This window comes from Paenibacillus agaridevorans, from assembly GCF_003112455.1.
Taxonomy (GTDB): Bacteria; Bacillota; Bacilli; order Paenibacillales; family Paenibacillaceae; genus Pristimantibacillus; species Pristimantibacillus agaridevorans.
Genome location: NZ_BDQX01000098.1, coordinates 154,668 through 198,586, shown reverse-complemented (window position 1 = coordinate 198,586; position 43,919 = coordinate 154,668). Strand labels below are relative to the sequence as shown.

The 43,919-nt window shown below is 50.6% G+C and carries 44 protein-coding genes, 1 pseudogene and 1 other annotated feature; of the genes and pseudogenes, 40 read left to right on the top strand and 5 right to left on the bottom strand.

Annotation, left to right across the window (positions count from 1 at the left end; translation table 11 throughout):
• The first annotated feature begins 97 nt into the window (after positions 1-97).
• From PAT3040_RS10845 to PAT3040_RS38555, 16 genes and pseudogenes are all read left to right on the top strand, one after another.
• Entirely contained in the window at positions 98-307 is a 210-nt protein-coding gene (locus PAT3040_RS10845; protein WP_108992646.1) for a GNAT family N-acetyltransferase, read from the top strand.
• Complete coding sequence (locus PAT3040_RS10840) at positions 294-521, top strand: hypothetical protein (RefSeq protein ID WP_258234927.1); 228 nt, start codon at positions 294-296, stop codon at positions 519-521. The genes PAT3040_RS10845 and PAT3040_RS10840 overlap by 14 nt, the downstream gene beginning before the upstream one ends.
• Positions 522-731: 210 nt before the next feature.
• Complete coding sequence (locus PAT3040_RS10835) at positions 732-1,238, top strand: HIT family protein (RefSeq protein WP_108992645.1); 507 nt, start codon at positions 732-734, stop codon at positions 1,236-1,238.
• A gap of 158 nt (positions 1,239-1,396) precedes the next feature.
• The gene (locus PAT3040_RS10830) at positions 1,397-2,104 is read left to right on the top strand and encodes a class I SAM-dependent methyltransferase (protein ID WP_108992644.1); all 708 of its coding nucleotides are present in this window, start codon (positions 1,397-1,399) and stop codon (positions 2,102-2,104) included.
• A 346-nt stretch (positions 2,105-2,450) separates the two neighbouring features.
• A complete protein-coding gene (locus PAT3040_RS10825; RefSeq protein ID WP_108992643.1) occupies positions 2,451-2,933 on the top strand; it encodes a DUF6933 domain-containing protein in 483 nt (160 codons plus the stop codon).
• 23 nt (positions 2,934-2,956) lie between these two features.
• Entirely contained in the window at positions 2,957-3,502 is a 546-nt protein-coding gene (locus tag PAT3040_RS10820; RefSeq protein ID WP_108992642.1) for a DNA topology modulation protein, read from the top strand.
• 48 nt (positions 3,503-3,550) lie between these two features.
• Entirely contained in the window at positions 3,551-4,138 is a 588-nt protein-coding gene (locus tag PAT3040_RS10815; RefSeq protein WP_108992641.1) for a metallophosphoesterase family protein, read from the top strand.
• Between the two features lie 63 nt (positions 4,139-4,201).
• Positions 4,202-4,597 (top strand): GNAT family N-acetyltransferase, encoded by a 396-nt coding sequence (locus tag PAT3040_RS10810; protein ID WP_087568712.1) that lies wholly within the window; start codon positions 4,202-4,204, stop codon positions 4,595-4,597.
• An 80-nt stretch (positions 4,598-4,677) separates the two neighbouring features.
• Positions 4,678-5,088 (top strand): DUF1801 domain-containing protein, encoded by a 411-nt coding sequence (locus PAT3040_RS10805; protein WP_108992640.1) that lies wholly within the window; start codon positions 4,678-4,680, stop codon positions 5,086-5,088.
• Positions 5,089-5,117: 29 nt separating this feature from the next.
• Positions 5,118-5,678, top strand: a complete 561-nt coding sequence (locus tag PAT3040_RS10800; protein ID WP_108992639.1) for an ATP-binding protein — start codon at positions 5,118-5,120, stop codon at positions 5,676-5,678.
• A gap of 195 nt (positions 5,679-5,873) precedes the next feature.
• Positions 5,874-6,155, top strand: coding sequence for a hypothetical protein (locus PAT3040_RS10795; RefSeq protein WP_108992638.1), 282 nt, complete (start codon positions 5,874-5,876; stop codon positions 6,153-6,155).
• 50 nt (positions 6,156-6,205) lie between these two features.
• Positions 6,206-6,766, top strand: coding sequence for an NUDIX hydrolase (locus PAT3040_RS10790; protein WP_108992637.1), 561 nt, complete (start codon positions 6,206-6,208; stop codon positions 6,764-6,766).
• A complete protein-coding gene (locus PAT3040_RS10785) occupies positions 6,750-7,301 on the top strand; it encodes a pyridoxamine 5'-phosphate oxidase family protein (RefSeq protein WP_108992636.1) in 552 nt (183 codons plus the stop codon). The genes PAT3040_RS10790 and PAT3040_RS10785 overlap by 17 nt, the downstream gene beginning before the upstream one ends.
• Positions 7,302-7,304: 3 nt before the next feature.
• Positions 7,305-7,805: a putative immunity protein gene (locus PAT3040_RS10780; protein WP_219930268.1), complete on the top strand. Its 501-nt coding sequence runs from the start codon at positions 7,305-7,307 to the stop codon at positions 7,803-7,805.
• Positions 7,757-8,269 (top strand): annotated as a pseudogene (locus PAT3040_RS38560) (GNAT family N-acetyltransferase); the annotation flags it as partial. The gene PAT3040_RS10780 and the pseudogene PAT3040_RS38560, both read left to right, overlap by 49 nt.
• Positions 8,270-8,287: 18 nt before the next feature.
• Positions 8,288-8,677, top strand: coding sequence for an antibiotic biosynthesis monooxygenase family protein (locus PAT3040_RS38555; protein ID WP_258234931.1), 390 nt, complete (start codon positions 8,288-8,290; stop codon positions 8,675-8,677).
• Between the two features lie 27 nt (positions 8,678-8,704).
• Here PAT3040_RS38555 and PAT3040_RS10770 read toward each other — a convergent pair whose 3' ends face one another.
• Complete coding sequence (locus PAT3040_RS10770) at positions 8,705-9,223, bottom strand: TlpA family protein disulfide reductase (RefSeq protein ID WP_108992634.1); 519 nt, start codon at positions 9,221-9,223, stop codon at positions 8,705-8,707.
• Positions 9,224-9,397: 174 nt separating this feature from the next.
• On the opposite strand from PAT3040_RS10770, the gene PAT3040_RS10765 reads away from it, so the two are divergent.
• The 12 genes from PAT3040_RS10765 (at position 9,398) to PAT3040_RS10710 (ending at position 19,821) form a co-directional block, all read left to right on the top strand.
• Positions 9,398-10,117, top strand: coding sequence for a YebC/PmpR family DNA-binding transcriptional regulator (locus PAT3040_RS10765; protein ID WP_087568704.1), 720 nt, complete (start codon positions 9,398-9,400; stop codon positions 10,115-10,117).
• A gap of 80 nt (positions 10,118-10,197) precedes the next feature.
• Entirely contained in the window at positions 10,198-10,722 is a 525-nt protein-coding gene (locus PAT3040_RS10760) for a YfiT family bacillithiol transferase (RefSeq protein WP_108992633.1), read from the top strand.
• An 11-nt stretch (positions 10,723-10,733) separates the two neighbouring features.
• Positions 10,734-11,282, top strand: a complete 549-nt coding sequence (locus tag PAT3040_RS10755) for a hypothetical protein (protein ID WP_108992632.1) — start codon at positions 10,734-10,736, stop codon at positions 11,280-11,282.
• Positions 11,283-11,476: 194 nt separating this feature from the next.
• Positions 11,477-11,917: a DUF6376 family protein gene (locus PAT3040_RS10750; RefSeq protein WP_108992631.1), complete on the top strand. Its 441-nt coding sequence runs from the start codon at positions 11,477-11,479 to the stop codon at positions 11,915-11,917.
• Positions 11,918-12,014: 97 nt separating this feature from the next.
• Entirely contained in the window at positions 12,015-13,205 is a 1,191-nt protein-coding gene (locus PAT3040_RS10745; protein WP_258234926.1) for an MFS transporter, read from the top strand.
• Between the two features lie 32 nt (positions 13,206-13,237).
• The gene (locus PAT3040_RS10740; protein ID WP_108992630.1) at positions 13,238-13,447 is read left to right on the top strand and encodes a helix-hairpin-helix domain-containing protein; all 210 of its coding nucleotides are present in this window, start codon (positions 13,238-13,240) and stop codon (positions 13,445-13,447) included.
• A gap of 35 nt (positions 13,448-13,482) precedes the next feature.
• On the top strand, positions 13,483-14,799 hold the full coding sequence (locus PAT3040_RS10735; RefSeq protein WP_108992629.1) for a hypothetical protein: 1,317 nt from the start codon (positions 13,483-13,485) through the stop codon (positions 14,797-14,799).
• A 114-nt stretch (positions 14,800-14,913) separates the two neighbouring features.
• Entirely contained in the window at positions 14,914-15,930 is a 1,017-nt protein-coding gene (locus PAT3040_RS10730) for an NAD-dependent epimerase/dehydratase family protein (protein ID WP_108992628.1), read from the top strand.
• Positions 15,930-17,000: a dihydrodipicolinate synthase family protein gene (locus PAT3040_RS10725; protein WP_108992627.1), complete on the top strand. Its 1,071-nt coding sequence runs from the start codon at positions 15,930-15,932 to the stop codon at positions 16,998-17,000. The genes PAT3040_RS10730 and PAT3040_RS10725 overlap by 1 nt, the downstream gene beginning before the upstream one ends.
• Before the next feature lie 27 nt (positions 17,001-17,027).
• Positions 17,028-17,711, top strand: a complete 684-nt coding sequence (gene sdaAB, locus PAT3040_RS10720; RefSeq protein ID WP_108992626.1) for an L-serine ammonia-lyase, iron-sulfur-dependent subunit beta — start codon at positions 17,028-17,030, stop codon at positions 17,709-17,711.
• Positions 17,708-18,604 (top strand): L-serine ammonia-lyase, iron-sulfur-dependent, subunit alpha, encoded by an 897-nt coding sequence (gene sdaAA / locus PAT3040_RS10715; protein ID WP_108992625.1) that lies wholly within the window; start codon positions 17,708-17,710, stop codon positions 18,602-18,604. Before sdaAB ends, sdaAA begins: the two co-directional genes overlap by 4 nt.
• A complete protein-coding gene (locus tag PAT3040_RS10710) occupies positions 18,601-19,821 on the top strand; it encodes a M20 metallopeptidase family protein (RefSeq protein WP_108992624.1) in 1,221 nt (406 codons plus the stop codon). The genes sdaAA and PAT3040_RS10710 overlap by 4 nt, the downstream gene beginning before the upstream one ends.
• Positions 19,822-19,920: 99 nt before the next feature.
• Here the strand turns inward: PAT3040_RS10710 and PAT3040_RS10705 are convergent, their stop codons facing one another.
• Positions 19,921-20,460 carry an NADPH-dependent FMN reductase gene (locus tag PAT3040_RS10705; RefSeq protein WP_108992623.1) on the bottom strand — a complete coding sequence of 180 codons (540 nt, stop codon included), beginning with the start codon at positions 20,458-20,460 and terminating at the stop codon, positions 19,921-19,923.
• 140 nt (positions 20,461-20,600) lie between these two features.
• Here PAT3040_RS10705 and PAT3040_RS10700 point away from each other — a divergent pair, with 140 nt between their 5' ends.
• The gene (locus tag PAT3040_RS10700) at positions 20,601-21,869 is read left to right on the top strand and encodes an MFS transporter (protein WP_108992622.1); all 1,269 of its coding nucleotides are present in this window, start codon (positions 20,601-20,603) and stop codon (positions 21,867-21,869) included.
• Between the two features lie 57 nt (positions 21,870-21,926).
• Here PAT3040_RS10700 and PAT3040_RS10695 read toward each other — a convergent pair whose 3' ends face one another.
• Positions 21,927-23,126: an oxalate decarboxylase family bicupin gene (locus PAT3040_RS10695; protein WP_108992621.1), complete on the bottom strand. Its 1,200-nt coding sequence runs from the start codon at positions 23,124-23,126 to the stop codon at positions 21,927-21,929.
• 142 nt (positions 23,127-23,268) lie between these two features.
• Positions 23,269-23,529, top strand: a binding site (T-box leader).
• Positions 23,530-23,695: 166 nt separating this feature from the next.
• Here PAT3040_RS10695 and PAT3040_RS10690 point away from each other — a divergent pair.
• The 4 genes from PAT3040_RS10690 (at position 23,696) to PAT3040_RS10675 (ending at position 30,064) form a co-directional block, all read left to right on the top strand.
• The gene (locus tag PAT3040_RS10690) at positions 23,696-25,375 is read left to right on the top strand and encodes a glutamine--tRNA ligase/YqeY domain fusion protein (RefSeq protein WP_108992620.1); all 1,680 of its coding nucleotides are present in this window, start codon (positions 23,696-23,698) and stop codon (positions 25,373-25,375) included.
• A 40-nt stretch (positions 25,376-25,415) separates the two neighbouring features.
• The gene (locus PAT3040_RS10685; RefSeq protein WP_087568690.1) at positions 25,416-26,318 is read left to right on the top strand and encodes a LysR family transcriptional regulator; all 903 of its coding nucleotides are present in this window, start codon (positions 25,416-25,418) and stop codon (positions 26,316-26,318) included.
• Positions 26,319-26,484: 166 nt separating this feature from the next.
• Entirely contained in the window at positions 26,485-28,773 is a 2,289-nt protein-coding gene (gene metE / locus PAT3040_RS10680; RefSeq protein WP_108992619.1) for a 5-methyltetrahydropteroyltriglutamate--homocysteine S-methyltransferase, read from the top strand.
• 205 nt (positions 28,774-28,978) lie between these two features.
• Positions 28,979-30,064, top strand: a complete 1,086-nt coding sequence (locus PAT3040_RS10675) for a peptidylprolyl isomerase (protein ID WP_181376545.1) — start codon at positions 28,979-28,981, stop codon at positions 30,062-30,064.
• Here the strand turns inward: PAT3040_RS10675 and PAT3040_RS10670 are convergent.
• Both PAT3040_RS10670 and PAT3040_RS10665 read right to left on the bottom strand, forming a co-directional pair.
• Positions 30,061-31,686 carry a response regulator transcription factor gene (locus tag PAT3040_RS10670; RefSeq protein ID WP_108992617.1) on the bottom strand — a complete coding sequence of 542 codons (1,626 nt, stop codon included), beginning with the start codon at positions 31,684-31,686 and terminating at the stop codon, positions 30,061-30,063. The genes PAT3040_RS10675 and PAT3040_RS10670 overlap by 4 nt on opposite strands.
• A 21-nt stretch (positions 31,687-31,707) precedes the next feature.
• The gene (locus PAT3040_RS10665) at positions 31,708-33,408 is read right to left on the bottom strand and encodes a sensor histidine kinase (RefSeq protein WP_108992616.1); all 1,701 of its coding nucleotides are present in this window, start codon (positions 33,406-33,408) and stop codon (positions 31,708-31,710) included.
• Between the two features lie 276 nt (positions 33,409-33,684).
• Here PAT3040_RS10665 and PAT3040_RS10660 point away from each other — a divergent pair, with 276 nt between their 5' ends.
• From PAT3040_RS10660 to PAT3040_RS36920, 7 genes are all read left to right on the top strand, one after another.
• Positions 33,685-35,193, top strand: a complete 1,509-nt coding sequence (locus tag PAT3040_RS10660) for an extracellular solute-binding protein (RefSeq protein ID WP_108992615.1) — start codon at positions 33,685-33,687, stop codon at positions 35,191-35,193.
• 160 nt (positions 35,194-35,353) lie between these two features.
• On the top strand, positions 35,354-36,463 hold the full coding sequence (locus PAT3040_RS10655; protein WP_108992614.1) for an ABC transporter ATP-binding protein: 1,110 nt from the start codon (positions 35,354-35,356) through the stop codon (positions 36,461-36,463).
• A gap of 24 nt (positions 36,464-36,487) precedes the next feature.
• Positions 36,488-39,460 carry an extracellular solute-binding protein gene (locus tag PAT3040_RS10650; protein ID WP_108992613.1) on the top strand — a complete coding sequence of 991 codons (2,973 nt, stop codon included), beginning with the start codon at positions 36,488-36,490 and terminating at the stop codon, positions 39,458-39,460.
• On the top strand, positions 39,457-40,434 hold the full coding sequence (locus PAT3040_RS10645; protein WP_108992612.1) for a carbohydrate ABC transporter permease: 978 nt from the start codon (positions 39,457-39,459) through the stop codon (positions 40,432-40,434). The genes PAT3040_RS10650 and PAT3040_RS10645 overlap by 4 nt, the downstream gene beginning before the upstream one ends.
• Position 40,435: 1 nt before the next feature.
• Positions 40,436-41,302: a carbohydrate ABC transporter permease gene (locus tag PAT3040_RS10640; protein WP_108992611.1), complete on the top strand. Its 867-nt coding sequence runs from the start codon at positions 40,436-40,438 to the stop codon at positions 41,300-41,302.
• Positions 41,303-41,338: 36 nt separating this feature from the next.
• On the top strand, positions 41,339-43,399 hold the full coding sequence (locus PAT3040_RS10635; RefSeq protein ID WP_108992610.1) for a YIP1 family protein: 2,061 nt from the start codon (positions 41,339-41,341) through the stop codon (positions 43,397-43,399).
• The coding region (locus PAT3040_RS36920) for a hypothetical protein (RefSeq protein WP_181376544.1) at positions 43,392-43,919 on the top strand (528 nt) is incomplete at its 3' end. The genes PAT3040_RS10635 and PAT3040_RS36920, both read left to right, overlap by 8 nt.

Below are 43,919 nucleotides of genomic sequence, written 5' to 3'. Positions count from 1 at the left end.
GCGCCACCTCATACTTTCGCGCTAGTACACCAACTTTAATGCCAGCCAGTGCTTCCTGTGCAGCTAGTACTCTCCAACTTAATTAGGGGGCTTAATAGTGATCAAATATTTAACGCATGAATTAGGGGCAGATCGTATCTTAATGGACCCACAAACATGGAATTTAAGAGCAATCACTTGTTATGAAAGATGTGGATTTAAGAAAATAATGAAACTTGAAAATTATGAAATGCATGAGGGAGAGCTAAGGGATTGTTGGCTGATGGAATACGACAAGAACGAGGAGAATTTTCATGAGCGAATTTAGTGCAAGCTATCATATTAGAACGAATGCTAAAACAAAAGTTGTAGACCTAATTAAAGATTCAGACAATAAGGGATATGTATTTGAAGAAACTAATGGCTGGGTTACATTTTTAATTGATGGCCCAGCTTTTAATATTAATGAATCAGTACTCTTATGTAATCCTGGATTATTAGTTCATTATAATTATGCAGAAGATCATGGGTGGGAATTTTGAAGAACCACCAGCATATGTTTTGGCCACTAAATTAGGGTTAGTACATTTTGAATGGTTATCAGTTGATTACATTGAGGACAGATTGGATGAAGTATTAGTTGTTGGATAAACGAAGAAGGGCGGCTTCACATAACACCATATTCACGCTTCGATCCATTCGGCACTCGGTGAAATTACGAAGAGATATATATAAAAACAGGAGGTGTCCGAATGTCACGGCAGATCACATTGGCTGATGGACGAACTGTCAAAGTAGATTGCCTGAGTTGTGCTCTGACAAGTGGATTAATTGATTCCACAGGCGGAGTGATTTATGAATCTAAACATTTTCATGTACATCAAGATGTTGCTTATCCAATAAGAGGTTTAGTAATACTTGCTTCTAAAAGGCATTTTTACTGTATGGACGAGCTCTCGGTAGAAGAACGATTGGAATACATATCATTAATACATAAGATTAGAAGCGAACAAAGATTAAGACTAGGAATTGATAAGGTATATTATTTTTATAATGAAGATACAACTCATCATTTTCATATGTGGATGGTTCCGAGATATGAATGGATGAAACAATTTGGAAATTCCGTTGAATCTTTGAGACCAGTATTGTTACATGCAAGAAATAAAATGAATAATGAGGAGAACATGAAAACTGTAATTGAAGGAATCGAAGAATTATGGGAAGGATTAAGGGAATTTGAAAGCAGCGAAGGGTAACTTCGCCTACACGATATTCACGCATCGGGGCATTCGCCCTCGGCCCGGAAAGAAGTAATTGGCAGGGAAGCAGGTCCAGCCGGACATTTAAGACCTTCGTCGGACTTCGTGAATACAGGAAAATTAGATATACTTGCAGAAAACTTGAGGTGAAAGATATGGACAGAGTAGCGAGTATAAGAACAGAAGAGAAGAAATATCATGACTTCTGTTACGATAATTACAATTTATTTGAATCAGGTTCCTGGCTACATAGACCGGTAAAAACTGTAATCGACCTTTTAGCAGAATATAACCAACAAGACTCATTATGTGTATTAGACTTAGGTTCAGGTATAGGTAGGAATAGTATTCCTATAGCTGAATCATTGAAGAATAATAATGGCAAGGTCGTTTGTGTTGATATCTTAGAGTCCGCTATAGATAAATTACATTATTATAGTAAGAAATATGGTGTTGAACAATATATTGAGGCAATATTATCTGACATTGAACAATTTACTATCGAACAAGAAAAGTTCGACATTATTATAGCTGTGTCTTCTCTGGAACACGTAAGCTCGGAGAGGGAACTGGAAAGAAAACTCAATGAAATGACATGTGGAACCAAATCAAATGGGTCGAACTGCATTATTATTGGATCGAATATAAGAGAAGTAAACCTTGAAAATGGGCAAGAATTAGATCCAATGTTTGAAGTAAATATATCTATCGAAAGAATGCTGACATTATTGGATCAATGTTATGCCGGATGGGTAGTTAAAAATCGGTTTGTAAAACAATTAGAATATGAAATAGACAGAAATGGACAAAACGTAATGCTGACTACGGATTGTATAACATTTGTAGCTAAGAAAATAAAGTGAGATAATCGTTGAAACCAGCAAGCACCATCTAACAATGTGTTCAAGCATCGGCGGACTAAGGGTAAATGTCCGTCGTGAACACGGAATGTTAGATGAAATCTACGAAAGAAAACTAAATAATCTAAGGAGTTGATCGTATAGTCATTTACATCTTTATGATAATAATCATTATAGGATTAGCTAGTATAGATGGATCCCTTAGAAAAAAAACGAAAAATGATGAAAGAATAATTAATAGACTAGACCTTATTATCAACGAACTTAAAAATAGAAAAGACGATTTTGAACCTAAAGATTCTTAAGGAATAAGTTTGATTAGAAAAAATAAAGAAGGGATTGAATTCATTTGATCGTATTAAGATTTACGCAATCATTATTGAAAGACATGAAGTCTGCTCAAATTCAAGTCGACGATATTTCACCTCTTTTCAGTTGGCATGTGAATATATATAAGTTAAACAACAAAAAACACATACTATTTGTTAATGATTTATCAAGGCTTTGTCTAATCATTGATGGAATCAGATCATCGCAACTTTCTTTACTAAAGGAGAAGTTTTTGATAACACTGGAAACTTATTTACAGGAAGAAGAAATTGAAAAAAATATGATTGATAGGTATTTGAAAGAAGGTTCTGAATTAAGTATTTCAAAAACCAACAACAGAAGTGTATTAAGCACAATGACTGAAATATCCATTTTTGAAACAGATAATTTTACAGACAATATGCAAAGAATGAAATGGCTGAATCGATTAATTTATAAACCAATAGAATATAATGAACCAATCAAAGTATTTAAAGAAGCTCTAAAAACATTATCTAAGTGAATTGTTTGGCAGGTGAAGTTTCAATGAAGAGAATCATGATTATTGGATCTGGTGGAGCTGGTAAATCCACTCTTGCCAGACAACTGGGAGAGTTATTACAATTGCCAGTTCATCATATGGATGCGTATTACTGGAAGGCCGGCTGGAATCCTACTCCTAATGAACAGTGGGATTCGTTTCAAGAAAAACTTGTACTAGAAGAACATTGGATTATAGATGGAAATTATGGTCGTACTCTTGATATTAGAATAAAACGAGCTGATGTTGTTATTCTCTTGGATTTTTCAAGATTGATAACCGTATACAGAGTGATCAAGAGAAGGATTATGTATCATGGCAAGACAAGACCCGACTTAAATGAAGATTGTCCTGAAAGTCTGGATTTTGAATTTATAAAATGGGTGTGGAATTTCAGAATAACAAGGATTCCAATCATTATTCAAAAACTAAGAGATTATAGTGACAAACATATTATTGTATTGAAATCGCCGAAAGAAGTGAAAATTTTTCTAGCACAAGTAAAGACATTGGGTGCGGGAGTTTTCGAAAAAGATGAGAACTTCTCATAACAACCTCATCACACAATTGCATGATTAGAATTAATTGGAGGAGAGCCGATGAAAATTTTAATTGTCTCCGACGAAGAGTCCAAATACATTTGGGATCATTTTGATCCTTCAAGGTTCAAGGGAATTGAATTGATCCTATCATGCGGAGATCTCAAAGCCGAGTATTTGTCTTTTCTGGTCACAATGATTAAGGCGCCTCTATTCTATGTGCATGGAAATCATGATACGACCTATATAACAAAGCCTCCTGAAGGTTGCGAGAACATTGAAGATAAAGTTGTCAAATTTAATGGCGTTCGAATTATGGGGCTCGGTGGCAGCAATCGATACAGCCAGGGTAGCCATCAATACACCGAAAAACAGATGAAATGGAGAATAACTAAACTCAAGTTCAGGTTGTGGAAAAACAAAGGAATCGATATCCTGTTAACACATGCACCAGTCTATAAAATTGGAGATGGCGAAGACCTCTGTCATAGGGGATTTCAATGTTTTATTGATTTTATGGATAAATATCATCCAAAGTTGTTGCTCCATGGACATCAGCATTTGAATTACGGTAAAGGCCAAAGAATTCATCAATATAAAACGACGAAAATAATTAATGCTTTTGGTTATCACATTATTGAGATATAGTCAGGTTCTGCCGTTCAATCGGAGCAATACGAATTAAACAGAAACAAAGGAGGCCAGGGCAAAATGATCCAATATTCTTTTGATCATAACCTGCAAGCATCAGATGTAGCGGAAGTTTTCCGATTGTCGGGTATGAAAAGGCCATTTGCGGACTTGGAACGGATTCAGAGGATGATTGACAATGCTCATGTCATTGTATCGGCTTGGGAGAAGGGGAAAATGATCGGCATTGCACGAGCGATAACCGATTTCTCGTACTGCTGTTATTTATCCGACCTTGCGGTAATCCAGCAGCATCAACAGGTGGGCGTGGGCAAGCAACTCGTTCAGCACGTTCAAGATCGAATCGGCGACGAATGTTGTCTTCTCCTTTTAGCAGCACCAGGAGCGATGGACTATTATCCGAAGATTGGATTCGAGAAGGCCGAGAACGCTTTTCTCATCAAACGCAAGCAATAGATTAGGTTAACCAATTTCAACTGCCAACACGATGAGCATCACAACAATCAATTAGAAAAATGTAAAAAGGAGATCATGCCATGACGGTCAAAAAACAAAGCGGGGAAGAGCAGGTTGCCACCTTTTTAAGCGAATTGCAGCATCCGTTCAAAGCTGAAATCGAAGAAGTGCGAAGGATTGTACTGGAGGCTGTACCCGAACTCACGGAGCATATCAAATGGAATGCGCCAAGCTTCTGTTATGCAGCCGAGGACCGAATTACATTCCAATTGCAAGGGAAGGGTTTCTTTAGACTTATCTTCCATACAGGGGCAAAAGCTCAGACACGTACGCAAACAGGTAAACTAATCGAGGATCATACCGGGTTGCTCGACTGGGCGGCAGATGACCGTGCAATTGTTAAACTCACTGATCTAACGGATGTAATGGCGAAAAAAGACAAATTAATCGATGTAATAACCAAATGGATTGAAAAAACAAAGCAGTCATAAGCAATTCCTGTTATAGAAAGTGGGATGAGATGAAATTTATTATTATTTTTGGCCCTCAAGCCGTAGGCAAGATGACAGTAGGTCAAAGCTTGTCCAAGCTGTTAAATATTAAGTTATTTCATAATCACATGTCGATTGATTTTGTTTCGCAATTTTTTGATTATGGGACTGCGTCAGGGAAACGATTAGTTGCTTTAATCCGTCGGGAAATATTCGAAGAAGTATCAAATAGTCATTTAGAGGGGTTCATTTTCACCTATTTGTGGGGGTTCGATCTCCAATCAGATTGGGATTACATTCATTCTATAACGGAGCTCTTTGAGTCAAAGAGCAGCCAGGTATATTGGGTTGAACTGGAAGCCAGCGTAGAAGAAAGACTGCAACGAAATCGCACCGCAAATAGACTTGAGCATAAACCAACTAAAAGAGATGTAGAAAAATCGGAAAAGGATTTAATTACAACTTACGAAAACCATCGACTAAATTCTAAACCTGGAGAAATTACAAGGAGCAATTATATAAAAATCAACAATATGAATATGTCGCCAGATGAAGTTGCCAAAAAAATTCGAAACGAATTGAATTTATGAGCCCCTGTGTATTACAATTTTGGAATCCCTGGTATTCTGATTCTAAACTTCTCGATAGTGACTGCTTTACTCATCCATATTCACGATAGAATAAAACCGTTTGAGGTATCGAAAAAGGTGAAGGAAGATTTAGATGCTGGTCAATAGTCATCAAAGTCACGATTATTGGAATACCTGATCGTCATGGGGGCGTATATGTCTAAAAAGTTCAGATATGTAATGGAAGCCACACTGGCTGCAATCGCTGTGATGGCAATCGTTGTAATTATACCTGTTGTACAGGGATATTTTATGTCAAGAAATTATGTTCCTGACATAGTAAAAGCATATGATCAAGTAGATATGCTTCAGCATCAGGTTGAATTCGGCGCATTTTCCGGAGAGTCTCTTTGGTTTATAGGCGGTGCCGTGTTTATTATTACTTTCGCAGCTTATTATTTCTTAAGAGTATGGTTCGAAAACAAGCCTGATCGATGATATGATAATACTATTGGGATTGATTATGTAAATAGAGGAGAATTTCCAAAATGCCGCTCGAAACGTTAGCGCTGTATCCGACATTATCCAATCCGATTGAGTGGGGACCTGTGCATGCTTCGTTCGTGTTTTCGTCTGGGACGGACGAGGAGCAAGTAAGCAATGTTAGTATTGTGCCATGCTCAGGGGATAAATACATTATCATTCAAGTGGAGCACGGAATGTGGGAGCTTCCGGGAGGGACTTTAGAGCCGGGAGAACATTACTTGGACGGCTTGCGACGCGAAGTGATGGAAGAGCTCGGCGGCGAACTTGTTTCTTATACGATCTTCGGGCAGTTCAATTGCGAGTCGAAGGCTGCGGTTCCATACAAAGCGCATATTCCGCATCCTCGATTTGTAAGATTGATGGGGTATGGCCATGTGGAATTGGTAGGTAAGCCCTTAAATCCGCCGGATGGCGAACAAGTCGTGGCCGTGGAAGTCGTAAGCCTCGAAGAGGCTTTACAAAGATTCCATAGCGTAGGCCGTTCCGACCTTGCCGAGTTGTATCAATTAGCGGATGCTATTCGAAAAGAAAAAGGGGAAACAAACGATGGGAACTGTCTATGACAGCATTAAACCTGATCACGAAACGTTTATTCGGGAACAACATCTGTTTTTCGTAGGGACTGCCGCTCCTGACGGCCATGTCAATCTATCTCCAAAAGGACATGATGTGTTCCGAATTCTATCTCCCAATCGGGTGGCTTATCTGGATTTGACAGGCAGCGGCAACGAGACAAGCGCACATCTCTCCGTGTTGGATCGTATAACATTTATGTTCGTAGCGTTCGAGGGAAAGCCGCTTATTTTGAGATTGTATGGGAGAGGAAAGGTTGTCCTGCCGGATACGGAAGAGTGGGAGGTGCTTGCTCCCCGCTTCGAGCTGATGCCGGGACATCGGCAAATGATTGTGGCGGATATTGATATCGTGAAGACCTCATGCGGCTTCAGCGTACCATTCTACAGTTATGAAGGCGAACGGGAAACTCTACTGCAATGGGCAGGCAATAAAGGGGAAGAGAAGCTTACGGAATACCGTAAAGCCAAAAACGCAACAAGTATGGACGGTATTCTGACACCTATTGGCGAGAAGTTTCTATAAATCGTGCGAATTCATCATGATGCCGAAGGGACGGAGTTGAATACAATCAAATTTAAGGATGCCAAGCGAGGCAAGGATATAATTAACGCCGTGAAACATTGGGAACAACGGACATTGGTAGCCTGGGCAGCCGATTGTGCAGAGCAAGTGCTGCCATTGTTTGAGCAGCAAGTTCCGGGAGATGATAGACCGCGAAGAGCGATCGAAGCCGGAAGGGCATGGTCGAGGAAAGAAGTCTCGATGAGCGAAGCGCGCAAGGCCGCTTTTGCCGCGCACGCTGCTGCCCGAGATGCCGGTAACGAAGCGGCGACTGCAGCTGCTCGAGCTGCAGGGCATGCAGCTGCAACATCACATGTAACAGGACATGCGATTCATGCAGCTACCTATGCAGCCAAAGCTGCTGCTTACTCATCAGGAGCAGTGGGGCCGGGAGACACGGTGGAAGCCATTCGAGAATGGCAATATCAACTTGTGCTAGAGAGAGAAGGGAAAGTTTCGACATGACTACCATACGAATCATTCCATATGAGGAAGCAGCTGCCTTCTGGACGCTTCGTCTGGAAGCGCTCCGCCAGCATCCTACCGCCTTCGGCAGTTCATGGGAAGAGGCGAAAGACACGACCGATGAAGGTATACGTGACAGACTTCAAAACGACGATAACGGATTCGTGTTAGGCGCGTACCAGGACAATCGCTTGGTAGGCATGATAGGCTTCAAGCGGGGAACGTCGATCAAGGAGCGTCACAAAGCATTCATCTGGGGCATGTACGTCGCATCTTCGCATCGCGGGCAGGGGATTGGCAGATTGTTGATGGAAGAGGTTATTCAACGGGCGACCGCAATGAACGGATTGGAAATCGTTACACTATCCGTCGTTACTACGAACACGGGCGCGCTAAAGCTGTATCGTTCGTTAGGATTCGTAATCTATGGCACGGAGCCGTGCGCGCTTCGAGTCGACGGAGAGTGTTTGGACGAGGCGCATATGGCGTATCGAATCGGTGCGGCTCCTCGGTCGAAGGACCATGAGCAGCCAATACTGGAAGCCGCTCTTCTGTCGATCATACCAGGAAGGAAGGAAGAGTTCGAAGCTAGCTTTATTCAAGCATCCGCCATTATAGCCGGCATACGCGGTTATTTGGGACATGAGCTTCGCGCCTGCGTTGAGGACGATCACAAATATTTGTTGTTGGTTCATTGGGAGTCGCTGGAGGATCATACCGTCGGGTTCCGCGAATCTTCCGCTTACCAGGAGTGGAAGAACCTGCTGCATCATTATTATGACCCGTTCCCGGTGGTGGAGCATTTTCATCCTAATTTGCTACCCGGAACCAAAAGAAATGACAAAGAAGAAGGCTCGCCCCCCAGTCAATAAGATGGGGGCGAGCCTTTCCTTGTTTTGTTAAGGAGCGTTAGCCAAACGAGCGAAATGTCCGTCCAGCGTCTCCAGATCTGTTGATCCAATGATGGCATCGGTGACTTCGCCTGCCGTATTAACGAAGTATAAAGCTGGGAAGCCGCTGCCTCCGTATTGCGAATAAACGGATCCGTCCCGATCTAGAAGAATCGGGTACGACAAATTATGCCGTTCTACATAACTGCGGACTTCCGACAGCTTGTCGCGGTTCGTGATATTGACTCCGATCAAATTCAAACGATCTTTGTATTTCTCGTGCAAGACGGCCATTTTCGGCGCATCTTCGTTGCAATAGGTACACCATGAAGTGAACAGCGAGATAACGGTAGGTTTCTCTGCGAAATCGACCGTGACTTGTTGTTCGCTTCCCAACTCCTGCAATTGAATGGAAGAGGCTTGCACCGTCTCCGCTTTGCCTCCCCAATTCGCCAATCCCACATATAAGATGAACGCGACAGCGGTTGCCGCAATGGTTAACGTGATTAAGGTTTGCCTTCGTTTCAACGAATTTCACCCTTTCGTGTATCTCGAATCCTAATCACCAACAGTATACAATAGTTGGGATGATTATCCAAACAAAACGCCAACTTTGTTCAAAATCTCTCCGACACTTGTCCATTCCCATAAAAAATCGGTTATAATGTTGGAGGATAGATTATCGTAGAAAGTGGGAGCAGCATGGGTCGTAAATGGAATAATATCAAGGAAAAGAAAGCATCCAAAGATGCCAATACAAGCCGCATATATGCCAAATTCGGAGTCGAGATCTACGTAGCGGCAAAGAAGGGCGAACCCGATCCGGAATCCAATCGCGCGCTTAAGGTCGTTCTGGAACGAGCCAAAACGTACAACGTGCCGAAGGCCATCATCGACCGAGCGCTCGATAAAGCCAAGGGAAGCGCGGACGATAATTACCAAGAGCTGCGTTACGAAGGTTTTGGACCGAACGGCTCGATGGTGATCGTGGACACGCTGACGAACAATGTAAACCGCACGGCTCCGGCCGTTCGTGCCGCGTTCAACAAACAAGGCGGCAGCATGGGTGTGAGCGGCTCCGTCGCTTATATGTTCGACGCCACGGCAGTATTCGGCGTAACCGGCAAGACGGCGGACGAAGTGATGGACATTATGTTGGAAGCGGACGTCGACGTGCGCGACATCCTCGAAGAAGAGGATGCCGTTATCGTCTATGCGGAGCCGGATCAATTCCACAACGTGCAAGAAGCTTTCAAGAAGGCAGGGGTAGATGAATTCACGGTAGCGGAGCTGACGATGCTTGCCCAGAACTACATCACGCTGCCAGGCGATGCGCAAGCGCAATTCGAGAAGCTTATCGACGCGCTGGAAGACTTGGAAGACGTTCAGCAAGTATTTCATAACGTCGAGCTGGAAGATTAATCTTTCATGCTCGTCCGAAGGAAGCCGCGATTGCTCGCGGCTTTTTCTTACCCAGACCCGACATGAGAGGAGTTAATAAGATGGATGACAGGTATCCCATTGGAACTTTTCAACACCAAGGCGAGGTTACTTCCGATCAGAGAGCGGCATGGATCAAGGAGATTGCTGAGCTTCCGTTGCTGCTTAAGCACTCGGTCGCGAATCTGACTCAGGATCAGCTCTCCACACCCTATCGGAAGGGCGGCTGGCAGGTTCGGCAAGTCGTTCATCATCTCGCGGATAGTCACATGAATAGTCTCATGCGGTTCAAGCTGGCCCTGACCGAGGATCATCCTACCATCAGACCCTATGACGAAGCTCTCTGGGCGGAATTGGCGGACTCGTTGAAGGAGCCGGTCGATACGTCGATCTCGCTCATCGCCACGCTGCACGGTAGATGGGTAACGTTGCTTGAATCCATGAACGCTGAGCAATTCGCTCGCACTTTCTACCATCCCAGATCCGGCGAGACGGTACCACTGGACCGATGCCTGGGCATGTACGCATGGCACGGGAAACATCATCTGGCTCAGATCACAAGCTTGGCTGTTCGGCTGGGCTGGTAGGAGAGAAAGTCATGGACGATCAAGTACAAGCTCTTATAGATGCACTCATGTCGGGCGACAAACATCGTCGCACAGAAGCCTATCTTCAACTGTTGGAAATGACGAAATCTCCCGTGCCTTGGGCTTACGAGACATGGGACTTGTTCCGGATTTTGCTTACGGACAAGGACAATCATCTCCGTACAATCGGCGCGCAGCTGCTATGCAATCTGGCGATCAGCGATCCGGAGCAACGAATCATGGAGGATATCGCGGCCATTATGGAAGTGACCCGCGATCCCATGTTCGTGACCGCCAGGCATACGATCCAACATCTTTGGCGCATTGGTCTTGGCGGTGCCGAGCAGAAGCGGATGCTGTTGGATGTCGTTGCTCATCGGTTCGAGACCTGCGAGGGCGAGAAGAATTACACGCTTATCCGTTACGATTTGCTCGTTGGCCTGCGCAAGCTTTACGACAGTTACCCGGATGAAGAGATTCGCAAGTTGGCGACTGAGTTAATCGAGCTGGAGACCGACCCCAAATACAAAAAGAAATATGCCGCCGAGTGGCGGAAATAACGTCGCGTATAGAGAATCGCGGCGAGGCGCGAGCTTGCCGTTCCGGCAGAGCTTGCGCCTTTTCTATTGTCGCTGCAACCGTCACGTGCCATGGAACCTGGATGCAATGGTTTGCGTAGAGGGAGACATGGTTACAGCTAGAGTAGGATGCATCTGCACTGGCGTCTGTGATCAAGAAGAAGGAGGCGGTACCATTGAGAGCAAAAGGACTCGCGGTCATCCTTGCCGTTACGTTATTGCTTGCGCAAGGCTGCGGCATGCTGGACGGGATTGGACAAACGGTCAATTTCGCCACGGAAACAACGACGTACATGAATGAATTAAAGACATTCGGCGAAGACATGAACGGTCTCGCCGAAAAAGCGGTTGCGGATATCGATGCCCGAACGGATCTGAAGGCGCGTATTGTAGAGCTGAAGGATCAGGTGGTCGCCTACGGCAACCTTACCGTACCGGATTACGCGAAGGACCTGCACGCTTCGATCGCTCAGTATAACGATACGCTCCAACAAGGACTGGATCAGGCGTTAACCAACATCGAGCAAGGCAGGGCGGCATTCGACGCGACCGGCATACCGGATACCATTGGCAAGGTAAATGAACTTCTGACTCAGCTTAACGGGCTTGCGCCTTAATCTGCGTTCTCCTTATTGCGAATCCTCGGTTCTCGCGATACAATAGGCGAACGACAACCTAGGATACTTCCAATCAACAAGGAGAGTGCAATAAGATTTGACAGCACAGACATCTGCACCGGCATTGCTTTCTTCCAAGTTTCGACTAGGGGCTTTGCTGCTCGTCGTCGTCGTGGCGGGGATGAGCCAAGGCCTGCTTCTGCCGTTATTATCCATTTTATTAGACCGGTCGGGCCTTTCGTCCGAGTTGAACGGCATGAATTCGGCCGCCATGTATATCGGGATTTTCGTCACCATGTTCGTGATCGAGAAGCCGGTCGTCCGGTTCGGGTACAAGAGGGTGATCATTGCGGGAATTACGCTCGTCACGCTCTCCACCCTGTTATTTGCGACAACGGATTCTCTCCTGGTCTGGTTTCTCTTGCGAATGCTGGTCGGAATCGGGGACAGCTCGCTCCACTTTGCGACCCAACTGTGGATCGTCAGCTCCAGTCCCGCCGAGAAACGAGGGCGAACGATCTCGCTTTACGGCATGGCTTACGGAACGGGCTTTAGCCTGGGACCGCTAGGCATCAATCTGCTGCCTTACGGAGAGAAACTTCCGTTTCTGGTCAGTAGTCTTTTTTTTGCCATCGTATTATGCCTTGTCCTGAGAATGCCAAACGAGTGGCCGGAACGCTCGGCGACGGCGTCTTCCTTGGGCCGACGTCATCTGAAGACGTACAAGCTGGCTTGGTTCGTCCTCATTCCCGGACTGTTGTACGGATTGATGGAATCTTCCATGAACAGCAGCTTCCCGTTGTATGCGATTCGTCTTGGTCTGGATCAGCATTGGATATCGTTTCTGCTGCTGGCATTCGGGATCGGCGGTCTTATCCTGCAGCTGCCGCTTGGCATATGGAGCGACCGGATCGGGCGTAAACCTGTCCTGATTGGCTGCGCCATGATTGGGGCTTTAGCCTTTCTGACAGTGCCAATCGCAGGTGATAAACTACTTGTATTGTTTATCTTGTTCATCGTTGCCGGCGGAGTCGTGGGATCGTTTTTCTCCTTGGGCCTTGCTTATGCCGCCGATATTGTGCCGCGGGGCATGCTGCCGTCAGCCAATGTGATCGCCTCCGTACACTTCAGCCTGGGGAGCATAGCAGGGCCGATGCTTGGCGGTATTGGGCTTCGATATGTTTCGCCTAATAGCTTGTTCTTGTTTCTGGGACTGGCGTTCGCCCTCTTTGCGATAAGGGGGATATGGTTCAAACCTAAAGCAATCAATGTTACGGATACGCCGTAGGCGATGTCTAATCGAGACAAAGGAGTAGATTGATGATGAGTCAAACATCCATTCCGCTGCCCAAAACATCCAGACCTGCCGAGCGGGCAATGAACCATGTCGGCATAACGACGCTTAATCACTTGACGTCGATATCCGAAGCCGAGTTGCTGCGTCTCCACGGCATGGGGCCCAAAGTGATTCGCATTTTAAAAGCGTCGTTAGAGGAACATGGACTAACCTTCGCGAATGCCAAAGAGTAGCTTCAACTATGCCAGGCTAAGAGGTGCAGATCAGTATGCAGATCAAGATCGGAATTATCGGAACGGAAACGATTGTCTCGAAGACGCTTGCCGTTTTAAAGTCGTTCCCAACGTTCTTGCCCATATCTGTCGTCGTCGAACATGAACGAGAGGTGCCCAACGTCGCGACGCGACTTAGCGAGGAAGTGGAGGTGCTGCTGCTATCCGGGCCCCAGGCGCATCGCAAAGTGAAGGAGATGCTGCCGGCTTCCATACCCGTTCATTACTTGCCGTTGACCGGCGCCGGCTTGTATAAAGCGATCTTTAAAGCCATGCAAGCCGGAAAGCTCGAGAGCAGCATCTCCATCGATACGCTAACCCGCAATATCATTACGCGAACGCTCCAGGATCTCGGGCTCGAGGATACGAAGCTGATCGTCTATGACGGACCGGCGCATGCGGGCTCCGATAAGCTGGTCGCATTTCATGCCGCGAACGTAACCGAAGGAGCTTGCTCCATTGCGTTTACTGGCAATGGAGACGTCGCGGAGCTGCTAGACATAAAGGGTATTCCGAACGAATGGCTGCTGCCCTCGGAGCAGGATATTATCGTAACCTTGGAGCGCGCGCTTCTATCGACGGAATCGCGTCGAAGCAAGGAATCGCAAATAGTCGTCGGCATGATCAAAGTCGATGACTTCGGCAAGCTTGTGATGCAGAGGCATAACGAACACGAGGTTCAGAAGCTGAAGCTGGACATCCATCGGATGGTGCTTGGATATGTCGAATCACTGGACGGCTACTCCATGTCTGCAAGCGGAGACGAATTTCTATTCTGCACGACCCGGGGCATATTCGAGAGGGAGACAGGCGGATACAAGACGATTCCGTTGGCGAAGGATGCAAGCAAAAGCTTCGGCATCTCGCTAAGCGTCGGCATCGGGTTCGGCTTGACTGCAAACGAAGCAGGCACTAACGCACGAATTGCGCTTCGCAAATCACGGGAAGCAGGCGGAAATACCGGATTTATCGTCAGGGAAGACGCTACGGTAATCGGCCCGCTCGAGATGTCCGATCCGGTGCAATCGGTGCTTGCTCCTACAGAACCAGCCCTGATCCGACAAGCGGAGGATGCCGGCATGACCAGTGCTTATCTCAGCAGATTGCTTGCGAATATGGCAAAGACGGGCAAATACGAATACAAGGTTCACGACTTAGCGGCTACGCTCGGCATCTCGGTTCGGAGCGCGCATCGCTTGGTCTTGCAATGGACGGATAACGGACTCGTGGAGGTCTCGGGCGTGGAGAAAGTGCCCAAAGGCCGGCCGCGCCAGCTCTTCCGTTTCTCCTTCCTGAAGGACAAATCGTTGTAATGACAGCGATTTGTCCTTTTTTTGTCGCTATATAAAGTCAATTAAAAGACTTGTCTTTATATAGCTCGCGGTCGTAAGATGAACGTAATCATACGATTGGAGGTCATCACTTATATGAAAACGTTAACGGAACTGGAAGCCAAGCTGGCCGAGCCGTCACAAGCCTTGGTGAGCGATTTGTCGAAGGTGGAGGGCGATATCATTCTGCTTGGAGTAGGGGGCAAAATGGGGCCAAGTCTCGCCAGATTGGCGATGAATGCGATACGCGAAGGCGGCTTGAATAAACGGGTCATCGGCGTCTCAAGATTTTCCAATCAGGAAGCAAGGAGAGAACTCGAAGAGTTCGGCGTGGAGACCATCTCCTGCGAGCTGCTGGACAACGAGTCGCTCTTTTCGCTGCCGGATGCGGCGAACGTTATCTATATGGCCGGCAACAAGTTTGGTACAACGGGCAACGAACATTTTACTTGGGCGATGAATACTTATTTGCCCGGCCGCGTAGCGGAGAAGTTCAAGGATTCCCGGATCGTCGTGTTCTCCTCTGGCAATATCTATCCGTTCAAGCCGGTCAGCAGCGGCGGCGCCAGCGAATCGGTTGCGCCGGAGCCGCTTGGCGAATACGCGCAATCTACTCTGGGGAGAGAACGGATCTTCGAATACCATTCCCACAAAAACGGCACGCCGATGGCTATGTACCGTCTCAATTACGCCATCGACATGAGATACGGCGTGCTGCTTGAGCTGGCGAAGGCGATCCAAGAGAACCGTTCCATCGATTTGACGATGGGCTTTGCCAACGTCATTTGGCAAGGCGATGCAAACGCGATGGCGCTTAGAAGCTTAAATCATTGCTCCAGCCCGCCGACGTTGATCAATATTACGGGGCCGGAGACGGTATCCATCAGGTGGGCGGCAACCGAAATTGCGAAGCGGCTTGGCAAGGAAGCGCTCTTTGAAGGCATAGAATCCGAGACGGCGTTGCTTAATAATGCGGCCAAATCGCATCAATTATTCGGTTACCCACGCGTGTCTCTGCTTCAAATGATCGATTGGACGGCGGAGTGGGTGCTGCAGGGCGGCGCAACCTGGAATAAGCCGACGCACTTCCAAGAACGAAAGGGGAACTTCTAATGGCCGCACAATCGTTATCGCCTGAGCTGTTGAAAGCTTTGCAGGATGGGCTCGTCATTCCAGCGCATCCGCTCGCTTTGGATGAGAACCGTCAACTGGACGAAAACTACCAACGAGCCTTATCGAGATATTATATCGCTTCCGGAGCGGGCGGCATTGCCGTAGGCGTTCACTCTACGCAATTCGAAATCCGCGAACCGCAGCATAATTTGTTCGAGACCGTTCTGCGAATGGCAGCGGAAGAAGTGGATGCCGCGGAGCTGGACCGGCCATTTATCAAGGTTGCCGGCGTATGCGGGGGGACGGAGCAAGCGATCGGGGAAGCCGAGCTTGCCCAAAAACTCGGCTACGACGCGGCATTGCTCAGCATGGGCGGACTGCAGGGCTGGAGCGAAGACGAAATCCTCAAACGGACTGAGCGCATCGCGGCGATCATGCCGGTCATCGGCTTCTATCTGCAGCCGTCCGTCGGAGGAAGGATCTTTAGCTATGAATTCTGGCGTGCTTTTGCCGAAATCCCTAATATCGTAGCTATTAAGATGGCGCCGTTTAATCGATATCAGACGATCGATGTCGTGCGTGCGGTATGCGCTTCTTCGCGTCGGGACGAGATCGCCTTATATACGGGCAACGATGATAATATCGTCGCAGACCTGCTCACGACGTATCGGTTTAATGTTGATGGCGAGACCGTAGAGAAGCCGATCGTCGGCGGGTTGCTTGGCCATTGGGCTGTATGGACGAATAAAGCCGTTGAGCTGCTGGAAGAGATTAAAGCCGTGCGTAAGGAAGGCGTCTTCAGCAAGGAATGGTTGACTCGGAATATCCAGGTGACGGATTCCAACGCGGCATTTTTCGATCCGGCGCATGGCTTCGAAGGCTGTATTCCAGGCATTCATGAGGTGCTAAGAAGACAAGGCTTGCTGCGCGGCACCTGGTGCTTGAACCCGGACGAGAAGCTTTCCCCGGGGCAATCGGAGGAAATCGACCGCGTATACGAGCAATACCGGCATTTGCACGATGACGAATTCGTTAAGGCGAATTTAACAAAGTGGCTGGCGAACGATTAGAGGCGCACATTACGGAGGGGAACCCGCTTGCGATTCAAGGACGTTTTTTCGATAATCGGCCCGAGCATGATCGGCCCTTCCAGCTCGCACACAGCCGGCGCCGTAAGGCTCGGCAGATGCGCCAGGCAAGCGCTAGGCGTTATGCCGAATGAGGCGGAAATCCGGTTCTACGGATCGTTCGCCGACACTTACGTCGGCCATGGAACGGATCTCGCGATCATTGCAGGACTGTTGGATCTGGACACCGACGACGTGCGTATCCGGCATTCCATACAGCATGCCGAGCAGCTCGGCATGCAAATTAAATTCGTGCCGATGACACGGCCGAACGTTCATCCGAATACGGTAACCATGCTTCTGCAAGGAGACGGTCGCAAAGTAACGATGACGGGCTGTTCCATCGGCGGCGGCAGCATTGAAATTATAAATGTAAATGGTTTCGACGTGAAATTTACGGCCGTCTATCCGACCCTGCTGATTTACCATAAGGATCGTACAGGGATGGTTGCAGAGATATCGGATATTGCCAGACAAGCCGGCATTAATATCAGCTATATGGAAGTGGACCGCAAGATGCGCAACGGCGAAGCGCTGACCGTCATCGAAAGCGACGAAAGGCTACTGCCGGAAGCAAAGCAACGTTTGGAACAACTGACCGACGTCAACGAGGTCTGCATCATCGATCTGATGAAAAAGGAGGCGCAGTCATGAGATTTTCGACTCTCAATGAGCTGAAGGAGCTGTGTCTGACCGAATCGCTAACAATGGGACGACTGATGGTTCTGGAGCAATCCCTGGAAACCGGCGCAAGCGAAGCCGCCGTCATGGAACAAATGACGGCCTATTACGGTGTGATGAAAGAGGCGGTACGTAAGGGAATCCAGGAGGATACAACGTCCAGGAGCGGCTTAACGGGAGGCGATGCCAAACGGGTTCTGACGTATTTCTCAGATTCAGGCATGCCTGCGCTCGGAGAATCGGCTTGTACGGCCATGGCTTATGCGCTTGCGGTATCGGAAGTAAACGCTTCGATGGGGCGAGTGATCGCAACCCCAACCGCCGGCAGCTGCGGCATCATCCCAGGCGTGTTCGTCAGCACGCAGGAGAGATTCGGCTGGAGCGATGAGCATATGGTGTACGGGTTGTTTGCGGCAGGCGCAATCGGCTATGTCATTGCCAACAATTCGTTTGTCTCCGGGGCGGAAGGCGGCTGTCAAGCAGAGGTTGGTTCCGCCATCGGAATGGCGGCCGGGGCATTAACGGAGCTTCGCGGCGGAACGCCGGAGCAAGCGGTGCATGCCGTAGGACTCGCCTTAAAAAATTCGCTGGGTCTCATCTGCGATCCGGTAGGCGGCCTCGTCGAAATTCCATGCATCGTACGCAACGGCTTTGGTTCGGTAACGGCGCTGGCCGCGTCGGACATGGCTCTTGCCGGCGTTCGCAGCGTCATCCCATCGGACGAAGTGATCGATGTAATGCTGGAGGTTGGGGCGGCTATGCCGGAGAAACATCGGGAGACCGCCAAGGGCGGACTTGCCCAGACGCCTACGGGACGAAAAATTATGAACCAGCTTTATGGCAAGGGGGGCAAGGCAAAAGAATGATATCTTCCCGGAATCCATTCGATATGCTGGCACAAGCGAAACGGCTGGCTCCCGCCCTGACCGAGTGGCGCAGGGAGCTCCATCGATTCCCCGAGCTAAGCTTGGAGGAGTCTGAAACGGCAGAGAGGATTTGCCGCGAATTAGATCGAATCGGCATACCTTACCGTGCCAATGTCGGAGGACATGGGATTATCGCCGAAATCCGAAACGAAAACGGCGGTCCCTTGATCGCGTTGCGCGCAGATATAGATGCGCTTCCGATTCAGGAGGAGACGGATCTCGACTTTGCATCGGAACGACCCGGTTTGATGCACGCCTGCGGGCATGACGCCCATACGGCGATGCTGATCGGAGCAGCGGAGCTTCTGGAGCAATTGCACCGGCAACAAAGTTTGCCCGGCATCGTGCGCCTGCTGTTCCAGCCCGCCGAAGAAGTGAACGCCGGCGCGAACGCCATGATAATGGATGGGGCGCTGCAAGATGTTCGCGAGTTGTATGGGCTGCATAACTTGCCGACTTTGCCGGCTGGCAAGGTTGCGACGAAACAAGGACCGTTGATGGGATCCGTGGACCGGATCGAAATTACGCTGGAGGGAAAAGGCGGCCATGGCGCCATCCCCGATCAGAGCATTGATCCCATCGTCTGCGCCGCAGCCATTATACAATCATTGCAGGGAATCGTAAGCCGGGAACTGTCCCCGTTCGAGCCCGTAGTCGTTACGATAGGCAGCATAACCTCCGGCAATGCCAACAACGTTATTCCGCAGTATGCCATGATGACCGGCACTGTGCGCACGTTTAATCCGGAAGTCCGCGTGACATTGCCGGAGCGGATCGAACGAATCGTCAATCACGTCGCTGAGGGTCATCGATGCAAAGCGCGGTTGAAATACATCGAGCAAGTGCCGGTACTCATGAATCATTGGGAACAGACAGAGGCGACCGAAGCGATTATTGACGGCCTGATCGGACGAGAAGCGAGAGAGGAAGCCAAGCCGACGCTCGCCGGTGAAGACTTCTCCGTTTATTTGAACGAGATTCCGGGCTGCTTTTTCTGGCTGGGCTCCGGTCCGCCGGACAACGCCGACTCGGCATACGGCCTGCATCATCCGAAATATACGTTGAATGAGGAATGCCTTCCCGTTGGAGCAGCCTTGCTTGCGGAGATAGCGGTCAACCGCTTGCAGGTTCTCGCAGATGCAGTCCAAAAAACCTAATACATTCTTTTTAGATGGAAAAATAAAAAGGCCGATTCATCGTCTCCAGATTGTGACGTGGATCGGCCTTTTATCATGATGTTTGCAGATGGTGGATTATTAGATGCGCAGAGTTTTAAGGGCTCCGCTCCAAGCGAGTACTTGGTCCAGCATGCCGTTTACGTTCGTCAGATGCAGATCTGCCGGTTTAAACTCGCCATTGTCGAAGTCCGTAAACAAGGACAATGCGGCGTGTATGCGAACATCGGCAACGGACAGCTCTCCCAAAATTCCGCGCAAATGCTCGGCTGCGCGAGCGCCGCCAACGGAGCCGTAGCTGACAATGCCGGCTGCTTTGTTGTTCCAGGAGTCGCGAGCGTAATCAAGCGCGTTTTTAAGCGCCCCCGTAATGCTGTGGTTATACTCTGCTACGATGAAGACAAAGCCGTCAAGGCTCGCCAGCTTCGTATTCCACGCAGTCGCCTGTTCCGTCGCGTCCTCTTCGCCAAGAAGAGGCAGCTTGTAGTCGGCGATATCGACGATTTCGTAATTGGCGTCGCCGCGTCGATCCGCAACCTCCTTCACCCATTGCCCCACCTGCGGGCTAACGCGACCTTGTCTCGTGCTTCCCAAAATAATACCGATATTTAATCCTGCCATCGTAATCAACTCCTCATAAGATTGGACCTGGTTTGGGACCTACCTTTTAAATAACCATTTTTGTCCGGTTTCATTCATTTTCTGCTCGCGGGTATGGCGGAACTTGCCGATATCGTTCATAATACATTTATTCTTGGTGAATGAAAGGATCAGAGGAGGTTTGTCTTATTGAAGCTATAAATCAGCAACATCTATTTAAACGGACGATGATCGTCGTTCTGTTGTCGCAATTGTTCGGCGGTGCGGGACTGGCAGCAGGGGTTACGGTCGGCGCGCTGCTTGCGGAAGATATGTTAGGGACAGCCAGCTATGCGGGCTTACCGACGGCACTTCTGACATTAGGTTCAGCGCTGACCGCCTTCCTGATTGGCCGGTTTACGCAACGTCTGGGGCGAAGACCGGGTCTTGTCATCGGGTTCGGAGCAGGCGGCTTGGGAGCGATAGGCGTCATTATAGCAGCCGTTTACGGAAACATCGTTTTGTTATTCGTTTCCTTGTTCGTCTACGGAGCAGGTACTGCGACGAATCTGCTTGCCCGTTATGCGGGCACGGATCTGGCGAAACCGAATCAACGCGCGACCGCCGTCAGCATGGCGTTGGTATCAACGACATTCGGGGCCGTGGCGGGTCCTAATCTCGTCGAAGTGATGGGGAACGTAGCTCGGTCGTGGGGCATTCCTCCGTTAGCGGGTCCGTTTATTTTAGGAGCCGCAGCTTTTCTGTTGGCTGGACTGATCGTGTTTATTTTGCTTCGTCCGGATCCCTTTTTTGCGGCACGCGCGCTTGCGGAGCAGGAGCGATTAAAGAGCGGCGGCAAAGGCCCGGAGCTGTTGACTGTAATTAATAAAAGAGGCCTTGCGGCAGGAGCGACCGTTATGCTTCTTACACAGATGGTCATGGTCGCGATTATGACCATGACGCCCGTCCATATGAAACATCACGGACATGGCTTGTCGCAAGTCGGCATCGTCATCGGCATCCATGTAGGCGCCATGTTCTTGCCGTCGTTGTTTACAGGCCTTCTTATCGATAAAATCGGGCGGATGCGGATGGCATCGGCTGCGGGAATCGTATTGCTTGCCGCCGGTCTCTTGTCCGCCTACGGTTCTGGCGACTCCATGCCGATACTCATTACGGCACTCGCGCTGCTTGGACTGGGCTGGAATCTGGGTTTGATAAGCGGAACGACGCTAATCGTAGATGCAACTCCGTTATCCGTTCGAGCCAAAACGCAGGGGAACATCGATGTCCTCGTAGCCCTTGCAGGCGCTTCGGGAGGCGCCTTGTCGGGCGTAATCGTGGATTATTCCAGTTACGCTACGTTGTCGCTTGCCGGAGGACTTCTGTCCTTGTTACTTATTCCGGTTTTGTTATGGTCGAACGCGAAACGTCGGGAACAGGCGACTTAGCGGCATAGACTTGCATGAGAAAGGCATCTCCTTGTCTAAGGGGATGCCTTTCGTTCATCAATCATGACTGTTCTGATAGGTATAACCCGGATGTTTGACGACGGGCTGCTTCACTTTGTTCAGCTTGGAGATCAATGCGGGAGAAACATTAAGATTGCTTTCGACGAGAGCATGCGGCGTCAGCGCCATCCATTGGGTAAGCGAGACGTCCTCGAACCTGTCGGACTTGAACATTTCCAGAAACCAGAGCGATTCCGTACCCGTGTTCTGTACATAATGCCCAAAGGCGAACGGCACGTAACCGACGTCTCCGGCCCGCACGTCGTAGGTTCTCGCATTGCCCTCGCCGCCGAAAACGGTCATTCGTCCCTGGCCGGTCAAATAGTATTGCCATTCATCGTTGTTGGGATGCCAGTGCAGTTCGCGCATGCCGCCAGGCTCGATCTCCACCAGAGCGGCAGCAATCGTCTTGGAAATGGGGAAAACGCTGGAATCGACGATGCGGACACTGCCGCCGGGCATCTTCATGGACGGCTGCGCAAGCAACCGATGCGCGAAAGGCAGCGGAACGGCGCCATTAGGCGATTGAATGGCCGTCGAGGCGACGCTGCCGGGAACAGTGGACTGGTAGATATAAACCTGTTCCTTCGGAATTCCATCGAACTCGGACTCCGGCACGCCGAAGTTGGCGGACAGCACTTCCTTGGGCGTATGGGCAAACCAATCGGAGAGCGATAACGTGTTTAAATCCGAGAATGCGCCGTCGTCGAAAACAAGCAGAAACTCGCAGCCTTCCTCCAGTCCCTGGATGGAGTGGGGGATACCCGGAGGGAAATACCACAAGTCGCCGGGACCGACATCCGCAATGAAATTGCGGCCATTCTGATCGACGGCTGTAATCCGCGCCCTTCCAAGCAGCATGTAGGACCACTCCGCCTGCTGATGCCAATGAAGTTCGCGAACGCCGCCAGGCTTCAAGTACATATTGACGCCAGCGAGCGTAGTGGCGATCGGAAGTTCGCGCACCGTAATCTCGCGCGACCATCCGCCATGATTTAATTGCATATGAGTATCGGAGAAGGAGAAACGAAGATTGGGCAGCAGACCATTATCCGTCTTGGGCGGAACAAGCATATCCGGGTTCTGCATATCCCTGAGCACATCCCGCGGACCTCGGTCGACGCCGCCTGCTCCGTCGCTCCGAATGGGCTGAGGGATAGGAACGGGAGCCGACGGTTGGTATTTGTTATCGTTCATGAACCGGGACCTCCTTACGGTCAGAGCCGTGTCAATAGAAATCATCGTATCATGGATATGTTCGGCTAACTCCAAATATCCATCCTATCGATGAGAGCTATTTACAAACAGGAGCTTCATTTGTTAGAATAGTCCCCATATCTTAAATGCGACGAAGAGAAGAGTAGGGAAAACGATCTTGTACAGAGAGCTCCGGCAGCTGAGAAGGAGCCAAGTGACATTCGCCGAACCAAGCCTCAGAGCGGCTTACCGGAATCGGACCCGAGGATGGTAAGACGGGAGCTCCCGTTACAGAGCTAGAGTATAATCATGCGGGGAGTTTGCGCATGCCGTACTTGAAGAGGTTAATATGGCGACATATTGATAAAGCTGGGGTGGCACCGCGAACAACTTCGTCCCCAAGACGACAAGTCTTGGAGGTGAAGTTTTTTTAAATTACAGGAAAGTATAAGTTTACTCCATACTTGACCTTTAATTCTCGGAATGAAACGCGCTGCACCGCCAAAGAACGGCGACAGCCGTTTCACCTTGGTTCAAATTGCTGCTATGCTCATAAGGAGGAGTCTGCCATGTCAACCGATATTAACAAACCCGACGAGGGCTACTTGGCCAATCTTATACGCGAAGAGTTGCATACTTACCCGTTTCATCGCCCTATGGCAACACGATTTCCGCCGGAGCCGAACGGTTATCTCCATATCGGCAGTGCGTACGCGATCATGACAAATGCGGAAATCGCAAGATCGTACGGAGGCCGGTTCCATCTGCGATTTGACGACACCAATCCGCTCAAGGAGGATGCCGCTTACGCGGAGGCGATCCTCGAAGACATCAAGTGGCTCGGCTTCGATCCAGGGTCCCATGTCTACTACGGATCGGATTATTCGGAGATGATCTTTAAGGCCGCCATGACGCTGATCAAGAAGGAAAAAGCTTACGTCTGCGACTTGTCGCCTGACGAGTTGGCGGCGGGCAGGGGCACGTTGACCGAACCGGGCGTGGATAGTCCGTACCGCAATCGTTCCATCGAAGAAAACGTTGCGTTGTTCCAAGAAATGAAGGAAGGCCGATACAAAACGGCTTCCAAGGTGCTGCGTGCACGAATCGACATGTCATCGCCGAATATGAACATGAGAGATCCCGTGCTGTACCGGATCATTCACGCCGATCATTACCGAACCGGGGCGGCTTGGTGCATCTATCCCATGTACGATTTTGCCCATCCGATTCAGGATGCGATCGAAGGGATTACGTATTCGTTATGCTCGCTCGAATTCAAGGATCATCGTCCTTTGTATGAATGGGTACTTGCTGAGCTTGGATACGAGGAACCGCCAAGACAGCGGGAATTCGGGCGAGTGGGGGTGACCGGCGTTGTGACCAGCAAACGTTATCTGCGCCAGCTTGTAGAGGAAAGACATGTAGATGGCTGGGATGATCCGAGACTGCCAACGCTTAGAGGCTTGAGACGAAGGGGGTATACGCCGGCAAGCATTCGTTCCTTTATTGAGGAAATCGGGAGTATCCGATCCTACAGCACGGTCGATATCTCGCTTCTGGACCAATGCCTGCGCCAAGACCTGAAGGAATCGACTATAAGCGTAATGGCCGTGCTTCGGCCGCTGAAAATCGTGATCACAAATTATCCGGAAGATACGGAAGAGATGCTGCGAGTCGAAAATAACGCTTCGAATGTCGAGCTGGGATCAAGGGAGGTCCCTTTCTCCCGAACGATCTATATCGAACAGGATGACTTTATGGAGGACCCGGTGCCGGGTTATCATCGGCTGCAGCCCGGAGGCGAAGTGCGACTTAAGGGCGCATACTTCATTCGCTGTCAGAAGGTCGTAAAAGATCCTGAAAGCGGCGATATTTTGGAGGTCCACTGCACATACGATCCCGAGACGAAGAGCGGAACGGGTTTTGCCGGACGTAAGGTGAAGGGCACCATTCATTGGGTATCAGCGGCGCATGCGGTAGCGGGAGAAGTACGGCTATACGATCGACTGCTCCGTGATGAGAACATTCCCAAGGAGGATTCAGTGGATTGGTCGAAGTGGTTGAATCCCAACTCGCTAATCCAATTGTATGCCGCTCAGTTCGAACCGATTGCGGGCAAGGCAGCGCCCGGAGACCGGTTGCAGTTTTTCCGGCATGGTTATTTTGTTGCGGACGATGGGCCTTCAACGAACGAGGGGCCGGTGTTTAACCGGATCGTTCCGCTTAAGGATTCGTGGAACAAAAAATAAAGTCCTTTATGATTTAGCGAGGTGAAAGGAGAGCGATCCGTTGACTCTTCAACAGTTAAAATACGTCATTGAAGTGGCGAGCAGAGGGTCCATTAACGAAGCCGCGAAACGACTGTTTATTTCACAGCCGAGCCTGTCGAACGCAATCAAGGAACTGGAATTAGAGATGGGCATCTCGATCTTTGAGCGAACAAACAAGGGAATAACCTTGTCCAAGGAAGGCGTCGAATTTTTGAGCTATGCCCGGCAGGTAGTGGAGCAGGCGGAGCTGCTGGAGAGTCGTTATTTAAACGCTAAGCCTTCGCCGCAACATTTTTCCGTATCCACGCAGCATTATGCTTTTGCCGTCAACGCCTTCGTCAGCCTCGTACGGGAGCATGGCCATGAGGAATACGAGCTTATGCTTCGCGAGACGAAGACCTATGAAATTATCGAAGATGTCAAGACGATGCGCAGCGAGATCGGGATTTTATACTTAAACGATTTCAACAGAGGGGTCATCGACAAACTGCTTAAGTCCGCGAACCTGCAATTTACAAGCTTGTTTACGGCCATGCCGCATGTATTTATTAGCATTCATAACCCGCTGGCGAGGCAAAAGGTCGTGACGATCGACGAGCTGCAGGATTATCCGTACTTGTCCTTCGATCAAGGGGAATACAATTCCTTCCACTTCTCGGAAGAGATTCTGAGCACGCTGTCGCGCAAAAAGAGCATTACCGTCAACGACCGTGCGACGCTTTTCAACCTGTTGATCGGCTTGAACGGCTATACGATCTCGACCGGCGTGCTGAGCTCCGATCTGAACGGCAACGAAATCATCCCCGTGCCGCTGGCGATCGACGAAGTGATCAACGTCGGGTGGATCGCGCAGAAAAACATGCCGTTATCCGTTCTCGGAGCGGCCTATATCGAAGCGCTCAAGGAAGCGGTGGCCCCGTGATTGAGCGTTTTTTTGCAACACGTTACTTTGCCAAGGTGCGGCAAGGCAAATTCAACTTTTCTTCCGTTATAGGTATTAGCTATGACCAGATATAGAAAAGACAAGTTACGCTATATCTCCATATCCATGTTATCTTGTTGGTAACAAAGATAGGGAGTGTTGGAGGATGGCAAAAAGCAGCGTATTGGGATATCCGCGGATCGGCGGAAACCGGGAATGGAAAAAGGCGTTGGAAGCATTTTGGGCCGGCAAATTGGAGCAAAACGAATTCGAGAGTCAACTGCGCGACATCCGCGTCAATCACTGGCGCAAACAGCAGGAGCAAGGCATCGACTACATTCCGGTAGGCGACTTCAGCTATTACGATCAAGTGCTGGACACGGCGGCCATGTTCGGCATCGTACCGGCCCGTTTCGGCTACAAAGGCGGTCCCGTACAGCCATCCTTGTATTACGGGATCGCTCGCGGCACCAAAGAAGCGACGGCCAGCGAGATGACCAAATGGTTTAACACGAACTATCACTATATCGTGCCGGAGCTCGACGGCGCACAGCCTGTACTGACGGAGAACAAGCCGCTTATTGCTTACAGAGAAGCCAAGGAAACTTTGGGAATCGAGGGCCGTCCCGTCCTGATCGGGCCGCTGACCTTCCTGAAGCTCTCCAAAGGCTACAAACCTTCGGAGCTCGATGGTTGGATCGATCGTCTGTTGCCTCTGTATATCCAAGTGTTAAGCGAGCTTGCGCAAGAAGGCGTTGAGTGGGTCCAAGTCGACGAACCCGTGCTTGCCACGAACATTAGCGCAGAAGATATCGAACGCGTGCAACGAATTTACGGTGCCATCGCTAGCGCGGTTCCTTCCTTGAAGATCCTGCTGCAAACGTATTTCGAATCCGTAGAGTTTTACACGGACCTCGTCGCTCTGCCTGTTGCGGGAATCGGTCTTGACTTCGTTCACGGTTTGCAAGGCAATCTGGCCGCCATTCGCGAGTACGGCTTCCCGCAGGACAAAACGCTTGGCGCCGGCATCATCGACGGTCGCGGAATTTGGAGAGCGGATCTTCACGAGAAGCTGAAGTTGGTTCGCGAATTGGAAGGCATCGTAACGTCCGATCGGCTTATTATTCAATCGTCATGCAGCTTGTTGCATGTACCGGTTACCACTGCAGCGGAATCGAAGCTTCCCGAAGAGCTTAAGAACGCGCTGGCTTTTGCGGATGAAAAGTTGTCCGAGCTGGTTGTGCTCACGAAAGCAATTAACGGAGGAGAACTTTCTGTAGAGCAGGAGTTGTCGAGCAGTGAAGCGGCGGTCGGTGCGCTTGGCCGTTCCGCAGCCCGTAATCGGACGGAAGTCAGAACGGCTGTCGCAGCCATTAGCGGTCAAGAGCCTGTGCGCAGCAAACCGTTCGGGGATCGTCATGCCGCGCAGCAGTCGAAATGGCAACTGCCCATTTTCCCGACAACGACGATCGGCAGCTTCCCGCAAACAGCCGAAGTGCGCAAGGCACGTCAGCTGTGGCGCAAAGGCGAGTGGAGCAACGAGCAATATAACGCGTTTATTCGGGAGCAAATCGATGTCTGGATCGGACTGCAAGAAGACATCGGCCTCGACGTTCTCGTACACGGAGAATTCGAGCGCACGGATATGGTCGAATTTTTCGGAGAGAAGCTGGCGGGTTTTGCCTTTACGCAATTCGGATGGGTGCAGTCCTACGGTTCACGCTGCGTGAAGCCGCCAATCATCTACGGAGACGTTGCCTTCGAGGAAGCGATGACGGTAGAAGAAACACAATATGCGCAATCCAAGACAAAACAGCCTGTTAAAGGCATGTTGACGGGTCCGATCACGATCATGAACTGGTCGTTCGTTCGCGAAGATATAACGCGCGAGCAAATCGCGTATCAACTGGCATATGCGCTGAGACAAGAGGTAGAAGCGCTGGAGAAAGCGGGCATCGGCATGATCCAGGTCGACGAACCGGCCGTTCGCGAAGGATTGCCGCTAAAGGAGAAGGATCAAGCCAACTATCTGGACTGGGCGGTCAAAGCGTTCCGCATGACGACTTGCACGGTACAGCCGGAGACACAAATCCATACACATATGTGCTATTGCGAATTCCACGACATGATCGACTCCATCGAGGCGATGGATGCGGACGTCATCTCCATCGAAACCTCGCGCAGCCACGGCGAGCTGATCCACAGCTTCGAGGAGAATACGTACGGTCTCGGCATCGGCCTTGGCGTCTACGACATTCATAGCCCGCGCGTGCCGAGCGTGGACGAAATGACGAATATGATCGATCGCGCGCTGCGCGTGCTGGATCCCAAGCTGTTCTGGATCAATCCGGATTGCGGCTTGAAGACTCGCGGTTTGGAAGAGACGGTTGCATCGCTTCGCAACATGGTTGACGCGACAAAGCTCGCTCGCGAAAAACATTCGGTAGGCGTGTAACCAACGAACGATTGTTTGGCAAAATCGAAAGAAGGTCAGGGTATGTCCCTTGGCCTTTTTTCGATTGAGAAACGCATCTTGACAGCAGATATAAGCGATAAGTATATTGAGGTAAAGCTGGCTCGGCATCTCGGCATGTTGATCTACGGCATTGCAGCTTTGTTAAATGATATTTTGTATTCGTTGCGAAGGTGGAGGGAAAACAATGCCCAGATGGAGCAAGAGCTCGAAGGTCGCATCGGGAGTCGGCGTCTTGATCGTGCTGCTGTCCGGATTTTTTCTGGCAGACCGCCTGTCCGAACAGCCGGAATCCGTTATCGTTGCGTTTGTAGACGGGGAGCCGATCTATGCCGCAGAGCTGCAGAAAAGCATGGAGAAGGAACGTCATGCCGTTGCCATGTATTATTACCATGAGCATGGACTGGAGGAAACACCTGGATTCTGGACAAGCCGGTATGAAGGAGAGATGCCTATCGAACGGTTAAGAATGAAAGCGCTTCAAAGCGTGGTTCGGACGAAGCAGCAGATGATGATGGCGCGCAGCAAAGGCCTTATCGAGGATATATCCTATCCCGCTTTTCTCAAAAACCTGACGAAAGAAAACGAGCGCAGAAAGGAGGCGGTAAAGAAGAATGAAGTCATCTACGGACCGCTTCAGTATACGGAGGAGGCCTACTTCGAATACGTGACGGCCAATTTGCTGATTCAACTGCAATCACGATTGGAAGGAGCCGAGATCCCGCTAATGGAGCCTCTTCTAAAGCAATATTACGACTCGATCAAGGAGGAATATTACAAGGGGGAGGATGCCGTTCAGGTACACAAAATCCGAATCTCCTACATGGGGCAGGACGGAGCGATTAACCTCGAGAAAAAGGAACAGGCATGGGAGCTTATGCGGGAAGCGCAGGGCAAGCTGGAACAGGGAGAAAGCTTCGCCGTGCTTGCGGAGCAGCTCAATGAGACGGAAGAAGAGCGGAGCAGCTACGGAGTGCAAGTTTTTGATCGCTCCACCGCCCGCGAAGACCAAATGTCGGGAGGCGTTTTGAGGCAAGAAGCGATGAAGCTTGCGGCGGGAGGGACAAGCGGGATTATCGAAACAAACAATGCGCTGTATTTGCTTTATTGCTTGAACAGGCTGCCTGCGGAAGCGCAGCCCTTCGATCAGGTGCGGCAAGACGTAAAAAACAAATATATGAGCTACCGTTATACGGAGCTTATCGACCAAAAGACTCGGGAAGTGTCCGTCGAGATTAGACAAGCGCAGTTCGACGAAGTAACGCTGCCTTAAAGCATCCGCTCGCGGTACTCCTGCGGTGTCAGGCCAAAATGTTTTTTAAACATTTTGATGAAATGCTGTGTCTGATTGTAGCCCAGCTCCGTGGAAATATCGTATACCTTGATTCCTTTGTTGCGGAGCAGGGAGACGGCTCTTTCCATCCTGACCTTGAGCACGTAGTCGCTAAAGCTCTCACCCGATTCCGTCTTGTATATTCTGGACAGGTAGGAGGGGTGCAGAAAGACGTGGTTCGCCACGGTTTGAATGGATACATCATGCTGCAAATTGTGTTCGATATATTCATTTACTTGACTGACGATTGCGGCATGGGAATGCTTGCGTTCGCGGTCGACGATGTCGGAGAGCTGTTCCAATCTGCGAAAGGTCCAGTCGCGCAGAGGTTTGACCGTCTTAAACGGAAGACCGCCGACGACCTTCTCGTATTCCTCGCCGATCAGCTCGGAGAGCCGCTTATGGTTTTTGTGGGCGATGTAAGTGAGCATCCCGCATATTTCGAGGTAAACCTCAAGTATATGCTCTTCGGAATGAGACCAATCCCGCAATAATTCCTCAAAAATTCTCTCGAGCTTCGCGTGCAGTTCCTTCCATTGGCCGGCTTCTATGCATTGCTTGAGTGTTGGCGGTTCGTACAGGCTGGAGAAGGAGGCGATCTTTTGATTGTTCTCGCTGCCGGTCAGCGTCATAAATAAATCCTGCTCGTCCCCGATCCGCTGGCGGAAAGCGAACAGACAGTTCTGGTAATAAGCGGAGATATCATTCGGGAACATAAACCATTCGCTCACCAGCACGGAGATGCTGCCCTTTAAGTAAACATGTACGTAATGCTGCAGCTGGACGGCATGCTGCTCCAGAAGCTGCTTTCTCTTGTCGGCCGTCTGCGCCTTCAGCTTGTCTGTGGCAGCTATCATGAAGACCAAATAGCCGTAATCGTCCCGACAGTTCCACAGATTGAAGTCGTCTTGAAAGATCTCTGCTGCTACATTGGCGATCGCGTATTCGAATAAGGACACTGAGTGCTCGTCATGGCGGGCGAAATCATCCTCCAACCGTATGAGAGCCATGGAAGCAGTGATGCCAGTAGAGAAGGGGAGCTGATACAGCGAAAATTTGTCCTGCAGCGCCGATTCCGTCATGCTCCGGCCCTGCAGGAGCTCCAGCAGCAAGTTTTGCCGAAGCAGCGGAAGATGCGCCTGAAGCGTTTGAATCGCCCTTTGGTTCGAGATGACGGCGTGCCATTCGACCGAAGCTTTCTCCAAAACGCGCCGAATGGAAGCAATAAGCTCCTCATCGGGAACCGGCTTGAGCAAGTAATCCTCGACATCCTGGCGCAGAGCCTCTTTGGCGTATTCGAAGTCGGAATAGCCCGACAGCAGGATGATTTTGATGGTTCTCCAACGGGAACGAATTTCGCGGATAAGCTCCAGACCGGACTTTACGGGCATACGAATGTCGGTAATGACGAGATCGATCGAATGGGATTCCAGCGTTTCCATCGCATCGAAGGCGGAATAGGCTTTGTGCACACTGCTTACCCCCATATCGCTCCAGGGCAATGTCTTCTCCATGCTGTCCACGAGATGCATGTGGTCGTCAACGATTAATACTTGATGCATGGCAATCCACCTCCGATAAAATTAGTCAATGACCGTCCATTGAAGGGTCACGCATAGTCCGCCAAGAGCGGCGTGTGACAGAAGGACGCCGGCGTCCTGGCCGAACCGGAATTTCAGCCGCTGATGCACGTTCCATAACCCGCAGCCCATCTCGCCATCGAGCGGGGCTTCGAGCTCATGCTTGAGCCGGTCCAGCTCTTGATTGCTCAGCGATTCGCCGCTGTCTTCTATGATCAATCGGACTTTGTTATTAACCCGTTCGCCGGTTACGGACATCCTGCCCCACTTCATCTGAGGTTCCAGCCCGTGAATGATCGCATTTTCCACGATCGGCTGAAGGAGTAAACGCGGAATGGAAAGCTGCAGCATCGATTCGGGAATATGGATCTCGTACTCCAGCCGCTGCATTTGCAAGCTTTGGATGTTCAAATAATTTTTGACGAGCTCCAACTCTTCCCGTAGCGTTGTTTCCTGATTTTCCACGCGGGTCGTGTACCGGTAATAATGGCTCAGGTTCAAAGTCATGGCGATGACAGCCTCCTTCTCTTCGAGCTCGGTCATGCTTTTGATGAAAGCAAGAGAGTTGTAAAGGAAGTGGGGATTAATCTGCGATTGCAGCTGCTTAAGAGTAGCCTCCCGCGACCTCAGCCGTTCCGAGTAGACGTTCTCGATCAGTTGCTCGATCTGCGCGGCCATTTGGTTGAATCGCTGGAGCAGGAACCCGAATTCGTTTCTTTGCTTGTTTACCAGCCGGACGGAGAAGTTGCCCATCTCTAATTTTCTTACCCCATGGAGCAATTGGGATACGGGGACCTGAACGTTGCGGTACAGCATAAGCGCGACCACGATACCCATCGCAAGAAGGGTGGCCATGGACGCGTAAAATAATAAGGAACTGTTTTTAATGGGACTTAACCGGTATTCCATAGGCACGTAATCCACGAGAGTCCAGTTCAGCGCGTCCGACTTTACGTAGTTGACCATGTACTGCTTTCCTTGAAGCTTCACGTATTCCGTGCCGCTATCGTTTGTCTCGCTTCCATTGAGGAAATGGACGACGTCATTAGCCAACGACTGATCGGCGGACCGATTTAGGATGGGCCGATTATCCTCGTGATAGAAGAAGGGGTCGTTTTTGCCCGTCATCTTGATCTGGTCCAGCATGTTGCGGATATTGTTCACCGTAAAGCTGATTTCGACGATGAGCCGCGAACCCGGATATACGGTATGTTTGACGAATTGTTCGATCGAAGTGCCGTTTTCCGCGGTCTCCCTGTAGAGCCAGTTCTCCGTTATGCGATCCGGAGCGAACATCTCCGTATAGTCGGCTTCATTTAAGGTCGTCACGCCAGTTCCGGCCTGCGGGGAATAAACCGTAAACTGATTGATCCAATTGCTGGAGGCGCCGGACAAGCGCAGCTTCTCGATGATATCTTGCTTGATCACCACCTTGTCGTAATTATTATCCTTCTCATGGATATGGATCAAATCATCGATGACCTGGAATCGCCCGATCGTATTGGCGGCAATGGACAGCTGCTCCAACGTCGCCTCCGCCTGGCTTAACAGAAAGGAGAGATGCTGCAGATTCGATTCTTTGATTTCGTTGCGGACAACATTGACGCTGACCTGGTTGGAATAAGTATGCAGAATAAGTATCGGGATGATTAATAGCAGCAGCATGATGATCAGCTTGCGGAATATCGTCATCTTGACCGGCATGCCTGATCCTCCTAACGGGTGTAAGCGTTGTCAAATATGAGCCTATTATACTATGAATTGCTGCCGCAAAGGAGGGGTTCGCATGGAAAACAAAGGGAATGGTGATGAAAACATCATGAATGTATTCAAACCGACATGTAACTGTCGACCGTCAAGATTTACTATACAAGTAAGAAGTGTTTCACTAGAACCTTTGACGACATGAGACCCAGGAGAGAAGGCTTGCGTTCGTGCGAGCCGTCGGCGGCGTGTTCATAAACCCGGGAGGTCCGAAGAATGAAACCGTATAAAAGTAAACGACTTTCGTGCGCCGTAATGTTTGCCATGCTGTTCCTTGCCGCCTGCTCCGGCTCTGGAGGATCGGCTGGCGCGGATCGTGAAGCCGACGAGAAGCCGCTAGAGGTCCGATGGACGAATATCGCTTACGGCACGCCGCCGCTTGGCGGGGACGCCGTAGGCAAGCAAATCGAAGACAAGACGAATACGGTGATCAGCTGGCAGTGGATTCCCCTTAACGGCTACAAGGAGAGGCTCGGCGTCGCGCTGAATACCGGAGATTTGGCCGAAATAACCCAGGTGCCAACGAGCAACCCCATTTATGAGACAGCGACGCATGATGCGATTCAGGCCGGCAAGTTCCATGATCTTACTCCGTATTTAACGGGAGAGAGCTTGAAGGACTATCCGAATCTTGCAGCGTACCCGGATGAAATATGGGACAACATGCTGTATAACGGCAAGATTTGGGGTATACCCCGACATCCCAATCCGCCGATCTTTACAACCGTTCATGTCCGCAAGGATTTGCTGGAGAAAGCTGGTTTGGAGCCGCCGACCACTTGGGAAGAGTTGACGAATGTTATTTTAAAGCTTAGCGATCCGCCGGAGCGTTACGGCATTGCCATGAAGTCGACGTCAAGCGGGGATGTCATTGCCAATGCCATTACCGGCATTCAGAACTGGTCGGTTGACGAGGAAGGGAATTTTCAATACCGGGATTTTATGCCGACTTTCAAAACTTATCTGGACTGGCTGAAGATGCTGTACGAAAAAGGTGCGATTCACCCCGAGTTTCCCATTGTCGAAGGCAGTGAAACGGATTTGTTTAAGCAAGGCACATACGCCGTCGTCGCATCCAATACCCATATGTTTACAATACCGGATTGGCTGGACACTCTGAACCGCAACGCGCCGGGATCGGATGTATTGACGCTTAAAGTGCTAAAGGGTCCGCGGGGATATACGACCAGCGCAGCGACAGGCTCTTGGACCAACTTGATGATCCACTCGAAGGTTCCTAAGGAGGATATTCCCCGGCTGCTCAGGCTGATCGATTATACCTCATCGACGGAGTATCAAAAGCTTGCGCTTTATGGGATCGAAGGCATCCATCACGAAGTGAAGGACGGCAAGATCATCCGCAATGAGAAATACAAAAGCGAAGGTATTGAGGCTTATACATGGAATGACGGAACGTATACGGGAGCCGACAATTATTTGTTATGGGACGCCGATCCGGAACGGGTGAGATGGTATAAGGAAGTGTTCGAAGATTCACAGCTCAAATCGACGTATACCAATCCGGCGTTTAATCTATCGTCGCCCGTTGTGGGCGACAAGTGGGGTGACCTGACTCGGGATCTGGAAAGGAACAAGGTGAAGTACGTCATGGGCGTTATGTCGGAGGCGGAGTGGGACAGCTACGTAAACGAACTAACGGCTGCCGAAGATTACCGTAAAATCGTCGAAGAACTGAAGCTTTCTTACAACCAATATAAACAATAAAAAAACAGCATCGACTATAAAATAGGTGACTTAAAGGGCTTGCGCTAGTCGTAAGCCAATTTAAGCCTGCTCAAATTTCATGTAAATAGGAGGAGGAAGGGGAATTTTCGATTATTTACTGTTAAACAAAAACATTAATGTTATATAAAGGAGAGATTGAATGGCTCGGGTATCGTTTCATCATGTATACAAACAGTACCGTTCCGAAAAGAAAACGTCGGTTACCGACTTTCATCTGGAGATAGAGGATGGGGAATTCGTGGTTTTGGTAGGCCCTTCCGGCTGCGGGAAAACGACGACGCTCCGGATGCTCTCCGGTCTTGAAGACATAACGGAAGGCGAGATTTACATCGGGGATAGGTATATCAACTATGTCTCTCCAAAGGACAGAGATATTGCTATGGTGTTTCAAAATTATGCGTTATACCCCAATTTATCCGTCTACGAGAATATGGCGCTTGGCCTAAAGCTTAGGAAGACGGCCAAACATGAGATTGAGCTGCGGGTAAAGAAGGCCGCAAAAATATTGGAAATTTCCGCTTTGCTCGATAAGAAGCCAAATCAACTGTCGGGCGGACAGAAGCAGCGGGTTGCCCTTGGCAGGGCAATCGTTCGCGAGCCGGAGGTTTTTCTGATGGATGAGCCCTTGTCCAATCTCGACGCGAAGCTGAGAACCCAAACCAGATCGGAGCTGATCAGGCTGCATCAGGAATTGCAGACGACAACGGTTTATGTAACTCATGACCAAACGGAAGCGATGACGATGGGCTCCAGAATCGTAGTCATGAAGGACGGCATCATTCAGCAGGCTGCAGCGCCGGAATTTATTTATCGGCAGCCGGCCAATCTGTTTGTCGCCAGCTTTATCGGTTCCCCGGCCATGAATCTCATCGAGGGGAGCATCGAGGAGGACGGGGGAACGCATTATTTCAGCAACAGGCGCTTGCGGTTGGAAATTCCGCCCCAATATAAGCCGTTCCTCGCTTCCGGAAAATTAAGGAACGTCGTCATGGGCATTCGTCCCGAGCATGTGCTGCTTGAGCCGACGCTTGAGGATCCCAATGATTCTTATGGAGCCGTTATCGACGTTATCGAGCTAATGGGCTCCGATTCTTACCTGTATTTGAGCATGGGGGATACCCGTGTGATCGCCAGGGCGATCGAACCAGGCTCGAAATTTCATGTGACGGACAAGATCGACATCGGATTCCGGATGGAAATGGCTCATTTTTTTGATGCGGAATCGGGCGGCAATCTTGGCATTTTTTGACCACAATACGGGAGGTAGAGCATCATGCTTCGCAAATGGATGGTTTATACGGCTCTGCTGGCTTTGATTGTGTTGGTCTATGCCGTCAGGTCATGGTTGCAGGGAGAAGAGAGCTTTCCCGTCGTCAGCGCGGATGCGATGGATTACGGCAGCGGAGACGGAGAAGGCATCCTATTCTACGCGGATCGGCTTCGGAAAGCGGAAGGGTCGGGCATACTGCCGTATACGGGACCGCCAGTTGTAATCGAGCCGGTCGCTTACAGCGCGGCTTCTGCCGAAGCGGCTGTCCGGAAGGGATATGATGCCGATTTAAACGAGGAGGTTCTTCACTGGACAAATGGCACGGGATGGGTGGAATGGACAGTAGAAATTCCGGCGGATGCCTTGTACGAGCTGGAACTGACCTATATGCCGACCAAGCGGGACAGCAGCAGCTCGGTATTCTACGCGTTATCGATTGATGGCGAAATTCCGTTTTCGGAGGCAAATGGAATCGAGCTGTTGAAACGATGGAGGGACAAGGATGTTCCTTACCGTAAGGATGCGCTCGGCAACGAGATTCGATCGATGCAAGTAGAGACGGTGGGCTGGCTAACGGCTCCGGCAACGAATTATGCAGTTTCGTCCGTCCCGCTTCGGCTGCCGTTGTCCAAAGGCGTACATACGCTTCGGTTCGCCGCACAAAACGAATCGATGTCTTGGGGGCCAATCCGTCTGACGGCTCCGGAAGCGATACCCGCTTATGCGGAATATCTGGAGAGGGCAGGCACATTGGAGCAGGCTGGCGCTCCTGATAGGGCGGACGCTCCACCGGCTATCGAAACGTGGTACACGCTGCTTGAAGGGGAGCGTTATGAGCAGAAATCCCACCCCTCGGTGCAAACCGGCACGATCAACGAACCAAACGTATCTCCGGATGGCGAAGGGCGCCTGCTGTATAACGTCCTGGATGGCCAGCGATGGAAGCGGGCAGGGGAGTGGGCGGAGTGGACCTTTGAAGTGCCGTCCGCAGGCTGGTATGAAATCGACGTGAAATATTATCAGGGCTTCGTCGGCAAAGCCAATGCATTTCGGACGGTGCTGATTGACGGCAAGACGCCCTTCGAAGAACTGCTTCATTATCCGTTTCCTTACAACAGCAAGCTGGAGATGCATACGCTCGGCAGCCGGGCCGGAGAGCCCTACCGCTTCTATCTGGATAAGGGTGAGCACACGTTGCGGCTGGTAACGGATATCTCGCCGTTAAATCCGGTCGTGCTCTCGATGCAGGAGGCGATCCGCAAGCTATACGGAATCGAGCAGAAGCTTCGCAAGCTGACGGGCGACTACGGGACGAATACGGGCGATACGAACCGCACATGGGATATGATGAGCTACTTCCCTGATCTGGAGGCTCAACTTGCCGGCCTTCGGGATCAATTGAAGCTGAGCATGGATTATCTAAACGGATTGAACGGCCAAACGAACGATACGACCGAGTCTCTCAAGATCGGGGTAGCGATCCTGGACGGACTGCTGGAGGAGATCAATCAGATTCCGAACAGGCTGGGCAAGTTCCCTGACTTGCAGATGAGAATCGGCACTTGGATGGATAAGATGGCAAACGGGGGAATGTCCGCGGACTATATCGTCGTCAGAAGTCCTTCCGCCGCCCATCCGTTCAAGGAAACCTCCGCTCTCTCCAAGGTGCCTTACACGTTAATCAATTTTGCGCGCACCTTCTATTTGAATTATAACGCCAGGGATTTAAACGATAAGGAAGCGATCGAGATTTGGGTCGGTCGGGGCAGAGACTATGCTTCCCTGCTGCAGGAGATGATCGATCAAAGCTTCACGCCTCAGACCGGCATTGCGGTCAATGTAAACTTCATGCCTGATGCGAATGCGCTTACGCTGAGCAATGCGGGGGGAGACCAGCCGGATGTCGCGCTTGGTCTTGCACAGGATATGCCCGTCGATTACGCGATGCGCGAAGCGTCCGCCGACTTGACGCAATTCGCAAATTTTAAAGAAGTGGCCGAACGTTTTCACCCCGGCGTCATGCGCTCATTTGGTTACAAAAATGGCGTATATGCGCTGCCGGAAACCCAGTCCTACCATCTGCTCTTCTACCGCAAGAGCATGATGAAGGAGTTGGAGCTGGAGACGCCGGATACGTGGGAGGATTTGCAGCGGATACTGCCGACCCTGCAGGAAAACGGCATGCAATTTTATTACAACGCAAAGGACTTTGTTCCTTTCTTTTATCAAAATGATGTGGAATTTTATTCGCCGGACGGGAGAGAAGCGGCGTTTGATACGGAAGCGGCCTATACATCGTTTTCCTTGTGGACGGAGCTGTTCGGCAAATACGATCTGCCCCAGGAGGTTCCGGCATTTTTCCAGCATTTCAAGCTGGGCACGATGCCGATTGGCGTATCGGATTTTAATACGTACGTTCAACTGCTGACCTCCGCCCCCGAAATACTCGGAGACTGGGAGATCGCGCCGATGCCCGGGACCGTGCAGGAGGACGGCAGCGTAGCGAGATGGGCGATGAACACGATGACTGCCGCGATGATTTTGAACAAAAGCGATAAAAAGGAACAGGCATGGCGTTTTATCGATTGGTGGACGTCCACGGACGTTCAGCTGGAATACGGCAACGCGATCGAATCCTTTTACGGGCCGGAATATCGTTGGAATACGGCCAATATGAAGGCGATGGCAGCCATGCCTTGGCCAGCGGCCCATATCGCTGCCATTAAGGAGCAGAATCGATGGAACCGCAACGTGCCATTCCTTCCGGGAGGTTACTTGCTCGCCCGCGAGATGGAATTCGCGTTTAACCGGACGATTGTTCAGAAGATTCCGGCCAAGGATTCTCTGGACACTTCCTTTGTAGCCATCGCCCGCGAGATAGCAAGAAAGCAGCAGGATCTGGGCATCCGGAACGGGCAGAGACTGGATTTCCCGGTCGTTGATCAGCCCTATGATTGGGGGGAAACGCCGAAATGAAAGAACAGGTTGCCTATAAGGCTGGGGTCGCAGCAGCCTTAAAACATCCGGCGCCGCCAAGCCGGCTGCAGCGACTACTGCGGAGTCTATATCGAGAGCGTATCGCTTATCTGTTTATGGCGCCGTTTCTGCTTTGCTTTACGGCGTTTATCCTGCTGCCCGTCCTTATGGCGATTCTGATGAGCTTTACGTCGTATGACGCCTTTCGGATCCCGCATTTTACCGGCTTCAAAAACTATATCTCGCTTATCACGCAGGATACGGTGTTCATGAAGCATGCGCTGCCGAATACGATCAAATTCGCTTTTTTTGTCGGACCGATCGGCTACTTGCTCACTTTCTTTATTGCTTGGCTGATCTATCAGCTGCCCAAGAGCGTTCGCGATCTGGTTACCCTTGCGATCTATGCGCCTTCGATCGCCGGCGGCATCGCTCTTGTCGTCGTATGGCAAGCGGCTTTCAGCGGCGACTACGTAGGATACTTAAACCAATTTTTGATGAATTACAACATGATCGAAACGCCGGTGCTATGGCTGCAAAATCCCAAATATCTGCTCAACGTGATGATTGTCGTTACGATCTGGATGGGGTTCGGCGTCGGCTTCCTGGCGATGCTGGCCGGATTCGATACGGTAAATCGGGAGCTTTACGAGGCGGGGCGCATCGACGGCATCTCCACCCGTCTGCAGGAGGTTTATTATATTACGGTTCCGTCGATGAAACCGCAGATGCTGTTCAGCGCCGTTATGGCGATTGTCGGCACGCTCAAAGCGGGCGCCATCTCCGTTCAACTGACGGGAATGCCGATTACGAAGCAATATGCCGGCCATCTGATGTTGAACCATATCGACGACTATGCCTTCATTCGCTTCGAGCTCGGATATGCTTCCATGCTGTCGGTTGTCCTGCTGCTGTTCTCGTATGCCGCGATGAAGCTCAGCTACCGGCTATTCGGCCCGAAGGACGGTGAATAACATGATGGCTATCGTAAAACAAATCAGAAGGCTCACTCTGTTCGAGACGTTGCTGCTTCTGGCCCTGCTCCTGTTGGCGGCCTTTATGTCGCTGCCGATCGTGTTCATTATTAATCATGCGTTCAAGCCGTTCCATGAGTTGTTCCTGTTTCCGCCCACCTTTCTGGTGAAGGACCCGACGTTGACCAACTTCTATGAGCTGTTTATGCGGCCGGTGGCCAGAATCGTGCCGTTTTCTAGGTATCTCTACAACAGCATTATCGTAGCCGCCTTATCCATGGTCGCCGTCATCCTCTCCAGCTGCATGGCCGCCTATGTGCTGTCTAAGCTTCAGTTCAGCCTGAAGAAGGCGGTTATGGCCATGATTATGCTGGCTCTCATGTTCGCGCCGGAGACGGTAGCGATTCCGAGGTATTTGATCGTAGGCTGGCTGCAGCTGAACAATACGTACTTTGGCCATATCCTGCCGGTTATCGCCTCTCCGGTCGCGGTATTCCTGATCAAGCAGTTTATCGATCAGATACCGGCGGAGCTGCTGGAAGCAGCCAAGATGGACGGCGCTTCCGAGCTGCGCATCTTTATCCGCATTATCATACCGTTATCGATGCCGGCGATTGCAACCATCTCGATCATTACGTTCCAGGGAGTATGGGGCGACGCTTCGGCATCCACGCTGTTTATGCAGGACGAAACGATGAAGACGCTGCCCTACTATATTACGACGCTGACGAGCGGCATGGCGAATACCGTAGCCGGTCAGGGTATGGCAGCGGCTGCCGGGCTGCTAATGTTTCTGCCTAATCTCATCATCTTTCTGTTCGCCCAGCGACGGATTATGGAGACGATGGTGCATTCCGGCGTGAAATAAAGGCGCTCGGCATTTTTAAGGAAAGAGGTTGACGTGATGGCTAAATACACACGATTCATAGCTGTTTTGCTGGCCGCTTTCTTCCTGTTTCCCGGTACTTCCTCGGCCTGGCAGCCATACGATACCTTTTTTATTTCCCACGGGACGGGAGGAGCGGGCACTAGAACGTTCTGGATGCAGGACGTGTACACGGTGTCCCATACGGCTGTCGGCCATGGCGATCAGGCGATGAAGCAGCCGGCCGACCTGTTCATAGCGGCCGACGACCACTTGTATATTGCCGATAAGGGCAATAACCGGGTTATCGAGCTGAACCGGGACGGCGAGTGGGTAAGGGCGATCGGGGACGCGGAAGGACTCGGGGCGCTGAAGGCGCCGGAGGGGGTGTTCGTCCGTCCGTCCGGGGATATCTACGTAGCGGACACGGGCAATCAGCGCATAGCCGTTTTCGATAAAGGGGGAACCTTCGTCCGAGAGTACAAGAAGCCGGAGGAAGGTTTGATGCCCGCCAGCTACTTCTTCGTGCCGGTCAAGGTGGCCGTCGACGATCGCGGCGTTATGTATATCGTGTCCAAGGGCTCTTATCAAGGGATGGTCCGGATGAGAGGGGACAGCGGCGAGTTTACCGGTTTTTTCGGCAGCAACAAAACAAGCGGGACATGGATGGACCGACTAAAGCGCCAAATCTTTACGGAGGAACAGCTTGCCAGGGAGGAGCTGAAGCGACCCGCCGAGATCGGCAACGTCACGATTGACCAAGACGGGTATATTTTCGCCACGACGACCGGCGTGTTAAACGATCAGATCAGAAAGCTGACTGCCGCAGGGGTGAACCGCTTCGAATCGTTAAAGTCCGCCCGTTTCGCGGCTTCGGACCAGATGGTGGACGTCGCGACGGATAAGCGCCATTTTTTCTACGTGCTGGACCGGAAGGAGAACAGATACGATGCGATGATCTCCATCTACAGTCCGGGCGGCACCCAGCTCTTTTCCTTCGGCAAGAGCAGGAAGGTACCGCAGCAGCGGGGCGTGCTCTCCTACCCGGCAAGCATCGGCATCGACTCGGGGAACCGGCTGTGGGTGCTGGATTCCGATCAAAGCCTGGCCCAAGCCTACGACCGTACGGAGTTCGGGGATGCGGTGCTTACGGCTGCCGCCGATTATTACATCGGCGACTACGAAAAGAGCGAAGCAAACTGGAACAAGGTAAAGTCGCTTAACGAAATCATCAGCCTGACTTATGTCGGTCTGGGAGAAGTGGCGCAGAAGCAGGAGCGTACCCGCGACGCCATGGCCTACTTCAAGATGTCGTACGACAATCAGGGATATTCGGAAGCGTTTTGGACGTACAGACTGGAATGGATTCAACAAAACTTTGCTTATGCCGCAGGAGTCATCGTTGCCTTATGGCTGCTCTTTCGATACGGGCTTCGAACTCTGGCGAGAAACTCGACACGAAGGTTGCCGGAGCCTCTGGTTCGCGTCGCGGCGGAGCTAAAAGACGCGTGGTACACGCTGTTCCATCCTTATGAGGGCTTCTACCGGATCAAGGGGCGCAAGCTTTCCGGCTTTACGATGCTGCTGCTTTTGCTGCTGCTGGTGCTTGCGAAGATGGCGGCCCTGTACTGGACCGGATTTATTTTCCGCCCCGTCGACCTAAGCCGGATTAGACTCTGGCCGGAACTGATCGGTTTTCTGGCGCCCATCCTGGCCTGGGTTGTCGCCAATTATCTGGTCAGCACCGTTAAGGACGGCGAGGGACGATTCAGGGATGTCGTACAGGCAAGCCTGTTCGCAGTTGTTCCGTACATTACGCTTACCATGCCGATTCTCTTATTGTCCAACATCCTGGTGTTGGAGGAAGGCATTCTCTACTCTTCCTTGCATACGGTCATGTGGCTCTGGATCGGCGCTTTGTTTATCATCAGCTCTCAGGTTATCCATAATTTTGATTTTGTGGAGAATATCGCAAATAGCACCATTACAGTCGTTACGATCGGAATATTGTTCCTGTTTATCAGCCTGACGACAGGGCTGTCATACAATCTCTACGACTTCTTCTATCAGCTCTACAAGGAGGTGACAGTCCTTGCCTAACATTAAGGCCATTGCGGATCCGGGCAGGAGAAAAACATGGCTGTTTGGCGGCCTGGCATTGGCAATCATCGTTGTCGGGCTGGCGATATGGTCGCTGTCCAGCCCCGGCATATCCAGCGAGCTGGACATCCCGGCGTATGCTGCTTCATCTATGTCCGCTCCTTCGGGCTCCCCCTGGTTAAGCGATAATCGGGACGATGCCGGATTCGCGTCTGCGGCCCGAACCGACCGCCTCGAGCTGCGGGTCAATCCGGTGTCAGGGCAAGTTATCGTCCAAGAGCTGCGGTCCGACGTACAGTGGCGCAGCAATCCAACGACCGTGCAGTTGGAGAGTCAGAAGGTAGGGGGAATCCTGCGGACGAACCTGGAGTCGCCGTTTATTCTGGAATATGCGGAGCAGAACAAAGCGCAGCGTCTTGTTGTAAACGGCAAGGATCCCGGCGTAAAGCTGTCATTCTCCGCAACGGACAACGGGGTTGCCGCAAACTACGAATTCGAGAAGCTGGGATTCCGGTTCAGC

Coding starts and splice junctions, on each gene's coding strand:
- PAT3040_RS10790 (WP_108992637.1), top strand. CDS start 6,206: ATGCCGCTCGAAACGTTAGCGCTGTATCCGACATTATCCAATCCGATT.
- PAT3040_RS10675 (WP_181376545.1), top strand. CDS start 28,979: ATGCCCAGATGGAGCAAGAGCTCGAAGGTCGCATCGGGAGTCGGCGTC.
- PAT3040_RS10670 (WP_108992617.1), bottom strand. CDS start 31,686: ATGCATCAAGTATTAATCGTTGACGACCACATGCATCTCGTGGACAGC.
- PAT3040_RS10695 (WP_108992621.1), bottom strand. CDS start 23,126: ATGAACGATAACAAATACCAACCGTCGGCTCCCGTTCCTATCCCTCAG.
- PAT3040_RS10820 (WP_108992642.1), top strand. CDS start 2,957: ATGAAGAGAATCATGATTATTGGATCTGGTGGAGCTGGTAAATCCACT.
- PAT3040_RS10840 (WP_258234927.1), top strand. CDS start 294: ATGAGCGAATTTAGTGCAAGCTATCATATTAGAACGAATGCTAAAACA.
- PAT3040_RS10805 (WP_108992640.1), top strand. CDS start 4,678: ATGACGGTCAAAAAACAAAGCGGGGAAGAGCAGGTTGCCACCTTTTTA.
- PAT3040_RS10645 (WP_108992612.1), top strand. CDS start 39,457: ATGAAAGAACAGGTTGCCTATAAGGCTGGGGTCGCAGCAGCCTTAAAA.
- PAT3040_RS38555 (WP_258234931.1), top strand. CDS start 8,288: ATGGCGTATCGAATCGGTGCGGCTCCTCGGTCGAAGGACCATGAGCAG.
- PAT3040_RS10725 (WP_108992627.1), top strand. CDS start 15,930: ATGGCCGCACAATCGTTATCGCCTGAGCTGTTGAAAGCTTTGCAGGAT.
- PAT3040_RS10710 (WP_108992624.1), top strand. CDS start 18,601: ATGATATCTTCCCGGAATCCATTCGATATGCTGGCACAAGCGAAACGG.
- PAT3040_RS10705 (WP_108992623.1), bottom strand. CDS start 20,460: ATGGCAGGATTAAATATCGGTATTATTTTGGGAAGCACGAGACAAGGT.
- metE (WP_108992619.1), top strand. CDS start 26,485: ATGGCAAAAAGCAGCGTATTGGGATATCCGCGGATCGGCGGAAACCGG.
- sdaAA (WP_108992625.1), top strand. CDS start 17,708: ATGAGATTTTCGACTCTCAATGAGCTGAAGGAGCTGTGTCTGACCGAA.
- PAT3040_RS10650 (WP_108992613.1), top strand. CDS start 36,488: ATGCTTCGCAAATGGATGGTTTATACGGCTCTGCTGGCTTTGATTGTG.
- PAT3040_RS10700 (WP_108992622.1), top strand. CDS start 20,601: ATGAAAGGATCAGAGGAGGTTTGTCTTATTGAAGCTATAAATCAGCAA.
- PAT3040_RS10665 (WP_108992616.1), bottom strand. CDS start 33,408: ATGCCGGTCAAGATGACGATATTCCGCAAGCTGATCATCATGCTGCTG.
- PAT3040_RS10640 (WP_108992611.1), top strand. CDS start 40,436: ATGATGGCTATCGTAAAACAAATCAGAAGGCTCACTCTGTTCGAGACG.
- PAT3040_RS10635 (WP_108992610.1), top strand. CDS start 41,339: ATGGCTAAATACACACGATTCATAGCTGTTTTGCTGGCCGCTTTCTTC.
- PAT3040_RS10765 (WP_087568704.1), top strand. CDS start 9,398: ATGGGTCGTAAATGGAATAATATCAAGGAAAAGAAAGCATCCAAAGAT.
- PAT3040_RS10785 (WP_108992636.1), top strand. CDS start 6,750: ATGGGAACTGTCTATGACAGCATTAAACCTGATCACGAAACGTTTATT.
- PAT3040_RS10730 (WP_108992628.1), top strand. CDS start 14,914: ATGAAAACGTTAACGGAACTGGAAGCCAAGCTGGCCGAGCCGTCACAA.
- PAT3040_RS10735 (WP_108992629.1), top strand. CDS start 13,483: ATGCAGATCAAGATCGGAATTATCGGAACGGAAACGATTGTCTCGAAG.
- PAT3040_RS10800 (WP_108992639.1), top strand. CDS start 5,118: ATGAAATTTATTATTATTTTTGGCCCTCAAGCCGTAGGCAAGATGACA.
- PAT3040_RS10655 (WP_108992614.1), top strand. CDS start 35,354: ATGGCTCGGGTATCGTTTCATCATGTATACAAACAGTACCGTTCCGAA.
- PAT3040_RS10760 (WP_108992633.1), top strand. CDS start 10,198: ATGGATGACAGGTATCCCATTGGAACTTTTCAACACCAAGGCGAGGTT.
- PAT3040_RS10835 (WP_108992645.1), top strand. CDS start 732: ATGTCACGGCAGATCACATTGGCTGATGGACGAACTGTCAAAGTAGAT.
- PAT3040_RS10795 (WP_108992638.1), top strand. CDS start 5,874: ATGTCTAAAAAGTTCAGATATGTAATGGAAGCCACACTGGCTGCAATC.
- PAT3040_RS10815 (WP_108992641.1), top strand. CDS start 3,551: ATGAAAATTTTAATTGTCTCCGACGAAGAGTCCAAATACATTTGGGAT.
- PAT3040_RS10740 (WP_108992630.1), top strand. CDS start 13,238: ATGATGAGTCAAACATCCATTCCGCTGCCCAAAACATCCAGACCTGCC.
- PAT3040_RS10810 (WP_087568712.1), top strand. CDS start 4,202: ATGATCCAATATTCTTTTGATCATAACCTGCAAGCATCAGATGTAGCG.
- PAT3040_RS10660 (WP_108992615.1), top strand. CDS start 33,685: ATGAAACCGTATAAAAGTAAACGACTTTCGTGCGCCGTAATGTTTGCC.
- PAT3040_RS10830 (WP_108992644.1), top strand. CDS start 1,397: ATGGACAGAGTAGCGAGTATAAGAACAGAAGAGAAGAAATATCATGAC.
- PAT3040_RS10690 (WP_108992620.1), top strand. CDS start 23,696: ATGTCAACCGATATTAACAAACCCGACGAGGGCTACTTGGCCAATCTT.
- PAT3040_RS10755 (WP_108992632.1), top strand. CDS start 10,734: ATGGACGATCAAGTACAAGCTCTTATAGATGCACTCATGTCGGGCGAC.